Origin of the sequence: Rothia santali (assembly GCF_024199905.1) — a bacterium.
In the GTDB taxonomy this organism is placed as follows: Bacteria; Actinomycetota; Actinomycetes; order Actinomycetales; family Micrococcaceae; genus Rothia; species Rothia santali.
The window spans coordinates 1-48127 of record NZ_JANAFB010000025.1 but is presented as its reverse complement, the minus strand read 5'-3'; the positions used below and the strand labels follow the sequence as shown (position 1 = coordinate 48127).

Below are 48127 nucleotides of genomic sequence, written 5' to 3'. Positions count from 1 at the left end.
AGCCGCAGATGTTGGTGGTGACGACCTTCAGGATCGCCGCGTGGGGCAGCTGGCGCCCCACGTTGGCGGGGTTGACGCCCGGGCCGTCCTTCAGCTCGAACGTGGGGTAGTCGATCTCGACGACCTCCTCGTCGCGGATCGAGCCGCCGGGCTGGACGACGGCGCGCACGCCGGCGTCGAGCAGCACCTGCAGGCCGTCCGCGAACGGGAAGAACGCGTCGGAGGCCCCGACCGCGCCGCGCGCCCGCTCCGCGCCGCCGTCCCCGAGGGTGTTGGCGCGCTCGACCGAGAGCTTGCACGAGTCCACGCGGTTGACCTGCCCCATGCCGATGCCGACGGCGGCGCCGTCCCGGGCCAGCAGGATCGCGTTGGACTTGGCCGAGCGCAGCGCGCGCCAGGCGAAGGCGAGGTCGGCGAGCGTGGCGTCGTCGGCGGCCTCGCCGGCCACGAGCTCCCAGTGCGCGGGGTCGTCGCCCTCGGCCTGGAGGCGGTCGGCCTCCTGGAACAGGGCGCCGCCGGAGACCTGGCGGTACTCCAGCTCCTCGCGCTCGAAGCCCTCGGGCAGCACCAGGATGCGCAGGTTCTTCTTGGTCTGCAGCAGCTCCAGGGCCTCGGGGGCGAAGGACGGGGCGATGATCACCTCGGTGAAGATCGGCTTGACCGACTCGGCCATCTCCAGGGTCACCTCGCGGTTCGCCGCGATGACGCCGCCGTAGGCCGAGAGCGGGTCGCAGGCGTGGGCCTTGCGGTGGGCGTCGGCGATGGGGTCCGCGGCGTCGGGCGAGCCGACCGCCACGCCGCACGGGTTGTTGTGCTTGATGACCGCCACGGCCGGCTGGTCGAAGTCGTAGGCGGCGCGCAGGGCGGCGTCGCCGTCGACGAAGTTGTTGTAGGACATCGCCTTGCCGCCGAGCTGCTCGGCCTGGGCGATGCCGGGGTGCGCGGCGGGGTCGGCGTAGAGCGCCGCGCGCTGGTGCGGGTTCTCGCCGTAGCGCAGGGACTCCGAGCGCTCGAAGCCGAGGCCGGCGTAGGGCGGCCAGAAGTTGGCGTCCGGGTCCTGCAGGAACTGCTGCTGGGTCCAGGTCGCGACGGCGGTGTCGTACGCGGCCGTGTGGGCGAAGGCGCCGGCGGCGAGGCGGCGGCGCGCGGCCAGGTCGAAGCCCCCGCTCCGGGCGGCGTCGACGACGTCGTCGTACTGGGCCGGGTCCGTCACGACCGAGACGGCGTGGTGGTTCTTCGCCGCGGCGCGCACCATCGAGGGGCCGCCGATGTCGATCTTCTCGATGATCGCGTCCTGGCCGGCGCCGGAGGCCACGGTGTCCACGAAGGGGTAGAGGTTCACGACGACGAGGTCGAAGGGCTCCACGCCCAGCTCCTGGAGCTGGTCGATGTGGTCCTGCTTGCGGCGGTCGGCGAGGATGCCGGCGTGGATGCGCGGGTGCAGCGTCTTCACGCGCCCCTCGAGGCACTCCGGGAAGTCGGTGATGCTGGAGACCTCGGTGACGGGCACCCCGGCGTCGGCGATGGTCTGGGCCGTGGAACCGGTCGAGACGATGGCGACGCCGGCCTCGTGCAGGCCGCGGGCGAGGTCCGGCAGCCCGGACTTGTCGTAGACGGAGATGAGGGCGCGCTTGAGGGGGACGCGGTCGAGCTCGATGAGGGTCACGGATGCTCCAGTGTGTCGGGGGTCAGTGCTGGTGACCACATCAGCCTAAGCCAGCGGCGGAGAGATGCTTAATCGTGGTCACCAAGAGAGAACGCTCCTGGACCTTGATCCGCTCGTGCAGGGTCTCCTCGGTGTCCCCCTCCACGACCGGGACGGCCGCCTGCTCGATGATCGGCCCGGTGTCCACGCCGGAGTCGACGAAGTGCACCGTGACACCGGTGATCCGGACCCCGTAGGCGAGCGCGTCCCGCACCCCGTGCGCGCCGGGGAAGGCCGGCAGCAGCGCGGGGTGGGTGTTGACGATGCGGCGGGCGAAGCGCTCGACGAGGCGGGCGTCGACGATCCGCATGAAGCCGGCGAAGACGATGTAGTCGGGTGCGAGGGCGGCCAGGCGCGCCTCCAGCGCGCGGTTCCACGACTCGCGGTCCGGGTGGTCCCCCGGCGCGACGACGAACGTCTCCAGCCCGGCCGCGCGGGCGCGATCGATGCCGCGGCACTCCTTGTCGGCCCCGACGGCGGCGATCTCGACGTCGAGCAGGCCGGCGCCCGCGGCGTCGAGGATGGACTGGAGGTTGGTGCCGGAGCCGGAGACCATGACCACAATGCGCATGGGCCCCACTGTACCGGGGGCCCGGGGACCCTCCGGCCGGTAGACTCGGGTCCTATGCAATCCCCGCTCGATTCCCAGGACCGCCAGCAGACCCGCCCGACCGAAGGCCCCGGCCAGGACGGCCCCCAGCGCCCCGGCGAGGAGCCGGGCGCCGAACGGGCCGGGAACGCCGTCGTCTACCGCACGCGCGTGACGGTGCTGCTGGCGGTGGCCGGCGTCATGGCCACGTTCCTGGCGGGAGACGGCTCCGGCGGGCGGTGGTTCCTCGGAGCGGCCGTGGTGCTGCTGCTCGCGGCCGTGGGGACCGGCGTCGGGGCGCTGGTCGCGCTCAAGCGGGCCGGGTCCGGGCGGGCCGGCTACGTGTTCATGAGCGTCATCATGCTCTCGTGCCTCTACTTCGCGCTCGTGTCCGGCGTGAACCTGGCGATGTGGCCCCTCACCGAGGGGTACCGCGAGTGCGTGGACACCTCGCTGACCATCTCCTCGGCCAGCGGCTGCCAGGAGTCGCTGTACGACTCCATCATGTCCCGGCTGGGCGTGGGGTGACCCGCGGTCCCGTCTCCTCGGGGACGCGGCCCCGGAGCCGCTGAGCCCTCCCCCGCCTCCACCGGCGGCGGAGGGCTCTCTCGTTCTCCGGGGTCAGCTCCGCCGCCGACGCCGGGGGCGGGCCACCACGACCCGCTTCGGCTCCGGGCGGGGATCCGCCGCGGACGGGGCCTCGGGCGCCTCCGGGTCCTCCTGTCGGTCCGGCGCGGAATGGGGCGGCTCCGGGCCGTCGTCGTCCCCGGGGACCCCGGCGGCGGCGCGAGCGAGCGCCTCGTCGGTCCCCGGAGCATCCGCGCGGGGATCGTCCGGCTGGGCATCGGCCGGCACCGGAACCGCCGGCGCCTTCTCGCCCGGCTCCTCCCCGCCCCATCCTCCGGCGAGTTCTCCGCGGGCGGGCTCTCCGGCGTCGCCGCCCTCCACCCCGCCGGCCGCGTTCCGCGCGCCGTCGTCGTCCCGCGACGGCACGATCCGCGGACCGGCCCAGGGCTCGAGCGGCTCCGGACCCGGTTCCTCGCGATCCGACGGCTCCGCGCCGTCGGGCTCCGGAACGGGCGGCGAGTCGGTGAAACCGGGCCGCGGCTCGCGGGCGCCGCGCAGGCGTTCGAGGGCCGTGAGGCGTTCTCCCGACGCGGCGGCGGGACTGGAAGGCCCCTCCCCCGCGCTCGGCCGAGCCCCGGAGGGATCCTCGCCGTTCCGCGACCCCGCCGCGGGAGCCTCCGGGTTCGCGGACGGGGGGCTGACGGCTGCGGAGGCGGCGGGTGTCTTCGGGGACTCAGCCGGAACGGATTCGGCTCCCCGTTCCCGGCGGGCTGCCGCCTTGAGCGCGCGACGCTCGCGACGCGCTGCCCGGCGCCGCTCCGCGGGGGTCTGCCCCGGGAGCGGGCCCTCGCCCGGATCCACGGACGGGTCCTCGGCCGGGGATCCGGAGGGCGCACCCGCCGACGCCGCGGCAGACGCCCCGGCCGTGCGCTCGGCCGTCCCTCCGCTCGGCCTCTCGGCCGGCACCCCGTCCGACCCCGCCGAACGTCCCGGCGCGCGCGCCCCGGCCTCTCGTTCGAGCAGGGGCGAGAGCACCTGACCGATCAGCGTCCCGAGGCCCACGGTGGCCAGGGTCCACAGCCCGGTGAGGAGCGGGTCGGGCCCGACGTCGTCGAACCGCCCCACCCCGAGCGAGCCGCGCGAAAGCGCCGCGAGGACCCCCGTCCCGACGCCCACGAGCAGGCCCACGGCCAGCGCCAGGGCCAGCCCCGAGAGCAGCGCGGAGAGCCACCGGAAGCGGATCTTCAGCGAGAGCCACTCGTCCAGGTGGTTCTCCCCCGCGCGGACGAACCACCAGCCGGCCAGGGCGCCGGCCAGGACCGGCAGCGCGAGCACCGCGAAGGACCAGGGGCCGGTGCCCGCCGGGAGGGCCCCCAGCAGGGGCAGGCCGGGCAGGCCCGCCGCGTCGGTCACGGCCGGGGAGATCGCGGTCCCCTCCCCCAGGCTGAACCCCGCCCCCAGGCTCCAGGCCATGCCGAAGAGCACGAGGTTGGGGAGGAGGGCCAGCTGGACCAGGGTCAGCACGGCGTCGCCGAGCAGCCCCGCGTGCAGGGCCTGCTGGAGGGCCACGACGTCGTTCCACTGGTAGAGGATCGCCGCCCCGGTCAGCAGGGCGCCGCCCGCGACGACCCCGAGCAGCCCCACCCAGCCCGCGCGGAGCACGCACGCGATGTAGGCGCCGGCCCAGCGGGTGTACTGGTTGTAGCGCTCGACCAGGGCCTCCCGCCGGATCCCGACCAGCCGCAGCCAGGAGCCCGAGACCCGGTGGCCGCCCCACACCGCGCCGGCCAGCACCACCCACACGGGGACGACCGCCGCCGCGAACACGTTGGTCGACAGCTCCTGCGAGCCGGTCGCGAGGCTGACGACCGCGCTCAGGACGCCGTAGGTCACGGCCGAGCTGAGCACCGGCTGCCAGAACTGCCCCTCGTACGAGGCCTGCGCGAGGCGGGACCCCGCCCGGCGGGCGAAGAACAGGAGCAGGAGCGTGAGCCCCAGGGGCGTCAGCGTCGCGACGCCGGAGACCCCCGGCAGACCGGCGCTGCCCGCCACGTCCAGGTGCAGCCCCACGCCGTGCGCCGCGAGCCACAGCTGCCCGGCCCCTCCGAGCACGGGCTCGACGCCGCCCGGGAACCCGATCGACGCCCAGCCGCAGAGCAGCAGGACGAGGACGACGGCGAGGGAGGCGACGGTCATCAGGACGGTCTCGACGATGGCCTGCAGCCACAGGGGCATCGGCAGCGTCGCGGGAAGGGCTGGGCGGCGTGGGATTCTCATATCGAGATCAATTTTGACACGCCGCGCCGCGCGGGAGGCGTCACGCGCTCCCGGCGGCGGGGCCGCCGCGCGCCGGGAAGCCGCCGCTCAGGCCTCCGTCCAGGGGTCCGCGGCGTCGACCCCCCAGGCCCGGTACGCCTCGGCCTTCGACGACACGACCGTGAGGCCGTGCACCAGCGCGGTCGCGGCGATCAGCCCCTCGACCGCCGCCCCGGTCCACGTGCCCCCGGAGGGCTGGCCGCGGCGCAGGAGCGACTCCGGGGTGGCCCGCCCGGCCCAGGCGCGGGCCTCCTCGGGCCCCACGTCGAGCACGTGGCTGCCGAACCGCTCGACCAGCTCGTCGAGCCAGCGGTCCGTCTCGGGGTGGGGGTAGAGGCCCCGGAGCTCCCCGAGGCTGAGCGTCGACACGAAGAGGGTCCGGTGCGAGCGCCTGCGCAGGAACGCGACGATCACCGGGTTGGGCTCGGTGCGTCGGATCTCGGCGAGCACGTCCGCGTCGAGGAGCAGCCCCTGGGAGCTCTGGGTCATGCGGCGCGATCGACCGCCATCTCGACCACGGGGCGGCCCGCGGCGCTGGGCGCCAGCAGGAAGTTGAGGAACTCGGTCCGCGCGGAGTCCACGCGGGCGTAGTCCTGGATGCTCATCGCCTGGTATCCGCCGGCGACCGGGACGGCCGCGGAGAAGTCGGGACGGGGGGAGGAGGAAGTGGTGGGCATGGCCATCAGCGCGTCGAGCGCATTCCTTTCGTGTGCTCTTGCCTATACCGGTCAGGTCTGCCGCAGGTGCGGCGCATATAGACCGCTTCGTCATCCGAGCCACCCTTGAACATGGGGTTGGCGCTCAACCAAGTCGGAGCTTTGCAGTTGAGTCTCTTGAAGCTTGGATCAGCATACCCAAGGCGGGGGCGGGTGAAAAGCACCGGCGCGGCGACGGCGCGCCGTACCGCCTGCCCGGTGGGACTAGATTGGAGGGTATGCCCTATCCCGCTGCACAGATCCCGGTCAGCATCGCGCAGGTCCTCAAGGTCGCAGGACACAACACCTTCGCGCGCGGCGAGCGGTACTACCGCGCCGGCAAGGTGCTCGGGGCGGAGTACGACGAGGAGAACCTCACCCTGTCCGCCAAGGTCGCGGGCAACGCCGTGCGCCCCTACTCGCAGTCGGTGGTCTTCCCGGCGGAGCGCGTGCCGCACTCGGCGCCCTTCCACTCCTTCTGCTCGTGCCCCGTAGGCACCAACTGCAAGCACGTCATGGCCGCGCTCATCGGGTGGTTCCACGAGGGCGGCTGGGGCGAGGGCGGCGAGGACCGGCCCCTCCGCTCGGCCACGCCGAACGGAGGGAACGGCCGTCCGGGCGCCGCGGCGTCGGGCGCCCAGCCCGCACCGGGCCCCGAACAGGACGCCGACGCCGCCCGACGCCGCACCATCGACGAGCTGCGCGAGAGCGTCCCCGGCCTGACCCGGCTCCCCGCCGAGGCCGCCCGGGCCGGGAACACCACCGCGGTCCAGGGCTCGTGGCGCCGCCACCTGGCCCGCGCGCTGCAGTCCCAGACGATGGACTTCCGGACCAGCGCGCAGCAGATCCCCGTGGCCCTGGACCTGCGGATCGAGGTCCCGGCCCGGTACGGGCTGGGGATGGGCTCCCCCGAGACCCCGGCCCCCGCCCGGCTGAGCGCCCGCCCGCTCCTCCTCGGCGCCCGGGGCCGCTGGATCAAGGGCGGCCTGACCTGGGACGCCTTCTCCCGCAGGGCCGGCCGCCGCACGGACCTGCGCCCCGAGCAGGAGGACTGGCTGCGGGAGTTCTACGCCGTGGTCAGCGCGGACCAGAACGCCTACGCCTCGACCCACGACTGGCTGGTCCTCGACTACGTCTCCTCGCCCCTGGTGTGGGACCTCCTCGAGCGCAGCGCCGACGCCGGCGTGACCCTGGTGATCGAGGGCCGCCAGGCCGCCGTCTCGATGGCGCCCGAGGCGAGGCTGGGCCTGCGCCTGACCGACGCCGGGGACGGCGGGCTCACCCTCACCCCGGCCCTGAGCTTCCCCTCCGACGCCGCGGACCGGGGCCACGAGGCCGCGGAGCCGGACGACGTCGCGGGCCGGGATCGCGACACGGACCGGGGCCGCGACGCGGCCGGGCCGGACGGCGTCGGGGGCGGGCCCGGCGGTCTCTGGCTGCCGGCCGACCGCGCTTTCCCGATCGGCAGCGCGCAGCACCCCCAGGCCTACTTCGCCCTGGGCAACGCCCTGCAGCGCGAGTACGAGCAGAAGGCCGAGGCCTCCGGCAACTGGGCCCGGACCCGCCCCTCCCCGCTCCCCGAGCTCAACCGCGACGCCGAGGACGAGCCCTGGCTCGACGACCGCACCGAGCTGCTCTTCGTCCCCCTGCTCGGCCGGGCCTCTCCCCTGGTGCTCTCCCTGATCGGCAGCGGAGCGATGGACGTGCCCGCCGCCGAGGTCCCCGACTTCGCCGAGGGCTTCTACCCCCAGCTGGCCCGCCGCGCCGAGATCGCCGCCGACGACGCCGCGGCCGAGTCCCTGCCCGAGGTCCTGCAGCCCCGCCTGGTCTTCCACGTGAACTTCCGCGAGGGGGACCCGGAGGGCCAAGAGGTCTTCCCGGCCGTCAGCGAGTGGCACTGGGAGTACCCCTCGGCGCCGATCCGCTGGCCCGGCGCCGAGGCGCCCGAGGCCGTGCGCGTCCCGGTGCACGTGGGCCACCCGGACCCGCACCGCGAGCTGCGCGACCCCGAGCACGAGCACGAGGTGCTGCAGACCGTCCGGCAGGCCTTCCCGGACACCTCGCTGGGCCGCCGGCGGGTGAGCGGCTGGGAGACCCGGGACCTCGTGGAGCGGGTCCTGCCCGCGGCCCGGGGGCTGCCGGGGGTCGACGTCGTCGTCGAGGGCGAGGTGCCGCAGTTCCGCTCGCTCGACGAGGCGCCGGAGATCACGGTCTCGGTCGAGTCGACCGGGGACCGGGACTGGTTCGGCCTGGGCGTGACCATCAAGGCCGGCAACTGGTACGTCCCGTTCGCCGACATCTTCCGCGCAGTGGACTCGGGGCAGAAGCACCTGCTGCTCGGCGACGGCAGCTACTTCCGGCTGGACCGGCCCGAGTTCGCGACCCTGCGCGATCTGATCGCCGAGGCGCGGCAGATCTCCGACTCCTCGAAGGAGCTGCGCATCAGCCGCCACCAGGCGGGGCTGTGGGAGGACCTCGAGGAGCTCGCGACCGACGTCGAGACCGCCGGGCGCTGGCAGGAGACCGTGGGCGCCCTGCTCGCGCTCGAGGAGGTGCCGACCCCGCCCCTGCCCCGCAACCTGACCGCCGAGCTGAGGCCCTATCAGCTGGAGGGCTACCGCTGGCTGTCCTTCCTCCTCGACCACGGCCTGGGCGGCATCCTGGCCGACGACATGGGCCTGGGCAAGACGCTGCAGACGATCGCGGTGATGGCGCGCGCCTTCGAGCGGCACGAGGAGGGCGCGGCCGGCGAGGGCGGGACGAGCCCCGCGGCCGGCGAGCGCAGCGGGGCGTCCGAGGGCGGCCCGGACGGGTCCGGGGAGCCCGGGCCCGGCGCGCGGCCCCGCTTCCTCGTCGTCGCGCCGACCTCCGTGGTGCCCAACTGGGCCCGCGAGATCGAGCGGTTCGCCGCCCACCTCTCGGTCGCGGTGCTCGACACCTCGACGGCCAAGTCGGGCCGCAGCGTCGGGGAGCGGATCGAAGGAGCCGACGTCGTCGTGACCTCCTACGCCCTGTTCCGCCTGGACGAGCACGGGTACCGCGAGACGGAGTTCACCGGGCTGATCCTGGACGAGGCGCAGTTCCTCAAGAACCCGCGCACCAAGGCCCACCGGATCGCGCGGGACCTGCGCGCCGGATTCAAGGTCGCCGTGACCGGCACGCCCATGGAGAACGACCTCATGGAGCTGTGGGCGATGTTCTCGATCGTGGCGCCGGGCCTGTTCCCCTCCGCCCGGACGTTCCGGGACGCCTACGCCAAGCCGATCGCCAGCGGGGAGGACCCGAAGGCCCTGCCCCGGCTGCGGCAGCGGATCAAGCCGCTGATGCTGCGCCGGACCAAGGAGCTGGTCGCCGCGGACCTCCCCGAGAAGCAGGAGCACCGGATCGAGCTGGCGCTGACGGACGAGCACCGCCGGATCTACGACACGCGTCTGCAGCGCGAGCGCCAGAAGATCCTCGGGCTGCTGCAGGACATGGACCAGAACCGCTTCACGATCTTCCAGTCGCTGACAATGCTGCGGCGGCTCTCGCTCGCGGCCGGGCTGGTGGACGCGGAGCACGGCCACGTCGCCTCGGCCAAGGTCGAGTACCTGCGCGAGCAGCTGCCCGAGATCATCGCGGACGGCCACCGGGCCCTGATCTTCAGCCAGTTCACGACCTTCCTGCGCCAGATCGGCGACGCGCTCGACGCCGACGGCCTCCCCTACGTCTACCTCGACGGCTCGACTCGGGACCGCGCCAAGGTCCTGCGCGCCTTCGAGGACGGCGAGGCCCCGCTCTTCCTCATCAGCCTCAAGGCCGGCGGCTTCGGGCTGAACCTCACCGCGGCCGACTACTGCTTCCTCATGGACCCCTGGTGGAACCCTGCGGTCGAGGAGCAGGCCGTGGACCGGGCGCACCGGATCGGGCAGCGGCGCAACGTCATGGTCTACCGGCTGGTCTCCGCGGGGACCATCGAGGAGAAGGTCATGGAGCTCAAGGACTCCAAGTCCGCGCTGTTCGACGCCGTGCTCGACGACGGCAGCGTCTTCTCCTCGGGCCTCGCCGCGGAGGACATCCGGGGGCTCCTGGAGGGCTGAGCGACGGCGTCGGAGATCACACGCCTCCCGCCCCGCCGGGCCCCCGGCCCTTTGCTAAGCTCGCTGACGAAAAGATCAGCAGACTGATCCTCAGTTCGCTGACGACCGCGAGACGAGGGGTGCAGGACATGGCGCAATCGACGACCGGCACGGATCGGCATCCGCCCGAGGACCCCGGGCGCTCCCCCGCGACGGACGAGGAGCGGCCTGCGCATCCGGGCTCCCGGCGCATCCGGACCAACTGGACCGTGTTCGGGGGCACCGCGGTGGGCATCCTGGCCATCACCGGGTGGGCGGCCCTCGCGCCGGAGACCGCGCAGGCTGCCCTCGGCGCCGTCGTCTCCTGGGTCGCGGCCAACATGGGCTGGTTCTACATCCTCACGGGGACCGTGGTGATCGTCTTCGTGCTGGTCGTCGCCTTCGGGCGGCAGGGACGGACCCGGCTGGGGCCGGACCACTTCCGCCCGCAGTTCCCGCTCTTCTCGTGGGCCTCGATGCTCTTCGCGGCGGGCATCGGCGTGGACCTGATGTTCTTCTCCGTGCTGGAGCCCGTGACGCAGTACTACGCCCCGCCGCAGGGCGGCGGCGAGTCCGCGGAGGCCGCCCGCCAGGCGGTGGTCTGGACGCTGTTCCACTACGGCCTGACGGGCTGGGCCATGTACGCCCTGATGGGCCTGGCCTTCGGCTACTTCGCCTACCGCTTCAACCTGCCTCTGTCGATCCGCTCGGCCCTCTATCCGATCATCGGCCGGCGCATCAAGGGGCGTACCGGGGACGCCGTGGACATCGCGGCGATGCTGGGCACGATCTTCGGGGTCGCGACGTCGCTGGGGATCGGCGTCGTCATGATCAACTTCGGCCTCGGGTTCCTGTTCGGGCTGCCGCAGGGCCTCGGCGTCCAGGCGGCCCTGATCGGGCTGTCGGTGCTGCTCGCGGTCGTCTCGGCCGTGTCCGGCGTGGACAAGGGGATCCGCCGCCTCTCGGAGCTCAACGTCCTGCTCGCGATCGGGCTCATGCTCTACGTCCTGGTGTTCGGGCGCACCGAGTTCCTGCTCAACGGCATCGTCACCAACCTCGGCGACTACCTGAGCGGCTTCCCCGGCCTGACCATGGACGCCATGGCCTTCGACCACCCGGACCAGTGGATGAGCGACTGGACCCTGTTCTTCTGGGCCTGGTGGGTCGCCTGGTCCCCGTTCGTGGGGCTGTTCCTCGCCCGGATCTCCCGCGGGCGCACCATCCGGCAGTTCGTGCTCGGCGTCCTGACGATCCCCTTCGCCTTCATCCTCCTGTGGATCTCCATCTTCGGGAACTCGGCGCTGGGCATCATCCACGAGCAGGGCGACGACGGCTTCGGGCAGACGGTCATGAACGGCCAGGAGGAGGCCTTCTACACCCTGCTGGCGCAGTACCCCGGAGCGATCGCGGCGGTCGCGATCGCGACCTTCACGGGCTTGCTGTTCTACGTGACCAGCGCCGACTCGGGCGCCCTCGTCATGTCCAACTTCTGCTCGCACCTCGAGGACCCGCAGCAGGACGGTCCCAACTGGATGCGGATCTTCTGGGCGGCCGCGACCGGCGCCCTGACCCTGGCGATGCTCTCGATCGGCGGCGTCGCGACGCTGCAGTCGGCCACCATCATCTTCGGGCTGCCCTTCGCGCTCGTGCTGTACCTGATCATGTTCGGGCTGTGGCGCGCCCTGCGGGTCGAGGGCGCGCAGGCCGATGCGAGCCGGGCCGCCTGGGCCGGGGTCCGCGCCGCCGACCGCGCCGCCGCCATCGAGCCCTCGGCGCGCACCCGCTCCTGGCGGCAGCGGCTCACCCGCACGGTCTCCTACCCCGGGGCGCGGGCGGCGGGCCGGTACGTCGAGTCCGTCGTCGGACCCGCGTTCCGCGAGGTGGCCGAGGAGATGCGCGCGGCGGGGTCGACGCCGCGGCGGAGGACGGCGTCGACCCCGCCACCGGGCTGCCCTACGCCTCCCTGGTGGAGCACATGGAGGGCGAGCAGGACTTCATCTACCAGGTCTATCCGGTGGCCTGCCCCACCCCGCACTACCTGCTGGCCCCGCAGCGGGAGCGGGAGCACTACTACCGGCTCGAGCCCTTCGCCCTCACCGGGTCCCGCGGTTACGACGTCTACGGTTACACCAAGGAGCAGCTGATCCACGACGTGCTCGACAACCACGAGCGGCACCTCGAGTTCATCCGGCTCAGCGGCGGGCGCCCGGAAACCGGCGCCACGGCGGTGATCGGGACCGCGCCGGCGATCACGGACTGGTCCGCGGACTTCGGCGGGGCCGAGGCGGAGGGCCGGCGCGATGAGCCCGAGGGCGCGACGTCGGACGAGCCCAGCCCGACAGCACAGGACACGACGAAAGGAACACCATGAGCGAGACCCTCTTCATCGACGGCAGCTGGGTTCCGGCCCGGCAGGGCGGCACCCGCACGATCCACTGCCCCGCGGACGGCGCCGAGGTGGGCGTGGTGGCCGAGGCGACCGCCGCCGACACCGAGGCCGCCATCGCCGCCGCCCGCCGCGCGTTCGACTCCGGCGCCTGGTCCGCGAGCGCTCCCGAGCGCGGTGACTTCCTGCTCCGCGTGGCCGCCCGGCTCCGCGAGCGGCAGGAGGAGTTCGCCCGCGCCGAGTCGCTGGACACCGGCAAGCGCCTGGTCGAGTCCCGGATCGACATGGACGACATCGCCAGCTGCTTCCAGTACTACGGCAAGATGGCCGGGCAGGACGCGGGGCGCGTCGTCGACGCCGGGGACCCCGCCGTGGTCTCCAAGATCGTCACCGAGCCCGTGGGCGTCTGCGGCATGATCACGCCCTGGAACTACCCCCTGCTCCAGGTGGCCTGGAAGGTCGCCCCCGCGCTGGCCGCGGGGAACACCTTCGTCCTCAAGCCCGCCGAGCTGACCCCGCACACCGCGATCCTGCTCCTGGACGTCCTGGACGAGCTGGGCCTGCCGGCCGGCGTCGCCAACCTGGTCCTGGGTGCCGGCGCCGAGGCCGGCGCGCCGCTGTCCTCCCACCCCGACGTCGACATGGTCTCCTTCACCGGCGGCCTGGTCACCGGCCACAAGATCGCGGCGGCTGCCGCGGCGACCGTCAAGAAGGTCGCGCTGGAGCTGGGCGGCAAGAACCCCAACGTGATCTTCGCCGACGCCGACTTCGACGCCGCCGTGGACAACGCCCTCAACGGCGCCTTCGTCCACTCGGGCCAGGTGTGCTCGGCCGGCGCCCGGATCGTCGTCGAGGAGTCGATCGCCGAGCGCTTCACCGACGAGCTCGTCCGCCGGGCGCGGAACATCCGCCTGGGCGGGCCCTTCGACGAGCGGGCCGAATCGGGTCCGCTGATCTCCGCCGAGCACCGGCAGAAGGTCACCGACTACGTCCGGGCCGGCGTCGCGGAGGGCGCCCGCGTGCGCTGCGGCGGCGAGTGGGGCACCGGCGACCTCGAGCAGGGCCACTACTACCTGCCGACCGTGATCGACCGCGTCGAGCGGGGCATGAGCCTGGTGGTCGACGAGGCGTTCGGCCCCGTCGTCACCGTCGAGACCTTCACCACCGAAGACGAGGCCGTGGCCACCGCCAACGACACCTTCTACGGGTTGGCCGGCGCCGTGTGGACCGGGGACGCGGGGCGCGCCGAGCGCGTGGCCTCGCGCCTGCGCCACGGCACGATCTGGATCAACGACTTCCACCCCTACCTGCCCCAGGCGGAGTGGGGCGGCATGAAGCAGTCGGGCACCGGCCGGGAGCTCGGCCTGGACGGGCTCGCCGAGTACACCGAGACCAAGCACATCTACCACAACACCGCTCCGGCCGTGACCGGCTGGTTCAGCGACGAGCGCTGAGGACCGGGGAAAGGAACGCAGCATGGCAGAGAACCAGGAATTCGACTACATCGTGGTCGGCGGAGGATCCTCCGGGGCGGCCGCGGCGGCCCGGCTCTCGGAGAAGGACCCGGAGGCCCAGGTGGCCCTGGTCGAGGCCGGTCCCGACGACGCCGGCATCGACGAGGTGCTGCAGCTCAACCGCTGGATGGAGCTGCTGGAGTCCGGGTACGACTGGGACTACCAGATCGAGCCCCAGGAGAACGGCAACTCGTTCATGCGCATGGCCCGCGCCAAGGTCATGGGCGGGTGCTCCTCCCACAACTCGTGCATCGCCTTCTGGGCCCCGGCCGAGGACCTGGACGAGTGGGAGTCGGTGCACGGCGCCGCGGGCTGGAACGCCGAGAACGCGTTCCGCCTGTACCGCCAGCTGGAGACCAACGAGGACGCCGGCACCCCCGGGGGCGAGCACCACGGCGACTCCGGCCCGGTGCACCTGATGAACATCCCCCCGAAGGACCCGTGCGGCAATGCCCTGCTCGACGCGTGCGAGCAGGCCGGGATCCCCCGCGCGCGCTTCAACGCCGGGGAGACCGTGACCAACGGGGCGAGCTTCTTCCAGATCAACCGGCAGGCGGACGGGACCCGGGCGTCGTCGTCCGTGTCCTACGTCCACCCGATCAGGGACCGGGAGAACTTCCACCTGATCACCGGGGCCCAGGTCAAGCGGGTCCTGCTGGACGAAGGGCTGCGCGCGACCGGCGTCGAGATCGTGGACAACGCCTTCGGCTCGCCGCGGACGCTGACCGCGCGGCGGGAGATCGTGCTCTCGGCCGGCGCCGTGGACACGCCCAAGCTGCTGATGCTCTCCGGGATCGGCCCGCGGGAGCACCTCGAGGAGGTCGGCGTCGTCACGGCGGTCGACTCCCCCGGCGTCGGCTCCCACCTGCAGGACCACCCCGAGGCCGTGATCCAGTGGGAGGCGAGGAAGCCCATGGTGCAGGACTCGACGCAGTGGTGGGAGATCGGCATCTTCACCAGCGTCGACGCCGGTTTCGACGACGAGCTGCCCGGCCGGCCGAACTTCATGATGCACTACGGCTCGGTCAACTTCGACATGCACACCCTCCGCCGCGGCTTCCCCAGCTCGGAGAACGTCTTCTGCCTGACGCCCAACGTCCCGCACGCCCGTTCCCGCGGGACCGTGCGCCTGCGCTCGCTGGACTTCCGGGACAAGCCCAAGGTGGACCCCCGGTACTTCACCGACGAGGAGGGCTACGACATGAAGGTCATGATCGAGGGCATCCGCACCGCCCGCCGCATCGCGGAGCAGCCCGCCCTGGCCGAGTGGCGCGGCGCCGAGCAGTTCCCCGGCCAGGACCTCCAGAGCGACGAGGAGCTGGCCGACTACGTGCGCGAGACCCACAACACCGTCTACCACCCGGTGGGCACGGTGCGCATGGGCGCGGACGACGACGCCCTCTCCCCCCTCGACTCCCGGCTCCGGGTGAAGGGGGTCACCGGCCTCCGGGTCGCCGATGCCTCCGTGATGCCCGAGATCACCACGGTGAACCCGAACATCACCTGCTTCATGATCGGCGAGCGCGCCGCGGAGCTGATTGCCGAGGACGCCTGAGCCGGGCTCGACCGGCCGGGCCGCGCCCTGTGCCGCGGGCTGAATCCGCCGAGCGCGGAACGCCCGCGGGGCGTGGGGCCTCGACGCGGCCGCCCCGCCGGGGCCGACTCGGAAGGGACGGGGAACCGCGGCCGCGGGCGGCCCGCCGCCCGCCCGCCGATCCCAGCGATTCAGGAAGGATCACGATGACCGCATCACCGATGACCACTCTCAACGACGGCACCGCCATCCCGCAGCTCGGCTACGGGGTGTGGCAGGTGGACGACGACACCGCCGAGGACGTCGTCGGCCAGGCCCTCGAGGCCGGCTACCGGCACGTCGACACCGCCAAGGCGTACGGCAACGAGGACGGCGTCGGCCGCGCGATCAAGAACTCGGCGGTCGACGTCGCGGACGTCTACGTGACGACCAAGCTGTGGAACGAGGACCAGGGCTACGAGTCGGCGATCGAGGCCTTCGACGCCTCGGCCGAGCGGCTGCGCCTGCGCAAGCCGGTGGACCTCTACCTCATCCACTGGGCCCAGCCCTCCCAGGGCACCTACCTCGACTCGTGGAAGGCGCTCGTGGAGCTGCAGCGCCAGGGCAAGGTCGTCTCGATCGGCGTGTCCAACTTCGGCGAGAAGGAGCTGCGCGAGATCGTCGCCGAGACCGGCGTGACCCCCGCGGTCCACCAGATCGAGCTGCACCCGCACTTCAACCAGGAGCACATGCGCGCGGTGAACGAGGAGCTCGGGATCAAGACCGAGGCCTGGTCGCCCCTCGGGCAGGGCGGCAAGGTCCTGCAGGAGCAGATCATCGCCGACATCGCCGAGCGCCACGACGCGACCCCGGGGCAGGTCGTCATCGCCTGGCACCTGGCGCACGGGAACATCGTGATCCCCAAGTCGGTGACCCCGGAGCGCATCGTCGAGAACTACGGCGCCCTGGACGTCGAGCTCACCCCCGACGAGGTCCGCTCCATCGACTCCCTGACCCAGCGGGGCGGACGGATCGGCCCCAACCCGGAGAAGGGCGCCTGACCCGCGTTTCCCCACCGACCGGCCCCGGGAGCCGGCCCGCGAGGCCGGCGCCCGGGGCCGTCGTCGTGCTCCCGCACCCGTCTCCGGGGAGCCGGCGCACACCGCGTTCGCGCTACGGTCGGGTACGGGTGCGCGCTTGCGTTGCATCGAGTAACATCGGGCGAGTCTCTTGGCAGCGCGGTGGAACCGACCTAGTCTCGGACCTATCATCCGGCCCGCCGCGAACGGCTGACGCCGTCGATCGGCCTCGAGTCACCGCAGTCCGCCGACCGACCTGGGGAATGAAGGGTGCATGGACGAGTCATCTTTAGAGGAGTACCGGGAGTTCGTCGCATCCCACGGTCACCTCTTCGACGCGCTGGTCCAGGGTGACTGGACGCGCCGCCAGGCGCGCTTCCGCCTCCGCAGCCTCTACCCGGAGCTGTCCCGGGAGATGATCGAGCGGGCCCTGTTCGACGACCGCTGGGCGTTCGTCAACCACTCGGAGGAGTCCCCGCGGGCCACGATGACCGGCGTCGCCCTGTGGCTCGCCGTCAACGAGCTCTTCGACCTGGGCACCGACCGGATGTACGCCGTGACGCACATGGACCCGATCACCCTGCAGACGGTCAGCGACTTCCTCGACCTGAACGGCGTCAGCCCGGCCGACGCGGCCGAGATCTACGGCCGGATCGGCGCCACCCTGCGCTTCCTGACGCAGTACCCCCACACGAGCCTGACCCGCGCCGAGTACAGCGACTTCCGACTCGAGCCGCCGGAGTCGGTCCGGCGCCTGGGCATCGCCGCGTGGCCCCCGACGGCGCAGAACGTGGCCGCCCTGCTCGGCGATGGCTCGTGGGACCGGGCGCTGCTCGCGGCCGGGCTGCGCCCCCTGAGCCGGGAGATCGAGCCGGCCCGCGAGTTCTCCGAGACCCGCTTCCGCGCCATCATCGCGGACTTCCTCGCCCACTGCGTCCGCACCGACCGCCAGCCGCAGGCGATCTTCTACGGGCGCTGGGCCAGCATGGCCGAGGGCGGCGAGCGCCCCTCCCTCGCCGCGGTCCGGCACCGCTACGGCTCGTGGCTCGGTGCCCTCTCCCGCGGGCGCGAGCTCATCGAGGCGGGCGACGCCGTGCCCGGCGACGCCCGCCGCGACCGCTGGCTCGGGCCCTGGGGCGCGGCCGAGGAGCGCACGGAGGAGGGCGCCTCCGGCTCGTGGTCCCCGCAGCGCTGGACCGACCGCGGCATCGGCGTCGTCGAGCACGTCCGGGAGGAGGCCATCGGCGACGAGTCGGCCTGGGACGACCTGGCCGAGGAGCTCCGCTCCGCCCTGACCTCGCTGCCCTGGAACCACGTCCTCACCGTGGAGTACGAGACGGGCAACACCGGCGGGGACTTCCCGTACGCGCAGGCCCTCACCGGGCCGGGCGGCGTCGGGGTCCTGCTGGTCTCGGAGGACTACCTCCCCGCGATCGCCTGGCCCATCGACGAGGACTACCTGGTCGAGACCGGGTGGGAGCAGCCCACGGAGGAGCAGCCCAACTGGGCCCGGGCGCGGCTGAGCATGGACGAGGCGCTCGAGGCCGTCGTCGGGGGCCTGCGGTACGGCCGCGGCTGCCCCGACCCGTACCGCTTCCGCTGGGGCTCGGGCGTCATCTCGACGGCGCCCCAGGCCGCGCCCTCCCTCCCCGATCCCCCCGCCCGCGGCGCGGGCCGCTCCACGAAGGCGTAGGGTGGTGGGGCGGGCCTGACCGGGCCCGCGGGAACACGGGGCAGAAGGGGCATCGAACGAGTGACGGGGGCTACCGGCGGCGAGCGGTCCGACGACGAGGCGTGGCGGGGCCACCGACGCGGCACCCCGGGATTCACCCGGATGCTCGTCGCGATGTTCTGCGCCGGGGTCGCGACCTTCGCGCAGCTCTACGCGCCCCAGCCGGTCCTCCCCTCGATCTCCGACGCCCTGGGGGTCGACGCCGCCTCGGGTGCGCTCATGGTCTCGGCCGGGACTCTCGGGCTCGCCCTGTTCGCCCTCCCGTGGACCTACGTCGCCGACCGCTGGGGCAAGGTCCCCACCATGATCGCGGCGGTGTGCGCGGCGACCGTGCTCGGGCTGCTCATACCGTGGGTCCCCCAGTACGGCGTGCTCCTGCTGCTGCGCTTCGTCCAGGGCGCCGCGCTGGCCGGGATGGCCGGCGTCGCCGTCGCCTACATCGCCGAGGAGACGCACGCCCTGCACGCGGGGATCGCCACGGGCCTGTACGTCTCGGGCACCACGATCGGCGGCCTGTCCGGGCGGCTGATCGCCGGGCCCCTCGCGCAGGCGAGCGGCGACTGGAGGATCGCGCTGACCGGCGTCTCGGTCGTGGGGGCCGCCGCCGCGGTGGCCTTCGTCGTCCTGGTGCCGCGCGCCCGGCGCTTCACGCCCTCGCCGGCCCGGGGCGCGCTGCGGCAGACCGCGAGCCGCGTCGCGGGGCACCTCCGCAACCCGAGGATGCTCAGCCTCTTCCTGCTCGCCTTCATCCTCATGGGCGCCTTCGTCACGGTCTACAACTACGTCTCCTTCAAGCTGGAGGCGCCCCCGTACCTGCTCTCGCAGGGCGCGATCGCGCTGATCTTCCTCGCTTACCTCTCGGGCACCTTCACCTCGACCGCCGCGGGGCGGCTCGTCGCCCGGTGGGGGCAGCTGCGGGTCACGGTGCTCGGGATCCTCGTGATGCTGCTGGGCCTCGGGCTGACCGTGCTGGACCCCTTCGGGTGGGTCCTGACCGGGATCGTCCTGCTCACCATGGGCTTCTTCGCCGCCCACTCGGTGGCCTCGGGGTGGACCGGCCAGCTGGCCGGCGCCGCCCGGGCGCAGGGCACCGCCCTGTACAACGTGTTCTACTACCTGGGCTCGGCGCTGATCGGGTGGCGGGGGGGGCTTCTTCTACGAGGCCGGCGGGTGGCCGCTGACCGGGGCCTTCTGCGGGGCGCTCGTGGTGGTCGGCAGCGCGGTCGCCCTTCCGCTGCTGCGGCGTGACCGTGGCGAACGCCACGCCTGAGGCTGGCGATCCGGCGTCGCCCCCGGGTAGAATCGGTGGCGACGAAGGGGAGTAGTTCCCACGCGAGGGCCTCAGTGCCCTCCCAGGCGGTGCGTCGACATGCTGGACTCGAGTCCCGGCGCCCCACCCGGCACGCTCACGCGGCCGGGCGAACGAGACCTTCGGCCCGATGACCGATCACGGGTGCACCGCACCCGCCGACAGGGCCGAAGTCTCGCGACCGCCTCCGTCGGATCCGCGCGGTCCGGCCCGGAAGCGAGACCGACATGGACCGAACCCCGAGCGCGCCCCCGCCCCGCCCCACCACGGCGCAGATCCGCGCCCTGGACCCCAGCCGATCCCAGATCCGCCGCTGGCGCGGCTACCTCGCCGACGAGATCGCCGAGGCCGAGCTGTACCGGGAGCTCTCCGAGCGCTCCACCGGCCGCGAGTCGGAGATCCTGCGGGAGATGGCCGAGGCCGAGGGCCGCCACCGCGCGCACTGGCAGAAGATGCTGGGGGCGCACGCCGAGCCGAGCCCCCGCCCCTCCCCCACCTCGGTGCTGCTGCGCTTCATGGCGCGGCACTTCGGCACCGTCTTCGTCCTCGCCCTGGCGCAGCGGGCCGAGGGGCGCTCCCCCTACGCCGAGGACCCGGACGCCACGGACGCCATGGCCGCCGACGAGGCCGTGCACGAGGAGATCGTGCGGGCGCTGGCCACCAACGGGCGGGAGAAGCTGTCCGGCAACTTCCGCGCCGCGGTGTTCGGCGCCAACGACGGGCTGGTCTCCAACGTCGCGCTGATCATGGGCATCGGCGCCTCGGGCGCGTCCGCGCAGATGGTGCTGCTCAGCGGCATCGCGGGCCTGCTGGCGGGCGCCCTCAGCATGGGCGCGGGCGAGTTCGTCTCCGTCCGCTCGCAGCGGGAGCTGCTGGACGCCTCCCGCCCGACGCAGGTCACGCTCTCGGTGGCCCCGGACCTCGACATCGACGCCAACGAGCTCGAGCTGCTCTACCGCGCCCGGGGCATGGACGAGGACGCGGCGAAGCACCGCGCCCAGGAGCGCTTCGGGTACTTCGAGTGCGACTGCGACCCCTCGCGCTCCCACCGGGACGAGCCGGAGGACGACGCCGCGGAGGAGGGCGCGGAGAACGTCGCGCTGGGCACCGACCTGGGCGCCGCGGCGTCGAGCTTCTGCTTCTTCGCCTCCGGGGCCATCATCCCGATTCTGCCCTACATGCTCGGGATCACCGAGTGGGTGGCCATGGTGATCTCGCTGGTCCTGGTGGGGATCGCGCTGCTCGGCACGGGCGCCGTCGTGGGTCTGCTCTCGGGGGCGTCCCCGCTCCGGCGCGGGTTCCGGCAGCTGCTCATCGGCTACGGGGCCGCGGGGGCCACCTACCTGCTGGGCCTCCTCTTCGGGGTCGCGACCGCCTGACGCCGCCGGGCCCCGGGCACGCAGAAGGGCCCGTCCGTCACCCCGAGGGGTGCGGGCGGGCCCTTCACGCGGGCACGGTCCCCGCCGTCGCGCGGACGGCGGGAACGCGCGGCCTACTTGGCGGCGAAGATCTCGCGCATCAGCTGGGCCGACTCCGAGGGAGTCTTGCCCACCTTGACGCCGGCGGCCTCGAGGGCCTCCTTCTTCGCCTCGGCGGTCCCGGAGGAGCCGGAGACGATGGCGCCGGCGTGGCCCATGGTCTTGCCCTCGGGAGCGGTGAAGCCGGCCACGTAGCCCACGACGGGCTTGGTGACGTTGGCCTTGATGAACTCCGCGGCGCGCTCCTCGGCGTCGCCGCCGATCTCGCCGATCATCACGATGGCCTCGGTCTCGGGGTCCGCCTCGAACGCCTCGAGGGCGTCGATGTGGGTGGTCCCGATGACCGGGTCGCCGCCGATGCCGATGGCGGTGGAGAACCCGATGTCGCGCAGCTCGAACATCATCTGGTAGGTCAGGGTGCCGGACTTGGAGACCAGCCCGATCTTGCCCTTGCCGGTGATGTTGGCGGGCGTGATGCCCACCAGCGACTCGCCGGGGGTGATGATGCCCGGGCAGTTCGGCCCGATGATGCGGGTGGTGGGCTTGCCGTCGGCGCCGACCTTGGACTTCGCGTGCGCCCAGAACTCGGCCGAGTCCTGGACCGGGATGCCCTCGGTGATGACGACGACGAGCGGGACCTCGGCGTCGATGGCCTCGATCACGGCGGCCTTGGTGAAGGCCGGCGGGACGAAGACGATCGAGACGTCGGCGCCGGTCTCGCGGACCGCCTCCTCGACGGTGCCGAAGACGGGCAGCTCGACGTCGGAGCCGTCCTGGCGCTGGTGGGACACGGTGGTCCCGGCCTTGCGGGCGTTCACGCCGCCCAGGACCTGGGTGCCCGCGGCCAGCATGCGCGCCGTGTGCTTGGTGCCCTCGCCGCCGGTGATGCCCTGAACGATGACCTTGGAGTCCTTGTTCAAAAAGATCGACATGTTTTCCTCTGAATCTCTTCTTCTCTTAGGGCGGCGCTCAGGCGGCCTGGTGGGCCAGCTCGGCGGCCTTGTCGGCGCCGGTGTCCATGGTCTCGGCCTGGGTGACCAGCGGGTGGTTGGCCTCCTGCAGGATGCGGCGGCCCTCCTCCACGTTGTTGCCGTCCAGGCGGACGACCAGCGGCTTGGTGGCGTGGTCGCCGAGGATCTCGAGGGCCTTGACGATGCCGTTGGCCACGGCGTCGCACGCGGTGATGCCGCCGAAGACGTTGACGAACACGGACTTGACCTGCTCGTCGCCCAGAATGACGTCGAGGCCGTTGGCCATCACCTCGGCCGAGGCGCCGCCGCCGATGTCGAGGAAGTTGGCGGGCTTCACGTCGCCGTGCTTCTCGCCGGCGTACGCGACGACGTCGAGGGTCGACATGACCAGGCCGGCGCCGTTGCCGATGATCCCGACCTCGCCGTCGAGCTTGACGTAGTTGAGGTCGTTCTCCTTGGCCTTGGCCTCGAGGGGGTCGGTCGCGGCCTTGTCCTCGAGCGCGGCGTGGTCCTCGTGGCGGAACTCGGCGTTCTCGTCCAGGGAGACCTTGCCGTCGAGGGCGAGGATCTGGCCGTCGCCGGTCTTAACGAGCGGGTTGACCTCCACCAGGGTGGCGTCCTCCTTCTCGTAGACCTCGCCCAGCTTCACGAGGGTGTCGGCCACGGCCTGGCGCAGGTTCTCGGGGAACCCGGCGGCCTCGACGATCTCGGCGGCCTTCTCGGCGGTCAGACCCGCGGCGGGGTCGACCTCGATGCGGGCGAGCGCCTCCGGGCGCTCCTCGGCCAGCTGCTCGATCTCCATGCCGCCCTCGACGGAGCACATGGCGAGGTAGGAGCGGTTGGCGCGGTCCAGCAGGAGCGAGAAGTAGTACTCCTCGGCGATGTCCGCGCCCTGGGCGATCATGACGCGGTGGACGGTGTGGCCCTTGATGTCCATCCCGAGGATCTGGGACGCGTATTCGTAGGCCTCGTCCGCGGTCTTCGCGACCTTGACGCCGCCGGCCTTGCCGCGACCGCCCACCTTGACCTGGGCCTTGACGACGGTGACCCCGCCGATCTTCTCAGCGGCGGCCTTGGCCTCTTCGGGAGTTTCGGCAACGATCCCCTGAAGTACGGGAACCCCGTGCTTCTCGAAGAGATCGCGCGCCTGGTATTCAAACAGGTCCACGTGTGAGTGTCCTTCTTCGTCGAAGTCGTGCCGGGTGGACCTGCCAGTCCGCCCGGCCTGATGATGCGGAGGGCGCCGGGCCCGAGGACTCGCTGCGGAGCGCTCGAGCCGCGCTCTCCCCGCCCCCGACCATATCCCAAAAGGTCATTCGGTCCCTAACTTCGGGCCGATTCTGTGGGATTTGCGACACGCGCCGCCCGGGCGACGTCGTCCGCCCTATCCCTCGACCTTGGTGACCGGCGCGTAGCGCAGAAGCAGCCGCTTCTCCTCGTTGCCCTCGAAGCGCACCTTCGCCACGGTCTTGTCCCCGCCGCCCTCCAGCGCGATGACCCGGCCGCGGCCGAAGGTCCGGTGCTGGACCTCGTCCCCCACGGCCAGCGAGGGGATCTCCTTGTTCTGCTGGACCCGCGAGGCCGAGGCCCGGCCGCCGAGGCCGGAGGAGGCCGGCACGTCGCCGCCGTAGCCGGCGTCGTGGCTCGCGGCCGCGGGGCGCCGGGACGCCCCGGTCCCCCGCCCGCCCCAGGACGAGGACTCGCTCCATGAACCCGCGCCGCCGCGCCGGGCGCCGGAGCCGCTCCCGCCGAAGCCGCCGGAGCCGTACACCGCCGAGCCGAAGCCGCCGCGCGAGGTCGAGCCCAGGCGCTTCCAGTCGATCAGGTGCTCGGGGATCTCCTCCAGGAACGGCGAGGGCGGGTTGAACTGCCCCTGCCCCCACATCGAGCGCGACTCCGCCCGGGTGAGGTAGAGCCGCTTCATCGCGCGCGTCAGGCCCACGTAGGCCAGGCGCCGCTCCTCGCTCATCTCCGACTCGTCGGCGAGCGCGCGCTGGTGCGGGAACAGCCCGTGCTCCATGCCCGTCAGGAAGACCACGGGGAACTCCAGGCCCTTGGCGGTGTGCAGGGTCATGAGGGTGACGACGCCCTGCTCGCGCGCCTCGGCCACCTCGCGGGCGACCTGCTCGGCGGACGGGCCGCCCTCCTCCCCGGCCTTGGGGCGGTTGGGGATCTGGTCGGCGTCGGCGACCAGGGCCACGTGCTCCAGGAACTCGCCGAGGCCGGCCTCGGGGTGGTCCCGCTCGAACTCGCGCACGACGGCGACCAGCTCGTTGAGGTTCTCGACCCGCGACTCGTCCTGCGGGTCCTCGGAGAGCCGCAGCGCTTCGAGGTAGCCGGTCTGCTCGAGCACGGCCTCGAGGCTCGTGGCCGCGGTCTCGGTCGCGGCGAGCTGGGTCAGGTCGTCCATCAGGGTCACGAAGGCGGCGATCTTCTTGGCGCCCGCGTTGGCGAGCCCGGGCGCCTCCTCGGCCCGGCGCGCGGCGGCCATGAAGGAGGTCCGGTCCCGCTGGGCGAGGTTGGCCACCGCGCCCTCGGAGCGCGCCCCGATCCCCCGCTTGGGCTCGTTGAGGATCCGGCGGACGTTGATGTCGTCGTCGGGGTTCAGCAGCGCGCGCAGGTAGGACAGCGCGTCCTTGATCTCCTTGCGCTCGTAGAACCGCGTGCCGCCGACCACCCGGTAGGGCAGGCCCACCCGCATCAGGATCTCCTCGACCGAGCGGGACTGGGCGTTGGTGCGGTAGAAGATCGCGACGTCGCCCGGGGCGATCCCCTCCTCGTCCCGGAGGCGGTCGATCTCCTCGGCGATGTAGCGCGCCTCGGCGTGCTCGTTCTCCGCGACGTAGCCGGTGATCAGCGCGCCATCGCCCGACGCCGTCCAGAGCTTCTTCTCCCGCCGCTGCGGGTTGCGCTCGATCACGGCGTTGGCGGCGGTCAGGATGTTCTGGGTCGAGCGGTAGTTCTGCTCCAGGAGGATGGTGCGGGCGCTCGGGTAGTCGCGCTCGAAGTCGGTGATGTTGCGGATGTCGGCGCCGCGGAAGGCGTAGATCGACTGGTCGGAGTCGCCGACGACGGTGAGCTCGGCCGGCTCGGCGCCGGCCGGGTAGGGGCTGTCCGCGCCGCCGGGGGCCGCGGCGTCGTGACCCGTCAGCTCGCGGACCAGGGCGTACTGGGCGTGGTTGGTGTCCTGGTACTCGTCCACCATGATGTGCCGGTAGCGGCGGCGGTAGTACTCGGCGACCTGGGGGAACGCGCGGAGCATGAAGACGGTCTGGGAGATGAGGTCGTCGAAGTCCAGGGCGTTGGCGGCGCGCAGGCGGCGGGCGTACTCGCTGTAGACCCGGGCGACGCTGTGCTCCCACGGGTCGGTGGCGGAGGCGGTGCCCGCGTTCTCCTCGGCGTCGATCAGCTCGTTCTTCAGCGTCGAGATGCGGTTCTGCAGGGCCTTGGGCGCGAAGCGCTTGGGGTCGAGCTCGAGCTCCTTGGAGATGAGCGTGATGAGGCGCAGCGAGTCCGCGGAGTCGTAGATCGAGAAGGTGGACTTCAGGCCGATGGTGGTGGCCTCGCGGCGCAGCACGCGCACGCAGAAGCTGTGGAACGTGGAGATGGACATCCGCTCGGCCCGGGGACCGACCAGCTCGGTCACGCGCTCGCGCATCTCCGCGGCGGCCTTGTTGGTGAAGGTGATCGCGAGGATCTCGCCCTGGTGCGCCCGGCCGGTGGCCAGCAGGTAGGCGATGCGGTGGGTCAGCACCCTCGTCTTGCCCGAGCCCGCGCCGGCCACGATGAGCAGCGGCGAGCCGCTGTGGGTCACGGCCGCCGCCTGGTTATCGTTGAGGCCCTCGACCAGGCTCGCCGGGTCGCGGGGCTGCTCGGCGGCGCCCGGCGCGCGGGGGTCGTCGTGGGGAGTGAAGAACGAAGAGTCACGCAGAAAATCCATACCGCCCACCAGTCTAGGCGAACACTCCTTCGATGCGCCCGGGAGTTCTCCGGCGGCCATAATGGGGAGCATGGGTATGTCCAAGGGCCAGATCAGACGCAAGCACGGTGCGAGCGGAGCCTCCGCGCCGGCCGACCCCCGGGCGGCGGACGGCGGACACGCGTCTGCCGGCGGACGCGGGACCGCGGGCGGGACCGGGGCCGCGGGCGGCAGCGGCCGCGCGGCGAGCGCCGGACGAGGCCGGAGCCCCGCCGGCGCGGAGGGAGGCACCGGCCGGGGCCCTGCGCCCGCCCGCGGGGGGAACGACGCCGGCGCCCCGCCCCGGCGCTCCTCCGCCGGACTCTTCACCGGCGTCGTGGTGACCGTGGGGGTGCTGATGCTCCTGTACGTCCTCGCCTGGACGCTCCCCCAGCTCGGCGCCGCGGCGGGCACCGTGATCCCGGAGCTGCGCCCCCTCGGGTTCGGGCGGGAGGAGATCGCCGCGGCCGCGGCGGCCCTCGGCGACGCCGGGCTCGAGCAGTACCGCTACGTGCACCGCTCCTCGGGCCTGTTCGCCCCCGTGCTCGTCGCGCTGGGCTGGCTGGGGATGGTCACGCTGGCCTACCCCCGCGGGGCACGCCGGTGGGCGATGCGGGCCGTGCCGGTCCTCTTCGCCGTGGTCTGGGTGCTCGGCAACCGCACCGTCGACGCCGCCCTGGCGGATCCCGAGGGCGGCCCGGTCGCGCTGGCCTCGGCGCTGGTGATCGCCCGCTGGGCCCTCCTGGTGCTGCTCGCGGCACAGGCCGTGTACCTGCTGGTGCGGCTGGTGCGCGGCAAGATCGACGCCTTCGCCCGCGGCGAGCTCGTCTGACCCGACGGGCGCGAGCGCGCCTCAGGCCTCCGGCGCCGCATCAGGCCTCCGGCGCCGGCTCGGTCCCCGTCCGGCGGTGGCGCCCGGTCCCGGCCGCCGCGCCGCGCCGCGGCCCGGACCACTGAGCCCTGACCGCCCGGCTCCGGACCGCTCCGCATGGGTCCGCTCGGCCTCGACCGCTCCGGGCCCGCTCCGTCCGGCGCCCGCCGGCGCGCGCCCGCAGCCTCGGCTCCCTCCGTCCCGGGCCCTGCGCCTCGGCCGGGTCGCCCTCGGCGGCCCCGCCCGGGGCCGCTCCTCCGGCCTGTGCGCGCCGGCTCCGCTTGAAGCACAGCGCCAGCAGCGCCGCGGCGAGCCCGGCCGCGGCGGGCAGCAGGATCGCCTGGCCCATCGCGGTGCTGAAGCCCTCCTGCAGGGCCTCCGGCAGCTGCGCGCCGCCGGTCATCTCTCCCACCGGCGCCGCCCCGCCCATGCCGGGCAGCTGCGCGGCCAGGCGGTTCTCCATGAGCATCGCGATCAGGGCGGAGCCGAAGACCGCCCCGATCTGCCGCGTGGTGTTGTAGACCCCCGCGCCGGCTCCGGCGCGCGCCGGGTCGAGGTGGCGCGTCGTCGTGACCGAGATCGGCGCCCACATGCACGCGCCGCCCACGCCCATCACGAACGAGGGGATCAGGATGAGCCCGATCGGCGTCTCGGGGCGCAGCAGCAGGAAGTACCCCACGAGGCCGAGCGAGTTCAGCGTCGTGCCGAGCACCGCGACCCACGGCGCGTTCACCGCGGTGAGCCGCTTCCCGACGAACGGCGCCAGCACGCCCGAGACCACGGCCATGGGCGCGAGCATCAGCGCGGCCTGGGTGGGGCTGAGCCCCCGGACCAGCTGCAGGTAGATCATGAACGGCAGCGCGAAGGAGGTGACCATGAGCCCGACCATGCTGATCGCCGCGTTGCCCAGCGAGAAGTTCCGGTCCGAGAACAGGCCGAGCGGGATGAGCGGCTCGCTCGGCGTCAGGCGCTGCCACACCACGAACGCGATCATGAGCACGACGCCGGCCACGATGATCTGCACGACCGTCACCGGCCCCCAGATCGCCCCCCACGCGTGCCCGTGCCCCTCCTGGATGCCGAAGATGATCCCGAACATCCCGAGCGCGCTGAGCAGCACGCTGACGACGTCGATCCGGTGCGCGTGCCGCGACAGGGCCGGCACCTTCTGCCACGCCCGCACGAAGGCGAACACGCCCACCGGGATGTTGACGAAGAAGATCCACTCCCACCCGAGGTTGTCCACCAGCAGGCCGCCGGCGATGGGCCCCACCAGCGTCGCGACGCCGGCCACCGCGCCCCACACGCCCATGGCGGGACCGCGCCGGTCCGGCGGGAACAGGCGGGTGATCACGGCCATGGTCTGCGGCGTCATGACGGCGGCCCCGAGGCCCTGCAGGATGCGCGCAATGATGAGCACCTCGATGCTGGGCGCGAACCCGCACCACAGCGACGCCAGCGTGAAGACCGTCAGCCCCAGCAGGTAGAGGTTGCGGGGACCGAAGCGGTCCCCGAGCCGGCCGGTGATGAGCAGCGGGACGGCGTAGGCCAGCAGGTAGGCGCTGGTCACCCACACCACCTGGTTGATGTCCGCCCCGAAGCTGCGCATGATGGCGGGCATCGCCGTCGAGACGATGGTGGTGTCGACCAGGATCATGAAGAACCCGATCACGATGGCCCAGAGGGCGCCCCAGGCCGCACGGTCCGAGACGTCCTCGCCCCGCCGGTCGGACCGGGGCTCCTCGACCGGCCGGGCGCCGCCGCGCCGCTCTCCCCGGGGCTGCTTCGATGTGCTCACGTCACGACTTCTTTCACTCATTGAATAGCGCCACAATACGTCTAATCGCGGGTCGGGTGGTGACGCCCTTCGCGAAACCGCGGACTCGACAGTAGTCACATGTCTCGACGAATGGTCAACACAGCCCCGGCACAGGCCCGTGCAGTAACCTTTAACCCATGTCTTCCCGCCGGGACCCCAGCGCCCCTCCGCCACCCCGGACAGGCGTTCACAGTCTCGTCTGGGCGATCGGGGCTTTCGGCCTGCTCATCGTGCTGGCCCTCGTGCCGTCGCTGGTCGGGGACGCCCGGTTCGAGGTCGAGGACGCCGCACACCAGGAGGATCAGATGCTGCAGGGAATGCCCGCCGGCGAGGACTACCCGGACTGCTCGGAATACGGCCTGGCGGAGGACGACCCCCGCTCCGAGCCGAAGCCCCTCTACGTCAGCGCCCCCTCGGGATCCCCGCACGCCCCGACCGTGGACGGCGTCAACCTGGACCAGCACTTCAGCTCCGGCGGCATGAGCGGCCGGTACCACGTCTTCGCCCGCGACATCGACTACAGCAAGCCGGTGGGCCTGGTGGTGCGCCTGCACGGCGACGGCGCCGAGGAGTACGCGAAGCCCTGGGGGATGCTCAACTGCATGGCCCAGGTCGCCGCCTCCTACAACGCGATCCTGGTGGTCCCGCTGACGCCGGACCCCGCCAAGGACCTCACCTGGTGGAAGGAGATGGACGAGAACCAGCCCTGGCTCATGGACCTCGTCCAGCGGCAGCTGCCCGGGACCTATCCGATCGACCCGAGCCGCGTGTGGTGGATGGGGTACTCCGGCGGGGCGGAGATGCTGAGCTACGGCGTCGTGCCCGACCACCTCGACGCCGTGACGGGCGGGGCGATCATGGTCGGCGGCGGCGGCGCCCCCCGGTACGCCTCGGTCAAGCCCTCCGCCGAGCAGGCGCAGGACACCCGCCTGTACTGGCTGGTGGGCGCCCAGGACGACGGCACCGACCCGCGTGAGCCCTTCGACGCCCGCACCGCCGCGGTCGAGGGGAGCGCCTGGTACGAGCGGGTCGGCTTCGCCGGGGTGCGCCTGAACATCCTGAACGGGCGGGACCATCTGAACGTCCCGCAGGTCAGTCTCCTGGACCAGATCCTCTCCGCGCACGCGCGCTGATTTATTCCCCCTCTGGACCGGTCCAATTTGTGGGGCGGGCCGCTTTCTCCCCCGGAATGACGGGCTTCACAGCGGTTTCAAAAAATACTCGAGGGTCAACTTCGTAGTACGCGCAGGTCTCTCCAAGATGGGTAGTAACCCCGGCCGGGGCGCTCGATTCCACCGGCCGATCTGCCCCGCTCATGTGTCCTCGGAGAGATCGTATGAACCCGCAATCCCGTACCCCGGCGCCCGATCCTTCGTCCCCACGCACTGAGGACGACCCGCAGCTCGCGATCTACGGCGTGGAGACGCCGCCCAGGCCGCGCACGCTCATCGACATCGTCGAGTCGACCATCGACTCCCACCCCGACGCCGTGGCGCTGGAGGACGACACCGACGAGATCACCTACTCCGAGCTGAGCGAGCTCGTCGAGTCGCAGCGCCAGCGCCTGTGGGACCTCGGCATCGGCCGCGGCGACCGCGTCGGCATCCGCGTCCCCTCGGGCACCACCGACCTCTACGTGGCGATCCTCGCGACCCTCTTCGCGGGCGCGGCCTACGTCCCGGTCGACTTCGACGACCCCGACTCGCGCGCGGACACCGTCTGGCGCGAGGCCAACGTGGCCGCCGTCTTCGGCGCGAACCTCGAGATCACCCAGCGCCTCGCGCAGAACAGCGACGACCTCTCCGAGCCCGGGCTGTCCGACGACGCGTGGATCATCTTCACCTCCGGGTCCACCGGCACCCCCAAGGGCGTCGCGGTCTCGCACCGCTCGGCGGCGGCCCTGGTCGACGCCGAGGCCCGGATGTACCTCGTCGACCGCCCGCTCGGCCCCGGGGACCGCGTCATGGCCGGCCTCTCGGTCGCCTTCGACGCCTCCTGCGAGGAGATGTGGCTGGCGTGGCGCTACGGCGCGGCCCTGGTCGCGGCCCCGCGCTCGATCGTCCGCTCGGGCCCCGACCTGGGCGACTGGATCATGGAGCGGGACATCACCGCCGTGTCCACCGTGCCGACCCTCGCCTCCCTGTGGCCCGCCGAGGCCATGGAGGCCGTGCGCCTGCTGATCTTCGGCGGCGAGGCCTGCCCGCTGGACCTCGTGGCCCGCCTGGCCCACCCCGGCCGCGAGGTCTGGAACACCTACGGCCCCACCGAGGCCACCGTGATCGCCACCGGTCACCGGATGACCACCGACCCGCCCGTGCGCATCGGCCGCCCGGTGCCGGGCTGGGAGCTCGCCGTCGTCGACGCCGAGGGCCAGCCCGTGCGCTGGGGCGAGACCGGCGAGCTGATCATCGGCGGCGTCGGCCTGGGCCGCTACCTCGACCCCGCCAAGGACGCCGAGAAGTACGCGCCGCTGCCCTCCCTCGGGTGGGAGCGGGCCTACCGGACCGGCGACGTCGTGCGCGCCGAGCAGGAGGGCCTCGTCTTCGGCGGCCGCGCCGACGACCAGATCAAGCTGGGCGGGCGCCGCCTCGAGCTCGGCGAGATCGACGAGCACCTGAGCCGCATGCCCGGCGTCCACCTCGGCGCGGCCGCGCTGCACCGCACCGCGGGCGGCTCGGACGTGCTGGTGGGCTACCTCGTGGCCGAGTCGGAGGGGTCGATCGACCTCGACGTCGTCCGCAAGCAGATGTCCAAGCACCTCCCGGGCGGCATCGTCCCCAGCCTCACCGTGCTGGACGAGATGCCGATGAAGACCTCCGGCAAGGTGGACCGCGGCGCCCTGCCCTGGCCCCTGACCACCGGCAGCACCGAGTCCGCCGAGGACCTCGACCCTGACCTGGTCTGGCTCGCCGAGCTGTGGGCCCACGAGCTGGGCCCCATCCCCTTCGGCCCGGACAGCAACTTCTTCGACCTCGGCGGCGGATCCGTCCAGGTCGCCCGCCTGGTGGCCGCGCTGCGGCGCACCTACCCCTCCACCGCGATCGCCGAGATCTACGAGCACCCGACCCTGCGCGGCATGTCCGCCTACCTCGAGAGCCTCTCCGAGGTGCACGACGAGCGCCCCGTCCCGGAGGCCATCCCCAAGCTGGGCGGCGTCTTCCAAGCGGCCTTCGTCAGCATGCTCTACGTCTACAACGGCCTGCGCTACGTCCTCGGGGCGATCATCGTGGTCTGGTTCCTGGCGGTCGTGTTCAACGCCGGCTGGGTCGTCGCTCCCCCGTGGGTCCCCCTGGCCATCGGCTGGGTCGTCCTCTTCTCGATGCCCGGGCGCGTGCTGCTGACCGTGCTCGGCGTCAGGCTCCTGACGGCCGGGCTCAGACCCGGCAGATACCTGCGCGGCGGCTGGACTCACCTGCGGGTGTGGGCCGCCGACCGCCTGATCATCATCCAGCGCCTCGACCTGCTGTGGGGCACCCCGATGGCCCCCGCGGTCCACCGCATGCTGGGCACCTCCGTGGGCCGCGACGCCCACCTGCACCACCAGCCCTCCGTGACCGGCCTGGTCACCCTGGGCGACCACGTCTCGATCGAGCCCGAGGCCGACCTGAACGGCCACTGGATCGACGGCGACACCTTCATCGTCGGCGAGGTCGTGGTGGACGACGGCGCCCGTGTCGGCACCCGCTCGCTGCTCGCCCCGGGAGCCCACGTCGGCCCCCGCGCGGAGATCATCCCCGGCTCCTACGTCGAGGGCACCGTCCCGGCCGACCAGCTGTGGGGCGGCTCGCCCGCCGGACCCCGCGGCGTCGCCGGCCAGACCTGGCCCGAGGGCGAGCCCTCGGACCTCGGCGCCGGCTGGTCCTGGGGACCGGTGCGCAGCTGGGCCGCGCACGCCGCCGGCGTCGTGCTCATCGGCACCCTGCCGCTGCTGGCGATCCTGCCCGGCGCCATGCTCATCCTGCACTTCGTCCGGCCGATCCAGACCTACGAGGAGGTCTTCCCGGACCTCGCGCTGTGGACCCCCGTGTTCACGATCATCACGGCCGTCACCTGGCTGTTCCTGGTCATCGGCTGCGTCCGGCTGACCTCGAGCGTGATCGTGCCGGGCTACTTCCCGCAGACCAGCGCGGCCGGCTGGGGCGCCTGGTTCACCCACACCCTGATGCAGCGCACCCTGGTCTCGACCTACCCGATCTACGCCTCGTGCGTCACCCCGATCTTCATGCGCCTGCTGGGCGCCCGGGTCGGGAAGAACACGGAGATCTCCACCCTGGAGACCATCCCGCACCTGACCCGACTCCACGACCGGACCTTCGTGGCGGACCACGCGCTCGTCAACAACGTGCGCACCCGCGACGGCTGGATCCACATCGGGACCACGGTCATCGGCGAGGGAGCCTTCGTCGGCAACTCCGCCATCGTGGGCCCCGACCGGGACCTGCCCGCGGGCTCGCTGATCGCGGTCCTCTCCTCGACCCCGTACCAGCCCGCCCTCGGCTCGTCGTGGCTGGGACGCAAGGCCAAGTCCATCCCGCGCATCAAGGTCGAGGCCGACGCCGCGAAGACCTTCAGCCCCGCCCTGCGGCTCAAGGTCGCCCGCGCCCTGGTCGAGTCGTGCCGCATCCTCCCGGCGATCATCGCCGCGTGGCTGGACCTGATCATCGTCTACGCGCTGACCAGCATCTACATGCAGGCCGGCGACCACCTGCTGGGCATCGCGCACGCGGCCCTCTGGTCGGGGCCGGTGGTGCTGGCGGCCGGCATCGTGGCCTCGCTGATCCCGGTGGCCGCGAAGTGGGCGCTGATCGGCGTCTTCCGCCACGGCGACCGCCCGCTGTTCAGCACCTTCGTGTGGCGCAGCGAGCTCGCCGACTCCTTCGCCGAGTCGCTCGCCGTCCCGAGCCTCGTCCGCCTGGGCCTCGGCTCCCCGCTCTACAACGTGTGGGCCCGCCTGATGGGCTCGAAGATCGGGAAGAACGTGTGGTGCGAGACCTGGTGGCTGCCGGAGTTCGACCTCATCACGGTCGAGGACCGCGCCACGGTCAACCGCGGCACGGTGCTCCAGACCCACCTGTTCCACGACCGGGTCATGGGCATGGAGACCGTCCGCCTCGGCGCCGGGGCGACCCTGGGGCCCAACAGCTTCATGCTCCCCGGCTCGGCCGTCGGCGACCGCACCACGGTGCGGCCCGGCTCCATGGTCCTGCGCCAGGAGGAGGTCCCCTCCGACGGCGTGTGGGGCGGCAACCCCGTGCAGCACCTCGAGGCGTCCGAGGTGGACGAGCGCGTCGTCGTCGACGACCGCGGGCTCGACCTCCCCTGGGCCGCCCACCCCTCCACATCCGCTCCGCGCAGTGAGGAATCCGTACGATGAACGCCCCCCAGAATCAGCCCCTCGAGATCCCGGAGGGGAACCTGGCCCCGGGGGAACGCCCGATGCCGGGCCCCCGCCCGCCGCGCGCGGTGTGGACGGCCGACCCCGAGCTCACCCGCGCGGAGAGCACCAGCGACCCCAGCAGCCCGTGGGAGCCGGATCCCTCGACCTCCGGCATCCCCGTGGTCCGCCGCGGCCGGCACAAGACCTCGCGCGGGACCGGCGTGTACCGGATCCAGAGCCGGGACGGCCGCAAGACCGCCCGGCGCACGGTGGGGATCGACGCCGCCCGGGGACTGGCCATGATCGGCATGGTCGCCGTGCACACCCTGCCCGCGCTCAACCCCGACACGGGCGAGCCGACCTGGGTCTGGCGGGTGGCCGCCGGCCACGCCTCCGCGCTCTTCGCGCTGCTGGCGGGCGTGAGCCTGGCGTTCCTGACCGGCAGCCGCAAGCGGGACACCGGCCGCAGCCGGCTGAGGTCCCGGGTCTCGCTGACCGTGCGGGCCCTGGTCCTGCTGCTCTTCGGCCTGAGCCTGAACCTGCTGCCGATCCCGGTCTTCGACATCCTGCCGTACTACGGCCTGATGTTCCTGCTGGCCATCCCGTTCACGCTCCTGAGCAACCGGGCCAACCTCGTCGCGGCGGGCGCCTTCGCGGTGATCGCGCCGTTCCTGATGCAGCTGTCGCTGGCCAACTTCGACTACACGCCGTACTTCAACGCGGACATCGTCGACTTCGCGCTGGACCCGGTGAACGTGTTCGTCGACCTGCTGCTGACCGGTCACTACCCCGCGATCACATGGATGACGTTCATCTGCCTGGGGCTCGCCCTCGGCCGGATGCCGCTGAACCGCGAGCGCGTGCAGATCGCGCTGGTGACGATGGGCGCCGTCGTCGCCGGCCTCGCCGTGGGGCTGTCCAATCTGCTGCTGTACCGCGCCGGCGGGATGCAGGCCATCCTGGCCGCCAACCCTGACATGTCGGCCACCGACGTGCGCTGGATCGTCAAGCTGGGCCCGGACCCGATCCTGCCGCCCACCACCAACTGGTGGCTCGTGATCGACGGCCCACACACCAACACCCCCTTCGCGCTGGCCTACAGCGCGGGGCTGGCCATGGTCGCGCTCGGCGGGTTCCTGCTGCTGAGCCGGACGGCGGGCCGGTGGCTGGCCCCGATCGCGGCGATCGGCACGATGACGCTCACCCTGTACACCCTGCACATGCTGTTCCTGGCGACCGTCGACACGGCGCAGCGCCCCGGCTTCTGGTTCTTCATCCAGGTCGCGGTCGCGGCCCTCGTCGCCACGGCGTGGATGAAGGCGCTGGGCCGGGGCCCGCTGGAGACGCTCGTGCGGATCGTGTGCCGCCGCGTGAGCCGGCTGATCATCCCGCCGGACCCGGAGCGCGACGCCGCCCCCGCGACCGCCCCGGTCCCCGTCGTCGCGCCGCCGGGCGGCTCGGGGAGCTCCCGCGCCGGGGGATGACACCGCGGCGGGGCGGGCCGCCGGGCTCGCCCCGAAGAAGACTCAGGGCCCGCACGGTTGAGACCGTGCGGGCCCTGAGGCGTTCTTGTCACGAGGTGCACCGGCCGGGGCGATGCCGCTCCGGCCGGTGCGCTGCGTGCCCCCGAGTGGATTCGAACCACCGACACCGGCTTTAGGAGAGCCGTGCTCTATCCCCTGAGCTACGAGGGCGCACCGGTCCAGTGTACCGGGTTCGCGGAGCCCTGTCCCCTCGCGGGACGGCCCTCCCCCGGCCTGCCGCTCGCGCGCCGTCGTGCCAGACTGGGGGCATGACCCTCCTGATCGACCCGCCGCTGTGGCCCGCCCACGGCACCCTGTTCTCCCACCTGGTCTCCGAGACCGACCTGGACGAGCTCCACGCGGCGGCGGAGCGGATCGGGCTGAGCCCGAGGGCGTTCGACCGGGACCACTACGACGTCCCCGAGCACCTCCACCGCGCCGCCGTCGACGCCGGCGCCCTGGCGGTCTCGGCCGGAGAGCTCACCCGCCGGCTGCGGGCCAGCGGCCTGCGCGTTCCCGCCAGGGAGCGTCCCCGCCGCATCAGGAACCGGTTGCTGCGCGCGTGGGAGCGCACCCTGCCCGGGCATCCCGGGCTCGGGCGCCGGGTCCTGGACTCCTGGGACGGGCCGGGCCGGCATTACCACACGAGCGTCCACCTGGCGGAGGTGCTGGAGCGCCTGGACGCCCTCGCGCCGCCGGGCTCCCTCGACGCCGGCGAGGACGGGATCCTGCGGCTCGCGGCCTGGTACCACGACGTCGTCTACGAGGGGTCTCCGGGCGCGGACGAGCGGCTCAGCGCCGAGCGGTGCGTCGCGGACCTGACCGGGGTTCTCCCCGACCGGGAGCTCGCCCGCGTCGTCGCGCTCATCCGGGCGACCGCCGACCACGCGGCGTCGGACGCGGAGCCGCTGTGGCCGATCTTCCACGACGCCGACCTGGGGATCCTGGCCGCCGCCCCGGACCGCTACCGCCGCTACGCCCGGGACGTGCGCCGCGAGTACGCGCACGTCCCCGAGCGGGTCTTCCGCACGGAGCGCGCAGCCGTCCTCAGGCGCCTGCGGGCGGGCGCTCCGCTCTACCTCACCGGGGCCGCGCGCGCGTGGGAGTCCGCGGCCAGGGGCAACCTGGACGCGGAGATCGCGGAGCTGGAGGAGGGCTGAGGCGCACGCCGGCCCGGCTCAGCCCCGCCCGGAGGGGAGCCCGATCAGGCGTCCTGCCGCCGCCGCTTCCGCCGCGAGCGGTGCACGAGCGTCGAGACCACGAGCCCGAGGATGATGCCGATCGCCCCGGCGATGGACACCCACATCGCGGGGTTGCCCCACGGGATCGAGAGCAGCAGCCCGATGACGATCCCCGGCACGGCGCCGGCCACCATGCCGATGGCCATGGTTTTGAACTCCTGATCGCTGCGGGACTCCGGGGGCTCGAACTGAATAGTCATGACCCCATGATATCGAGGCCGCCGCACGCCGCGCACCGGCGCCGGACCCCGCAGACGCGAAAACGACCCCCGCTGGCCGTCGGGGGTCGTTTCCTTGAGTCTATCGCCCGGGCGTCACCGGCGTTCCGTCATGACGGAACGTGACGAGGCCCGGAGGATAGAGGTCTGCGCCGTGAGGCGATCAGCGGTCCACGCTGATGTACACCGGCGACGAGGCCGCCGGGAGGTTGGCGCTGAACTGGGCGGTGGTGCCGCCCTCCCAGCCGCCGTGGATGGCCTGGCCGTTGCCGATGTAGACAGCGATGTGCGACTGGCCGAAGCCGTTGGAGGCGTAGTAGATGAGGTCGCCGGGCTTGGCCTCGCCCGCGGAGACCGTGTGGCCCAGCTGCTGGTAGTCGGCCGGCCAGCCGTGGAAGTTGATGCCGACGGAGCGCAGGGCGTTGCTGACCAGGGCGGTGCAGTCCTGCTGCACGCCGATCTGCGACTTCGCGGCGGCCACCACGGCGTCGCCGTTGTAGGAGCCCGAGGACTGGGCCGCGGGCGCGCTCTGGGCGGCGGGCGCGGCCGGGGCCTCGGCGGCCGGGGCGGGCTCGGCCGCGGGGGCCTCGTAGGAGACGGTCTCGACGCTGGTCTGGGGGGCCAGCTCGTCGGAGGAGGCGATTTCGTTCACGACAGGGGCCGGGGCCTGCTCGGCAGCGGCCGGGGCGGGGGCCTCCTCGGCCGGAGCCGGGGTCTCCTCGGCCGGGGCGGGAGCCTCCTCCGCGGCCGGCTCGGCGGGAGCGGCCTCGACGACGGGCTCAGCGGCCGGGGCCTGCTCGGCCGGGGCCTCCTGGACCGGGGCCTGCTCGGCGGCGGCCAGCTCGGCGGCGATCCGGTCCACCTCGGCCTGGTCCGCGGCAGCCTGGTCCGCGGCAGCCTGCTCGGCGGCGGACTGGTCCGCGGCGGCGCGCTCCTCGAGGATCTGGGCGTGGGTCTTGGGCGCGACGGCGGGACGGGCCAGCAGCTCCGGCGCCTCGCCGATCGCGTGGTGGTACCCGGAGAGGATCGGGTCGGCGCTGACGTGGGAGACGGGCTCGGCCTCGGGGGCGGCGTTGGCCCCCTGGGCCAGCGCGATCCCGCCGATCATCAGGCCGGAGATGGTCAGCACGCCGGCGGCGCGCGCGGAGTTCTTGGACAGGGTGGTGGACGAAGCCATGAGAATTCCTCGTGAGGTGCGGTGCGCGGCCCTCGGCCTCGGCGGCGGGGCTCGGCGTCACGGTGCGTGAAAACGTTCGGGGCCATGTGGCCGGCTCCGGCGGGGGACCCACCGGAGGGTGCGCAGGCGAAGACGCATGCGAGTGGATGCGCAAAGAGGGGGTGCCCGGGCTTCCCCTCCCGGGCACCCCCTCTAGCGCGTCAGCAGATGAGTGCTGGCGATCCCTTAGAAGGCGGTGTAGTAACCGTCCACGGGCATCGCGCCGCCGCCGTCGACGGCGGTCTTCTGCGTGCCCTGCGAGGGGTTCAGCGCGGAGATCATCTGGCCGTCGCCGACGTAGATGCCCACGTGCTCGTAGCCGTTGGTGAAGACGATGTCGCCCGGCTGCGGGGTGGAGGTCGGCTTGACCTCGCCCTTCATGGCGTGGGTGTAGGCGGTCAGGTTGATGCCCGACTTGGCGAACACGTTGGAGACGAAGCCGGAGCAGTCCCAGGCGCCGTCGGCGCTGCCGCCCCAGACGTAGGAGCCGCCGATGCCGGCCTCGGCCGCGGCGACGATCGCGGCGCGGTCGCCGGAGGCCGGGGTGGAGGAACCGGTGGACTGGGTGGTGATGCCCGAGTCGTCCTGGGCGGGGGCGGCGGCAGCGGCCGGGGCCTGCTCCACGTAGCCGGCGTTCTCGAAGGCCTGCTGGAAGCCGTAGTCGGTGCCGCCCTGGTAGCCCTGGTAGGTGTAGGTGGCGGTGGCGTCGTACGAGGTGGTCTCGTAGGAGGCGACCGAGGGGGTGGTGCTCTGCGGAGCGGTGGTGGGAACCGCGGTGCCGGCGAAGGCGTTGGCGGGGGCCACGGAGCCGACGAGGACGGCGGCCGCACCCGCGGCGATTCCGGTGTTGCGCAGGGTGTTGGACTTGGTAGCTGCGCGGTGACGAGCGGTGCTCTTAGCCATAGAAGTATTCCTCCCTTTTGCCTACGAGGTGAGCTGTCGGATTCGGATGGGAGACACCCGGTCGCTGGGTGAGCGACTTAACCCCTAGGGCCCTGTAGTCAGGAACCCGCATGTGGTTCCCCCGTCTCTGCCAAAAGACATGTTGCGTAGTTGACCCCGGGCGGCGGCAGAGCTAGGCGCTCCGTCCGGGGTGTGCCGTTCGACCAGTCATCGGCACGACCACGAGCGTACACACACCTCTCCCCGATTGTCACGTTTTGATCACGAAGACATCTGATCTGCACCCCTTCGGCGCCCGGCTCGCCCCGACAGTGGGTGGAACACCTTACTCTCAGAACACCGAAAAATCGCGCCCGACTAGTGGAAACAGGCCTCGGAGGCGCCGAATGGGGAGACCGCCCCAGTCAACAAAATTTTCGCTGTGGAGTACCTCACAAGGGGTGAGGCGGTGCGAAAGTGGGTCGATTGACCGTCAAAATCGGTCCTGTGGACGCTTTCGACAGCACCGAAGGTCACGAAAAGATCACGAATGCCGGGCCAAGAACGTGCCCCTCGTCACCGCACCGTGACGTCCACATGTTTTTCGGCGGGCCCCAGGGCCCCGCCCGTCTCGCGCAGGTAGCAGCCCGCGCAGAGGGACTCGTAGGTGACCGACTCGCCGTCGATCGCCACTTGCTCGCCGTCGAAGACGAAGTGGTCCCCCACCCGGCGCCCGTTGAACAGGGCCTTGCTGCCGCACCGGCAGATGGTCTTGAGCTCCTCGAGGGAGTGGGCGACCTCCAGCAGGCGCGCGGAGCCCGGGAAGGCCCGGGTCTGGAAGTCGGTGCGGATGCCGTAGGCGAGGACCGGCACCCGGTCCAGGACGGCGATCCGCATGAGGTCGTCCACCTGACCGGGCGGCAGGAACTGCGCCTCGTCGACCAGCAGGCACGCGACCGGGGGCAGGGACATGCCCAGCCCCAGCGCGCCCTCCTCGCCGCTCGCGTGGCGCGCGAAGACCGCGCGGGCGTCGTCGTCATGGTCCAGCAGGAAGCTCACCTCGCGGGCGACGCCGAGGCGCGAGACGATCCTCGACTCCCCCTTGGTGTCCACCCGCGGCTTCGCGAGCAGCACCCGCTGACCGCGCTCCTCGTAGTTGTACGCGGCCTGAAGCAGGGCCGTCGACTTGCCGGAGTTCATCGCCCCGTAGCGGAAGTACAGCTTGGCCAAGCGCGACCTCTACGAGCCGCGCTTGACCACGATGTGCCACGCGGTGTCCAGGTCGATGCTGACCCCGCGTTCCGCCCCCTCGGCGCGCAGCACGACGGCGTCGTCCCGGCGCTCGATCCGGACCGGGGCGCCGGGCACGATCCCGGCCTGGCTGAGCTCGTACATGAACTCGACGTCCTTCTGCACCACCTCCGGGAAGCGGGCGAGCACGAACGGGTCCTCGACCCCGGCATCCTGCGCGGCGATGAACAGGGTCACGGTCTTGGGGTCGTCCCGCTCGCTGCTGATGCCCAGCGTCTCGAGACCGGGGATCGCGTTGCCGTAGGGGGAGAACTTGGGCGAGTTGAGCAGCTCGACGAGCCGGCGCTCCACGCGCTCGCTCATCACGTGCTCCCAGCGGCAGGCCTCCTCGTGGACGTGGGCGATGTCCAGCCCGACGACGTCGGCCAGCAGCCGCTCGGCCAGCCGGTGCTTGCGCATCACCGAGATCGCCTTCTCGCGGCCCTCGTCGGTGAGGGCCAGGGAGCGGTCGGTCTCGAGGTGGACGAGCCCGTGCCGCTCCATGCGCCCGACCGTCTGCGAGACGGTCGGCCCCGAGTGGTCCAGCCGCTCCGCGATCCGGGCCCGCATCGGGGTGATGCCCTCCTCCTCGAGCTCGAGGATGGTGCGCAGGTACATCTCAGTCGTGTCGATGAGGTCAGTCATCTGCCGAACCCGCCTTCCGGGGGAGTCTTCTGCCAGTGTGGGTGCCCTATCCATCCTATAAGGCGCGCCCTCCTCAGAGGGCACCGCGGCGGCCCCCTTCGCCGCGAGCCGAGCGTGGCGCTGCGATCCCGCGCCCGAGGGGAGCACAATGGGAGGGCAAGCGCGCCCCGGCCGACGGCCCGGGCCTCCAGCGAACGACACGAGGACGACAAGCATCGTGACCGAATCCGTGACCATTCCCTCCGATCTCCTCCCCGCGGACGGACGCTTCGGCGCCGGCCCCTCCAAGGTCCGACCGGCGCAGGCGGAGGCGGTGTCCCGCGCCGCGGCCACCCTCATGGGCACCTCCCACCGCCAGGCGCCCGTGAAGGACCTCGTGGGCAGGGTGCGCGAGGGACTCGCCCAGCTCTTCGACCTCCCCGACGGCTACGAGGTGATCCTCGGCAACGGCGGCGCGACCTCCTTCTGGGACTCGGCCGCCTTCGGCCTCGTCCGGAACAAGGCCGCGCACCTCAGCTTCGGCGAGTTCGGCTCCAAGTTCGCCCAGGCCACCGACAAGGCGCCCTTCCTCGAGGCCTCGGAGGTCATCGCCTCCGAGCCGGGCACCCGCCCGCAGATCCGGGCCGTCGAGGGCGCGGACGTCTACGCCTGGCCGCAGAACGAGACCTCGACCGGCGTCGCGGCCCCCGTGCGGCGGCCGGAGGGCATCGCCGAGGACGCGCTGGTCCTGGTGGACGCCACGAGCGCGGCGGGCGGCATGGCCGTGGACGCCGGCGAGGCCGACGTCTACTACTTCTCCCCGCAGAAGAACTTCGCCTCCGACGGGGGCCTGTGGCTCGCGCTGTTCTCCCCCCGGGCGCTGGCGCGGGTCGAGGAGATCGCCGCCTCGGGCCGGTGGATCCCGGACTCGCTGAGCCTCGCGACCGCCGTCGAGAACTCGCGCAAGAACCAGACCTACAACACCCCGTCGGTCGCCAACCTGCTCATGCTCGAGGACCAGGTCTCCTGGCTCAACTCCCACGGCGGGCTGGACTGGGCCGCGGCGCGCACCCGCGAGTCCTCGGACGCGGTGTACGCCTGGGCGGAGGAGCGGGAGTTCGCCGCGCCGTTCGTCGCCCGCGCGGAGGACCGCTCCACCGTGATCACCACCGTGGACTTCGACGACGCCGTGGACGCGTCCCGCATCGCGAAGATCCTGCGCGCGCACGGCGTCGTCGACGTCGAGCCCTACCGCAAGCTCGGCCGGAACCAGCTGCGCATCGCCACCTTCGTGGCCATCGAGCCCGACGACGTCCGGGCTCTGCTGCGCTGCATCGACCACGTGGTCGGCGAGCTCTAGGACCGCTGCGGGCCGGCCGGGCCGCCCGGGCGATCCTTCCGTCCGGGCGGTTCGGCCGGACGACCCGGCCGGGAGGACACGGGCCGGTCCGCGGCCGTCAGCGCGGCTCCTGCGTCTCCATCGCCGCCGTGACCGGGCCCGGCCCGCCCGGGCCGTGGGCGCCGTGCTCGATCCTCCAGAACCCGCGCCGCGAGCGGTCGAAGCTCAGCCGCAGCCGCTCGTGCCGCCAGTACCACACGACGCCGATCAGGGCCGCCGAGAGCCCGGCCGCCACCGCGACGCCGAGGCCCCAGCGCGCGCCCCACGCGTCGTTGGCCAGGCCCACGAGCGGGGCGCCGATCGGGGTGCCGCCCATCAGCACGGCCATGTAGATGCTCATGACGCGGCCCCGCATGATCGGCGCCGTCGTGATCTGGATGTAGGCGTTGGCCGAGGTCATGATGGTCAGCGCACTCAGGCCCATCGGCACCAGCGCCACGGCGAACACCACGACGTCGGGGGACAGCGCGCCGAGGAGGCTGGCCAGCCCGAAGACGCACGCGCCCCCGAAGATCAGCCGCATCCTGGGCCGCTCGCGGTGCGCGGCCAGCAGGGTGCCGATCACCGAGCCGACCGCCAGGATCGAGCTCAGGAAGCCGAACTGGTCCGCGCCGTAGCCGAACTCGGTGGTGGCCATCGCCGCGATGTTGATCGCCGAGTTCAGCCCGAACGTGCCGATGAGGAACACCCCGGCCATGATCACGGCCAGGTCGGGGCGGCTGCGGATGTAGGCGACGCCGTCGCGCATCCGCGACTCGCCGCGGGCGGCCCGCGGGATGTCCCGCAGCCGCTCGCGCTTGATGAGGGCGATCGCCAGGAGCATGGCGGCGAAGGTCGCGGTGTTGATGAGGAAGACCGGCCCCGAGCCGACCGCGGCGACCAGCACGCCGGCGACCGCCGGGCCGATCAGCCGGGCGGAGTTGAACGACATCGAGTTCAGGGCCACGGCGTTGGGCAGGTCCCGCTCCCCCACCAGGTTGGAGACGAAGGTCTGCCGCACGGGGCCGTCAAGCGCCGTGACCACGCCGAGGGCGAGCGCGAAGAGGTAGACGTGCCACAGCTGCGCGGCCCCGGAGAGCACCAGGGCGCCCAGGCCCGCGGCCAGCACCGCCATCGCGCTCTGCGTGACGTAGAGCAGCTTGCGGCGGTCCAGGCGGTCGGCCAGGAGGCCCACGTAGGGGGCGAGCACGATCTGCGGGACGAACTGCAGGGCCATGACGATGCCCATGGCGGTGGAGTCGTGGTGGGAGAGGTCGTCGAAGACGAGCCAGTCCTGGGCGATCCGCTGCATCCAGGTCCCGATGTTCGAGATCAGGGCTCCCGCGAACCAGATGCGGTAGTTCGGGACGCGGAGGGACCTGAAGGTCCCGCGTCCCGCAGTGTCGGCGGGTTCCCGTCGTGCTCGGCGCGCGCTCGTGGCGGTTACATCTCCTCGGGTCGTGGCCCCGGGCGCTCGCGGGCGCGCGGGGCCGTCGTGTGGTCAGGCGGTGCGGGGGTCCTCCGCAGCGTCCGGTGCCGCGGGGGCGTCGTTCGCGGCGTCTGCGGGGCCGCCGCTCCCGCGGCCGGCGGGCTCCTCGTCCCCGGCCTCGACGGAGGTCTCCGAGGCGTCAGCGGAGGCGTCGTCCTCTGCGTCGGCGGCGGTGTCCGCGACGTCGACGGCGGTGTCGCCGGCGTCGGGGGCCGCGCCCTCGGCGTCGTCGGACTCGGCCGCGCCGTCCTCGCCGTCCTCCGGAGCATCGTCCTCGTGGAGCTCCTCCGGGCGGACGCGGTCGGCCCACGGGACCCAGGCGGGCGTGAGCAGCGCGTCGTCGCCGGGCAGCAGCCCGGTCTCGCACACGGTGACCGCCTTGGAGCGCGGGGCCCTGGCGATGGTCGAGTACCAGAACCAGCCCCGGTACCCCGGCAGGAGGCACTCGAAGAGGTGGGTGAGGAGGCGATCCTCCTCGACGCGGACCCGGTGCTCGGTCCCGACCGACGCGGCGTCGGCGACCTCCAGGATGCCCTGCCGGGCGGCCTCCACGGCCTCGACCAGCACCGGATCCGGCGCGGACGAGCGGCGGCGGCGCCTGACGACGGGGCCCAGGAGCGGGCGCTCGGCCGGGGTCACGTCCGTTTCGCTGTCGTTCATGAGTTCTCCTCGATCCTCTCGCAAGGCCCTCAGGCGTCCAGGTTGTCGGCGACGTTGCGCAGGATGGAGGCGACCTTGCGCCCCACCGCGCGGTCCGGGTACCGGCCGTGGCGCAGGGTGTTGGAGACCCCGTCCAGCAGCTTGATCAGGTCCTCGGTGATCACGGCCATCTCGTCCGCGGGCTTGCGGTGGTTCTTCACGGACGAGGGCATGCGGTCCAGGACGCGCACCGAGAGGGCCTGCGCCCCGCGCCGGCCGTTGGCGATGCCGAACTCGAGGCGGGTCCCCGGCTTGAGGGTCGTGGTGCCTTCGGGCAGGGCCGAGGACGGCAGGAAGACCTCCTGGCCGTCCTCGGCCGTCGCGAAGCCGAACCCCTTGGCAGCGTCGTACCACTTCACTTTTCCGCTGGGCATTGCTGATCGTTCCTTTGCTTCTCGTCCCGGGGCGCTACCCCGGGGGCACTGCTCGCGTTCGCTCGCGCGAGTCCGTCGTCCCGTTCCGGGCGGGACGGGCGCCGCGTCCCTCGACCCGCGGTGATCGCGGGGATGAGCCGTCAGGCGCGAAAGTCATGTCATCCCCAATCCTACAGTCAGCCCGGCCCCGGGCGTCAGAGGCGGCCGCCGGATGCCCCGCGGCGCTCCCGGGAGGGGTACCGTGTATGGCATGAACTCCCACAACGGCACGCGCCGCCCGGCGGGGCGCTCCAAGGAATCCGCCGCCTTCACCGCCCTGTCGATCGTGGGCGGGGTGCTGGCGGCCGTCTGCGTCGTCTCCGGGGTGGCCATGCTCCTGCTCAAGGCGGCCGGCCAGGAGGTCGCCCCGCTGCTGAGCCAGATCCCGCTGCTGCTGCTCCCGGTCGCCTTCGTCCTGCTGATCGTCGCCCTGCTCATCGCGGTCCGACGCCGCCGCCTCGGCTGATCCGCCGCCTCCCGGCAGCGCATCAGCGACTCCCCTCCAAACGCCCAGCACGTGCACAGGTAACTACGTGAGGATTATCGCGTGAAGACGCATCATACTGAAGCCAAGCTCCTGGTGGTCGACGACGAGCCCAACATCCTGGAGCTCCTCGCGACCTCCCTGCGGTTCGCCGGATTCGAGGTGGTCACCGCCACCAACGGCCGCGAGGCCCTCGACAAGGCCACCGCGGAGTCGCCGGACCTCGCGGTCCTGGACGTCATGCTCCCGGACATGGACGGCTTCACGGTCACCCGCCGGATCCGCGCCACGGGCCTGCTGTTCCCCATCCTCTTCCTGACCGCCAAGGACGACACCGAGGACAAGGTCACCGGCCTCACCGTGGGCGGTGACGACTACGTGACCAAGCCCTTCAGCCTGGACGAGGTGGTCGCGCGCATCCGTGCCGTCCTGCGCCGCACCCAGGCCCTCGAGGAGGAGGACTCGCGCCTGCGCGTCGAGGACCTGGTGCTCGACGACGACGCCCACGAGGTCTACCGCGGCGACCGCGAGATCGACCTCTCCCCCACCGAGTTCAAGCTCCTGCGCTACCTGATGCTGAACCCCAACCGCGTGCTCTCCAAGGCCCAGATCCTGGACCATGTGTGGGAGTACGACTTCAACGGGGACGCCTCCATCGTCGAGTCCTACATCTCCTACCTGCGCCGCAAGATCGACAACGACAAGACCCTGCCCCCGCTGATCCACACCAAGCGGGGCGTCGGGTACCTGCTGCGCACCGCGAAGCACTGATCCCCCGGTGTCAGTCGTCACCGACCGGGTCCGCAACTCCAAGCTGGGGGCGCTCTCGCTGCGCACCCAGCTGGTCATGCTGACCGGCTTCCTCCTGACGCTGGCCATCGCCGTCACGAGCCTGGTGGCCATCACGGCCCTGCGGAGCCAGCTGGTGCAGCAGCTCGACAGCGAGATGAAGTCGAACATCTCCTCCGTGGCGCCCCGCGCCGTCCAGGGCGACTTCCCGTCCGAGGACGAGACGGGGCACTCCTACTCCGTCTTCGTCCTGGACCCAGACGGCAACGTGGTCGCCGGCTCCAACCCGGCGTCCTCGACCCCCGCCCTCAACGGCTGGACGCGCGCCAACAGCAGCAAGTACGCCGGGCAGGGCCTCTCCGTCCCGAGCGTGGAGTCCGGGTCGCAGTGGCGGATCATGCCCTACGTCTCGTCCGACAGCCCGTACACGGTCGTCCTCGCCTCCCCGCTCAGCCGCACCGACGGCGTCGTGACCCTGGTCCGGGTGCTCACGGTGACCTTCGGCCTGGCCACGCTGGCGGCCGCCCTCGCGGTCGGGTGGGTCCTGGTCACGCGCGCGTTCGAGCCCCTGGCCCGGGTCGAGCGCACCGCGGCGAGGATCGCCGCCGGGGACCTCTCGCAGCGCATCGAGCGCTACAACCCGCGCACCGAGATCGGGCAGCTGTCCATGTCGCTGAACGTGATGCTGACCCGCATCGAGGAGGCCTTCGACGCGCAGAAGCGCTCCGAGGTGAAGATGCGGCGCTTCGTGGGCGACGCCTCCCACGAGCTGCGGACCCCGCTCGCCTCGATCCGGGGCTACTCGGAGCTGTACCGGCAGGGCGCGCTGCAGACCGAGGAGGACGTCACGAAGGCCATGCACCGGATCGAGTCGGAGGCCAAGCGCATGGGCCGGCTGGTCGAGGACCTCCTGATGCTGGCCCGCCTCGACGAGCGGCGCCCCACCGAGACCACCACCGTGGACCTGCTCGAGCTGGCCAACGACGCCGCCGACGACGCCGAGGCCACCGCGCCCGAGCGCGACATCGCCGTCGTCGGCCTGGAGAGCGGCCCCGCGCTGCCCGCGGCCGTCACCGGCGACGAGGCGCGGCTGCGGCAGGTGCTGGCCAACCTGGTGACCAACGCCCTGCGGTACACCCCGGAGGGGACGCCGATCGAGCTGGCGGTCGGCGTCGAGCCCGGGATCGACGGGTCCTTCGTCTCCGTCCTCAAGGTCGTGGACCACGGTCCCGGGATCCAGGGCGAGGACGCCGAGCGGGTCTTCCAGCGCTTCTACCGCGCCGACTCTTCGCGGACCCGGGAGACCGGCGGCACCGGGCTCGGACTGGCGATCGTCGCGGCGATCGTCGAGCAGCACAACGGGACGGTGCGCGTGGAGCAGACCCGGGGCGGCGGCGCGACCATGGTGCTCCGCCTGCCCCAGACGATCGACCGCGACGGCGCCAAGCACAATCCCCACACCGGGGAGATCAGGGAGTGACGCCGGGCCCGCGGCTCAGGCCGTGGGGGTGTCCTGCCGGTGGGCGAGGACCCAGCCGTCCTCCTCGGCGCGCCAGAGGCTCGTCCGCAGCGCCTGGCCGCGCCGGGTCTCGATCCTGCTGACCACGACGCCGGCCCGCTCCCCCACGCGCTCGACGCGCACGACCTCCGACGCGCCGTCGAGCGCGAAGGCCCGCTCCGGGTAGCGCAGGGCCGTGGCCCGGTCGGCGAGGCGCCCGCGCCAGGTGACCCAGGTCAGCTCGGGGGCCACGAGGCGCGCGATGCGCCCGGCGTCGGTGTAGACCTCGGCCTCGGCCAGGCGCGCCTCCAGAGCGGGAAGCCGGTCGACGTCGGGGAGCCGCTGCCCGGCGGGGGGCGGCTCGGAGGCCGGGGGGCCGCCCCGGGCGGGCCCGTATAGCCAGCCGG

Annotated in this window: 35 protein-coding genes, 1 tRNA gene, 1 pseudogene and 2 riboswitches; of the genes and pseudogenes, 18 read left to right on the top strand and 19 right to left on the bottom strand. The window is 72.6% G+C overall.

The features are described from left to right. A partial coding sequence (gene purH / locus NBM05_RS10605; RefSeq protein ID WP_254167121.1) for a bifunctional phosphoribosylaminoimidazolecarboxamide formyltransferase/IMP cyclohydrolase occupies positions 1–1666 on the bottom strand: 1666 nt, incomplete at its 3' end. 40 nt (positions 1667–1706) lie between these two features. After that, positions 1707–2276: a phosphoribosylglycinamide formyltransferase gene (purN, locus tag NBM05_RS10600; protein WP_254167119.1), complete on the bottom strand. Its 570-nt coding sequence runs from the start codon at positions 2274–2276 to the stop codon at positions 1707–1709. A 54-nt stretch (positions 2277–2330) separates the two neighbouring features. On the opposite strand from purN, the gene NBM05_RS10595 reads away from it, so the two are divergent. Continuing rightward, a complete protein-coding gene (locus NBM05_RS10595; RefSeq protein WP_254167117.1) occupies positions 2331–2822 on the top strand; it encodes a hypothetical protein in 492 nt (163 codons plus the stop codon). Positions 2823–2915: 93 nt separating this feature from the next. On the opposite strand, the gene NBM05_RS10590 is transcribed toward NBM05_RS10595, so the two are convergent. From NBM05_RS10590 to NBM05_RS10580, 3 genes are all read right to left on the bottom strand, one after another. Further along, positions 2916–5138, bottom strand: coding sequence for a cell division protein PerM (locus NBM05_RS10590; protein ID WP_254167115.1), 2223 nt, complete (start codon positions 5136–5138; stop codon positions 2916–2918). A gap of 87 nt (positions 5139–5225) precedes the next feature. Beyond that, positions 5226–5666 (bottom strand): PIN domain-containing protein, encoded by a 441-nt coding sequence (locus tag NBM05_RS10585; protein ID WP_254167113.1) that lies wholly within the window; start codon positions 5664–5666, stop codon positions 5226–5228. Then, positions 5663–5854, bottom strand: a complete 192-nt coding sequence (locus NBM05_RS10580) for a hypothetical protein (protein WP_254167111.1) — start codon at positions 5852–5854, stop codon at positions 5663–5665. The genes NBM05_RS10585 and NBM05_RS10580 overlap by 4 nt, the downstream gene beginning before the upstream one ends. Positions 5855–5883: 29 nt before the next feature. Next, a riboswitch (SAM riboswitch) is annotated at positions 5884–6016 on the bottom strand. 95 nt (positions 6017–6111) lie between these two features. Here NBM05_RS10580 and NBM05_RS15450 point away from each other — a divergent pair. The 8 genes from NBM05_RS15450 (at position 6112) to NBM05_RS10535 (ending at position 20881) form a co-directional block, all read left to right on the top strand. Continuing rightward, entirely contained in the window at positions 6112–9951 is a 3840-nt protein-coding gene (locus NBM05_RS15450) for a DEAD/DEAH box helicase (protein ID WP_302183890.1), read from the top strand. A 128-nt stretch (positions 9952–10079) separates the two neighbouring features. Further along, positions 10080–12113 carry a choline BCCT transporter BetT gene (betT, locus tag NBM05_RS10565; protein ID WP_254167128.1) on the top strand — a complete coding sequence of 678 codons (2034 nt, stop codon included), beginning with the start codon at positions 10080–10082 and terminating at the stop codon, positions 12111–12113. 223 nt (positions 12114–12336) lie between these two features. Further along, the gene (locus NBM05_RS10560; RefSeq protein ID WP_254167103.1) at positions 12337–13809 is read left to right on the top strand and encodes an aldehyde dehydrogenase family protein; all 1473 of its coding nucleotides are present in this window, start codon (positions 12337–12339) and stop codon (positions 13807–13809) included. Positions 13810–13831: 22 nt separating this feature from the next. After that, positions 13832–15424, top strand: a complete 1593-nt coding sequence (locus tag NBM05_RS10555; RefSeq protein WP_254167101.1) for a GMC family oxidoreductase — start codon at positions 13832–13834, stop codon at positions 15422–15424. Positions 15425–15609: 185 nt separating this feature from the next. Then, positions 15610–16443, top strand: a complete 834-nt coding sequence (locus NBM05_RS10550; protein WP_254167100.1) for an aldo/keto reductase — start codon at positions 15610–15612, stop codon at positions 16441–16443. Positions 16444–16735: 292 nt separating this feature from the next. Further along, positions 16736–18154: a TY-Chap domain-containing protein gene (locus tag NBM05_RS10545; RefSeq protein ID WP_254167098.1), complete on the top strand. Its 1419-nt coding sequence runs from the start codon at positions 16736–16738 to the stop codon at positions 18152–18154. Positions 18155–18214: 60 nt separating this feature from the next. Further along, positions 18215–19441 carry an MFS transporter gene (locus tag NBM05_RS10540; protein ID WP_254167096.1) on the top strand — a complete coding sequence of 409 codons (1227 nt, stop codon included), beginning with the start codon at positions 18215–18217 and terminating at the stop codon, positions 19439–19441. A 288-nt stretch (positions 19442–19729) separates the two neighbouring features. Beyond that, positions 19730–20881 carry a VIT1/CCC1 transporter family protein gene (locus NBM05_RS10535; protein WP_254167094.1) on the top strand — a complete coding sequence of 384 codons (1152 nt, stop codon included), beginning with the start codon at positions 19730–19732 and terminating at the stop codon, positions 20879–20881. Positions 20882–20994: 113 nt separating this feature from the next. Here NBM05_RS10535 and sucD read toward each other — a convergent pair whose 3' ends face one another. The 3 genes from sucD to NBM05_RS10520 all read right to left on the bottom strand — a co-directional run bounded on the left by sucD (position 20995) and on the right by NBM05_RS10520 (position 25891). Beyond that, a complete protein-coding gene (gene sucD, locus NBM05_RS10530) occupies positions 20995–21912 on the bottom strand; it encodes a succinate--CoA ligase subunit alpha (RefSeq protein WP_254167092.1) in 918 nt (305 codons plus the stop codon). 37 nt (positions 21913–21949) lie between these two features. Further along, positions 21950–23119 carry an ADP-forming succinate--CoA ligase subunit beta gene (sucC, locus tag NBM05_RS10525; RefSeq protein WP_254167090.1) on the bottom strand — a complete coding sequence of 390 codons (1170 nt, stop codon included), beginning with the start codon at positions 23117–23119 and terminating at the stop codon, positions 21950–21952. 216 nt (positions 23120–23335) lie between these two features. After that, positions 23336–25891 carry a UvrD-helicase domain-containing protein gene (locus NBM05_RS10520; RefSeq protein WP_254167088.1) on the bottom strand — a complete coding sequence of 852 codons (2556 nt, stop codon included), beginning with the start codon at positions 25889–25891 and terminating at the stop codon, positions 23336–23338. A 355-nt stretch (positions 25892–26246) separates the two neighbouring features. Here NBM05_RS10520 and NBM05_RS10515 point away from each other — a divergent pair, with 355 nt between their 5' ends. Continuing rightward, positions 26247–26741 (top strand): hypothetical protein, encoded by a 495-nt coding sequence (locus NBM05_RS10515; RefSeq protein ID WP_254167086.1) that lies wholly within the window; start codon positions 26247–26249, stop codon positions 26739–26741. 40 nt (positions 26742–26781) lie between these two features. On the opposite strand, the gene NBM05_RS10510 is transcribed toward NBM05_RS10515, so the two are convergent. After that, positions 26782–28437, bottom strand: a complete 1656-nt coding sequence (locus tag NBM05_RS10510) for a DHA2 family efflux MFS transporter permease subunit (protein ID WP_254167126.1) — start codon at positions 28435–28437, stop codon at positions 26782–26784. 299 nt (positions 28438–28736) lie between these two features. Here NBM05_RS10510 and NBM05_RS10505 point away from each other — a divergent pair, with 299 nt between their 5' ends. The 3 genes from NBM05_RS10505 (at position 28737) to NBM05_RS10495 (ending at position 35460) form a co-directional block, all read left to right on the top strand. Continuing rightward, positions 28737–29732, top strand: coding sequence for an alpha/beta hydrolase family protein (locus NBM05_RS10505; RefSeq protein WP_254167084.1), 996 nt, complete (start codon positions 28737–28739; stop codon positions 29730–29732). A gap of 203 nt (positions 29733–29935) precedes the next feature. Then, positions 29936–33973, top strand: a complete 4038-nt coding sequence (locus tag NBM05_RS10500) for a Pls/PosA family non-ribosomal peptide synthetase (RefSeq protein ID WP_254167082.1) — start codon at positions 29936–29938, stop codon at positions 33971–33973. After that, a complete protein-coding gene (locus NBM05_RS10495; protein WP_254167080.1) occupies positions 33970–35460 on the top strand; it encodes a heparan-alpha-glucosaminide N-acetyltransferase domain-containing protein in 1491 nt (496 codons plus the stop codon). Before NBM05_RS10500 ends, NBM05_RS10495 begins: the two co-directional genes overlap by 4 nt. A 137-nt stretch (positions 35461–35597) precedes the next feature. Here the strand turns inward: NBM05_RS10495 and NBM05_RS10490 are convergent. After that, a tRNA-Arg gene (locus NBM05_RS10490) sits at positions 35598–35670 on the bottom strand. 98 nt (positions 35671–35768) lie between these two features. On the opposite strand from NBM05_RS10490, the gene NBM05_RS10485 reads away from it, so the two are divergent. Further along, positions 35769–36659 (top strand): DUF4031 domain-containing protein, encoded by an 891-nt coding sequence (locus NBM05_RS10485; protein WP_254167078.1) that lies wholly within the window; start codon positions 35769–35771, stop codon positions 36657–36659. A 44-nt stretch (positions 36660–36703) separates the two neighbouring features. On the opposite strand, the gene NBM05_RS10480 is transcribed toward NBM05_RS10485, so the two are convergent. The 5 genes from NBM05_RS10480 to NBM05_RS10460 form a co-directional block, all read right to left on the bottom strand. Then, the gene (locus tag NBM05_RS10480) at positions 36704–36940 is read right to left on the bottom strand and encodes a hypothetical protein (protein WP_254167076.1); all 237 of its coding nucleotides are present in this window, start codon (positions 36938–36940) and stop codon (positions 36704–36706) included. 181 nt (positions 36941–37121) lie between these two features. Beyond that, the gene (locus NBM05_RS10475) at positions 37122–38135 is read right to left on the bottom strand and encodes an NlpC/P60 family protein (protein WP_254167068.1); all 1014 of its coding nucleotides are present in this window, start codon (positions 38133–38135) and stop codon (positions 37122–37124) included. 225 nt (positions 38136–38360) lie between these two features. Further along, complete coding sequence (locus tag NBM05_RS10470) at positions 38361–39077, bottom strand: C40 family peptidase (protein WP_254167066.1); 717 nt, start codon at positions 39075–39077, stop codon at positions 38361–38363. A 5-nt stretch (positions 39078–39082) separates the two neighbouring features. After that, positions 39083–39227, bottom strand: a riboswitch (cyclic di-AMP (ydaO/yuaA leader). 405 nt (positions 39228–39632) lie between these two features. After that, on the bottom strand, positions 39633–40286 hold the full coding sequence (locus NBM05_RS10465) for a thymidine kinase (RefSeq protein WP_254167064.1): 654 nt from the start codon (positions 40284–40286) through the stop codon (positions 39633–39635). A gap of 9 nt (positions 40287–40295) precedes the next feature. Next, positions 40296–40991: a metal-dependent transcriptional regulator gene (locus tag NBM05_RS10460; protein ID WP_254167062.1), complete on the bottom strand. Its 696-nt coding sequence runs from the start codon at positions 40989–40991 to the stop codon at positions 40296–40298. 214 nt (positions 40992–41205) lie between these two features. Between NBM05_RS10460 and serC the strand changes: the two genes are divergently transcribed. Beyond that, positions 41206–42330 carry a phosphoserine transaminase gene (gene serC / locus NBM05_RS10455; protein ID WP_254167124.1) on the top strand — a complete coding sequence of 375 codons (1125 nt, stop codon included), beginning with the start codon at positions 41206–41208 and terminating at the stop codon, positions 42328–42330. A gap of 97 nt (positions 42331–42427) precedes the next feature. On the opposite strand, the pseudogene NBM05_RS10450 reads toward serC, so the two are convergent. From NBM05_RS10450 to NBM05_RS10440, 3 genes and pseudogenes are all read right to left on the bottom strand, one after another. Continuing rightward, positions 42428–43735, bottom strand: a pseudogene (locus NBM05_RS10450) (MFS transporter); the annotation flags it as partial. Between the two features lie 114 nt (positions 43736–43849). After that, positions 43850–44497 (bottom strand): DUF3027 domain-containing protein, encoded by a 648-nt coding sequence (locus NBM05_RS10445; protein ID WP_254167060.1) that lies wholly within the window; start codon positions 44495–44497, stop codon positions 43850–43852. 29 nt (positions 44498–44526) lie between these two features. Next, positions 44527–44910 carry a cold-shock protein gene (locus NBM05_RS10440; RefSeq protein WP_254167058.1) on the bottom strand — a complete coding sequence of 128 codons (384 nt, stop codon included), beginning with the start codon at positions 44908–44910 and terminating at the stop codon, positions 44527–44529. A gap of 250 nt (positions 44911–45160) precedes the next feature. Here NBM05_RS10440 and NBM05_RS10435 point away from each other — a divergent pair, with 250 nt between their 5' ends. From NBM05_RS10435 to NBM05_RS10425, 3 genes are all read left to right on the top strand, one after another. Continuing rightward, positions 45161–45415, top strand: coding sequence for a hypothetical protein (locus tag NBM05_RS10435; RefSeq protein WP_254167056.1), 255 nt, complete (start codon positions 45161–45163; stop codon positions 45413–45415). Positions 45416–45496: 81 nt separating this feature from the next. Beyond that, on the top strand, positions 45497–46204 hold the full coding sequence (locus NBM05_RS10430) for a response regulator transcription factor (protein WP_254167054.1): 708 nt from the start codon (positions 45497–45499) through the stop codon (positions 46202–46204). A 76-nt stretch (positions 46205–46280) separates the two neighbouring features. Then, positions 46281–47702 (top strand): sensor histidine kinase, encoded by a 1422-nt coding sequence (locus NBM05_RS10425; protein ID WP_302183891.1) that lies wholly within the window; start codon positions 46281–46283, stop codon positions 47700–47702. 15 nt (positions 47703–47717) lie between these two features. Here the strand turns inward: NBM05_RS10425 and NBM05_RS10420 are convergent. Further along, positions 47718–48127, bottom strand: a 410-nt coding sequence (locus NBM05_RS10420; RefSeq protein ID WP_254167050.1) for a nuclear transport factor 2 family protein, incomplete at its 5' end; no start/stop codon positions are given.

Bases quoted from the DNA above. Each gene is read 5' to 3' on its own strand.
- NBM05_RS10510 (WP_254167126.1), bottom strand. From the start codon at position 28,437: ATGATCCTGGTCGACACCACCATCGTCTCGACGGCGATGCCCGCCATC.
- NBM05_RS10475 (WP_254167068.1), bottom strand. From the start codon at position 38,135: ATGGCTTCGTCCACCACCCTGTCCAAGAACTCCGCGCGCGCCGCCGGC.
- NBM05_RS10545 (WP_254167098.1), top strand. From the start codon at position 16,736: ATGGACGAGTCATCTTTAGAGGAGTACCGGGAGTTCGTCGCATCCCAC.
- NBM05_RS10585 (WP_254167113.1), bottom strand. From the start codon at position 5,666: ATGACCCAGAGCTCCCAGGGGCTGCTCCTCGACGCGGACGTGCTCGCC.
- NBM05_RS10595 (WP_254167117.1), top strand. From the start codon at position 2,331: ATGCAATCCCCGCTCGATTCCCAGGACCGCCAGCAGACCCGCCCGACC.
- NBM05_RS10535 (WP_254167094.1), top strand. From the start codon at position 19,730: ATGGACCGAACCCCGAGCGCGCCCCCGCCCCGCCCCACCACGGCGCAG.
- NBM05_RS10425 (WP_302183891.1), top strand. From the start codon at position 46,281: ATGCTGACCGGCTTCCTCCTGACGCTGGCCATCGCCGTCACGAGCCTG.
- NBM05_RS10580 (WP_254167111.1), bottom strand. From the start codon at position 5,854: ATGCCCACCACTTCCTCCTCCCCCCGTCCCGACTTCTCCGCGGCCGTC.
- NBM05_RS10590 (WP_254167115.1), bottom strand. From the start codon at position 5,138: ATGAGAATCCCACGCCGCCCAGCCCTTCCCGCGACGCTGCCGATGCCC.
- NBM05_RS10435 (WP_254167056.1), top strand. From the start codon at position 45,161: ATGAACTCCCACAACGGCACGCGCCGCCCGGCGGGGCGCTCCAAGGAA.
- NBM05_RS10495 (WP_254167080.1), top strand. From the start codon at position 33,970: ATGAACGCCCCCCAGAATCAGCCCCTCGAGATCCCGGAGGGGAACCTG.
- betT (WP_254167128.1), top strand. From the start codon at position 10,080: ATGGCGCAATCGACGACCGGCACGGATCGGCATCCGCCCGAGGACCCC.
- purN (WP_254167119.1), bottom strand. From the start codon at position 2,276: ATGCGCATTGTGGTCATGGTCTCCGGCTCCGGCACCAACCTCCAGTCC.
- NBM05_RS15450 (WP_302183890.1), top strand. From the start codon at position 6,112: ATGCCCTATCCCGCTGCACAGATCCCGGTCAGCATCGCGCAGGTCCTC.
- NBM05_RS10500 (WP_254167082.1), top strand. From the start codon at position 29,936: ATGAACCCGCAATCCCGTACCCCGGCGCCCGATCCTTCGTCCCCACGC.
- NBM05_RS10560 (WP_254167103.1), top strand. From the start codon at position 12,337: ATGAGCGAGACCCTCTTCATCGACGGCAGCTGGGTTCCGGCCCGGCAG.
- NBM05_RS10480 (WP_254167076.1), bottom strand. From the start codon at position 36,940: ATGACTATTCAGTTCGAGCCCCCGGAGTCCCGCAGCGATCAGGAGTTC.
- NBM05_RS10505 (WP_254167084.1), top strand. From the start codon at position 28,737: ATGTCTTCCCGCCGGGACCCCAGCGCCCCTCCGCCACCCCGGACAGGC.
- NBM05_RS10555 (WP_254167101.1), top strand. From the start codon at position 13,832: ATGGCAGAGAACCAGGAATTCGACTACATCGTGGTCGGCGGAGGATCC.
- NBM05_RS10445 (WP_254167060.1), bottom strand. From the start codon at position 44,497: ATGAACGACAGCGAAACGGACGTGACCCCGGCCGAGCGCCCGCTCCTG.
- NBM05_RS10470 (WP_254167066.1), bottom strand. From the start codon at position 39,077: ATGGCTAAGAGCACCGCTCGTCACCGCGCAGCTACCAAGTCCAACACC.
- NBM05_RS10550 (WP_254167100.1), top strand. From the start codon at position 15,610: ATGACCGCATCACCGATGACCACTCTCAACGACGGCACCGCCATCCCG.
- NBM05_RS10460 (WP_254167062.1), bottom strand. From the start codon at position 40,991: ATGACTGACCTCATCGACACGACTGAGATGTACCTGCGCACCATCCTC.
- NBM05_RS10485 (WP_254167078.1), top strand. From the start codon at position 35,769: ATGACCCTCCTGATCGACCCGCCGCTGTGGCCCGCCCACGGCACCCTG.
- NBM05_RS10520 (WP_254167088.1), bottom strand. From the start codon at position 25,891: ATGGATTTTCTGCGTGACTCTTCGTTCTTCACTCCCCACGACGACCCC.
- NBM05_RS10440 (WP_254167058.1), bottom strand. From the start codon at position 44,910: ATGCCCAGCGGAAAAGTGAAGTGGTACGACGCTGCCAAGGGGTTCGGC.
- sucD (WP_254167092.1), bottom strand. From the start codon at position 21,912: ATGTCGATCTTTTTGAACAAGGACTCCAAGGTCATCGTTCAGGGCATC.